The sequence below is a fragment of the Roseofilum sp. SBFL genome, assembly GCF_017746885.1.
Classification (GTDB): domain Bacteria; phylum Cyanobacteriota; class Cyanobacteriia; order Cyanobacteriales; family Desertifilaceae; genus Roseofilum.
The window spans coordinates 1-47,409 of record NZ_JAGHZH010000026.1; the positions used below are offsets into that span (position 1 = coordinate 1).

At 45.8% G+C, this 47,409-nt stretch carries 44 protein-coding genes and 1 tRNA gene; 24 read left to right on the plus strand and 21 right to left on the minus strand.

All coding sequences use genetic code 11. From position 1 onward, the window contains the following. Positions 1-260: hypothetical protein (locus J7545_RS02505; RefSeq protein WP_318719091.1), on the plus strand; the 260-nt coding region annotated here is incomplete at its 5' end. A 112-nt stretch (positions 261-372) separates the two neighbouring features. On the opposite strand, the gene J7545_RS02510 is transcribed toward J7545_RS02505, so the two are convergent. From J7545_RS02510 to J7545_RS02520, 3 genes are all read right to left on the minus strand, one after another. Then, positions 373-445, minus strand: a tRNA-His gene (locus tag J7545_RS02510). A gap of 43 nt (positions 446-488) precedes the next feature. Further along, positions 489-1,754, minus strand: coding sequence for a lipid-A-disaccharide synthase-related protein (locus tag J7545_RS02515; RefSeq protein WP_318701970.1), 1,266 nt, complete (start codon positions 1,752-1,754; stop codon positions 489-491). Positions 1,755-1,923: 169 nt separating this feature from the next. After that, a complete protein-coding gene (locus tag J7545_RS02520) occupies positions 1,924-2,088 on the minus strand; it encodes a chemotaxis protein CheW (protein ID WP_318701969.1) in 165 nt (54 codons plus the stop codon). 172 nt (positions 2,089-2,260) lie between these two features. Between J7545_RS02520 and J7545_RS02525 the strand changes: the two genes are divergently transcribed. Together J7545_RS02525 and J7545_RS02530 are read left to right on the plus strand one after the other, a co-directional pair. Continuing rightward, complete coding sequence (locus J7545_RS02525) at positions 2,261-2,935, plus strand: vWA domain-containing protein (RefSeq protein ID WP_318701968.1); 675 nt, start codon at positions 2,261-2,263, stop codon at positions 2,933-2,935. A 192-nt stretch (positions 2,936-3,127) separates the two neighbouring features. Next, positions 3,128-4,018 (plus strand): hypothetical protein, encoded by an 891-nt coding sequence (locus J7545_RS02530; protein ID WP_318701967.1) that lies wholly within the window; start codon positions 3,128-3,130, stop codon positions 4,016-4,018. Positions 4,019-4,099: 81 nt separating this feature from the next. Here J7545_RS02530 and prmA read toward each other — a convergent pair whose 3' ends face one another. The 3 genes from prmA to codA all read right to left on the minus strand — a co-directional run bounded on the left by prmA (position 4,100) and on the right by codA (position 7,284). Beyond that, a complete protein-coding gene (gene prmA / locus J7545_RS02535) occupies positions 4,100-5,005 on the minus strand; it encodes a 50S ribosomal protein L11 methyltransferase (protein WP_318701966.1) in 906 nt (301 codons plus the stop codon). 128 nt (positions 5,006-5,133) lie between these two features. Continuing rightward, positions 5,134-5,985 carry an RNA methyltransferase gene (locus J7545_RS02540; protein WP_318701965.1) on the minus strand — a complete coding sequence of 284 codons (852 nt, stop codon included), beginning with the start codon at positions 5,983-5,985 and terminating at the stop codon, positions 5,134-5,136. A gap of 60 nt (positions 5,986-6,045) precedes the next feature. Beyond that, positions 6,046-7,284 carry a cytosine deaminase gene (gene codA, locus J7545_RS02545; RefSeq protein WP_318701964.1) on the minus strand — a complete coding sequence of 413 codons (1,239 nt, stop codon included), beginning with the start codon at positions 7,282-7,284 and terminating at the stop codon, positions 6,046-6,048. 104 nt (positions 7,285-7,388) lie between these two features. On the opposite strand from codA, the gene J7545_RS02550 reads away from it, so the two are divergent. From J7545_RS02550 to J7545_RS02575, 6 genes are all read left to right on the plus strand, one after another. Then, positions 7,389-9,413, plus strand: coding sequence for a serine/threonine-protein kinase (locus tag J7545_RS02550; protein WP_318719092.1), 2,025 nt, complete (start codon positions 7,389-7,391; stop codon positions 9,411-9,413). A gap of 709 nt (positions 9,414-10,122) precedes the next feature. After that, a complete protein-coding gene (locus tag J7545_RS02555; RefSeq protein WP_318701962.1) occupies positions 10,123-12,771 on the plus strand; it encodes a CHAT domain-containing tetratricopeptide repeat protein in 2,649 nt (882 codons plus the stop codon). A gap of 129 nt (positions 12,772-12,900) precedes the next feature. Further along, entirely contained in the window at positions 12,901-14,385 is a 1,485-nt protein-coding gene (locus J7545_RS02560) for a hypothetical protein (protein WP_318701961.1), read from the plus strand. Positions 14,386-14,494: 109 nt separating this feature from the next. Next, on the plus strand, positions 14,495-15,658 hold the full coding sequence (locus tag J7545_RS02565; protein WP_318701960.1) for a tetratricopeptide repeat protein: 1,164 nt from the start codon (positions 14,495-14,497) through the stop codon (positions 15,656-15,658). Between the two features lie 26 nt (positions 15,659-15,684). After that, entirely contained in the window at positions 15,685-16,647 is a 963-nt protein-coding gene (locus J7545_RS02570; protein WP_318701959.1) for a hypothetical protein, read from the plus strand. A gap of 183 nt (positions 16,648-16,830) precedes the next feature. Beyond that, complete coding sequence (locus tag J7545_RS02575; RefSeq protein ID WP_318701958.1) at positions 16,831-18,111, plus strand: uracil-xanthine permease family protein; 1,281 nt, start codon at positions 16,831-16,833, stop codon at positions 18,109-18,111. A 39-nt stretch (positions 18,112-18,150) separates the two neighbouring features. Here J7545_RS02575 and J7545_RS02580 read toward each other — a convergent pair whose 3' ends face one another. Next, a complete protein-coding gene (locus tag J7545_RS02580; RefSeq protein WP_318701957.1) occupies positions 18,151-19,314 on the minus strand; it encodes a pyridoxal phosphate-dependent aminotransferase in 1,164 nt (387 codons plus the stop codon). 166 nt (positions 19,315-19,480) lie between these two features. Between J7545_RS02580 and J7545_RS02585 the strand changes: the two genes are divergently transcribed. After that, the gene (locus J7545_RS02585) at positions 19,481-21,325 is read left to right on the plus strand and encodes a tetratricopeptide repeat protein (RefSeq protein WP_318701956.1); all 1,845 of its coding nucleotides are present in this window, start codon (positions 19,481-19,483) and stop codon (positions 21,323-21,325) included. A 192-nt stretch (positions 21,326-21,517) separates the two neighbouring features. Here J7545_RS02585 and J7545_RS02590 read toward each other — a convergent pair whose 3' ends face one another. The 3 genes from J7545_RS02590 to J7545_RS02600 form a co-directional block, all read right to left on the minus strand. Continuing rightward, positions 21,518-23,659: an ABC transporter substrate-binding protein gene (locus tag J7545_RS02590; protein ID WP_318701955.1), complete on the minus strand. Its 2,142-nt coding sequence runs from the start codon at positions 23,657-23,659 to the stop codon at positions 21,518-21,520. Between the two features lie 35 nt (positions 23,660-23,694). After that, complete coding sequence (locus J7545_RS02595) at positions 23,695-24,522, minus strand: alkaline phosphatase family protein (RefSeq protein ID WP_413038648.1); 828 nt, start codon at positions 24,520-24,522, stop codon at positions 23,695-23,697. 141 nt (positions 24,523-24,663) lie between these two features. Then, entirely contained in the window at positions 24,664-25,122 is a 459-nt protein-coding gene (locus J7545_RS02600; protein WP_318701953.1) for an NUDIX domain-containing protein, read from the minus strand. A 98-nt stretch (positions 25,123-25,220) separates the two neighbouring features. Here J7545_RS02600 and J7545_RS02605 point away from each other — a divergent pair, with 98 nt between their 5' ends. Next, the gene (locus tag J7545_RS02605) at positions 25,221-25,739 is read left to right on the plus strand and encodes a phosphonate degradation HD-domain oxygenase (RefSeq protein ID WP_318701952.1); all 519 of its coding nucleotides are present in this window, start codon (positions 25,221-25,223) and stop codon (positions 25,737-25,739) included. A 141-nt stretch (positions 25,740-25,880) separates the two neighbouring features. Here the strand turns inward: J7545_RS02605 and J7545_RS02610 are convergent, their stop codons facing one another. Beyond that, complete coding sequence (locus J7545_RS02610; protein ID WP_318701951.1) at positions 25,881-26,384, minus strand: hypothetical protein; 504 nt, start codon at positions 26,382-26,384, stop codon at positions 25,881-25,883. A 227-nt stretch (positions 26,385-26,611) separates the two neighbouring features. After that, entirely contained in the window at positions 26,612-27,343 is a 732-nt protein-coding gene (locus J7545_RS02615) for an SDR family oxidoreductase (RefSeq protein ID WP_318719093.1), read from the minus strand. 192 nt (positions 27,344-27,535) lie between these two features. Between J7545_RS02615 and J7545_RS02620 the strand changes: the two genes are divergently transcribed. After that, entirely contained in the window at positions 27,536-28,408 is an 873-nt protein-coding gene (locus tag J7545_RS02620) for an AraC family transcriptional regulator (RefSeq protein WP_318719094.1), read from the plus strand. A gap of 121 nt (positions 28,409-28,529) precedes the next feature. Here the strand turns inward: J7545_RS02620 and sodC are convergent, their stop codons facing one another. The 7 genes from sodC to J7545_RS02655 all read right to left on the minus strand — a co-directional run bounded on the left by sodC (position 28,530) and on the right by J7545_RS02655 (position 35,384). After that, entirely contained in the window at positions 28,530-29,078 is a 549-nt protein-coding gene (sodC, locus tag J7545_RS02625; RefSeq protein WP_318719095.1) for a superoxide dismutase [Cu-Zn] SodC, read from the minus strand. A gap of 216 nt (positions 29,079-29,294) precedes the next feature. Further along, positions 29,295-30,440 (minus strand): TIGR03364 family FAD-dependent oxidoreductase, encoded by a 1,146-nt coding sequence (locus J7545_RS02630; RefSeq protein WP_318719096.1) that lies wholly within the window; start codon positions 30,438-30,440, stop codon positions 29,295-29,297. 11 nt (positions 30,441-30,451) lie between these two features. Continuing rightward, the gene (locus tag J7545_RS02635; protein WP_318719097.1) at positions 30,452-31,117 is read right to left on the minus strand and encodes an ureidoglycolate lyase; all 666 of its coding nucleotides are present in this window, start codon (positions 31,115-31,117) and stop codon (positions 30,452-30,454) included. Then, complete coding sequence (locus J7545_RS02640) at positions 31,114-31,863, minus strand: HAD hydrolase-like protein (RefSeq protein WP_318719098.1); 750 nt, start codon at positions 31,861-31,863, stop codon at positions 31,114-31,116. Before J7545_RS02640 ends, J7545_RS02635 begins: the two co-directional genes overlap by 4 nt. An 85-nt stretch (positions 31,864-31,948) precedes the next feature. Further along, on the minus strand, positions 31,949-32,173 hold the full coding sequence (locus tag J7545_RS02645) for a FeoC-like transcriptional regulator (protein ID WP_318719099.1): 225 nt from the start codon (positions 32,171-32,173) through the stop codon (positions 31,949-31,951). 169 nt (positions 32,174-32,342) lie between these two features. Further along, on the minus strand, positions 32,343-34,679 hold the full coding sequence (gene feoB, locus J7545_RS02650; protein ID WP_318719100.1) for a Fe(2+) transporter permease subunit FeoB: 2,337 nt from the start codon (positions 34,677-34,679) through the stop codon (positions 32,343-32,345). Positions 34,680-34,769: 90 nt separating this feature from the next. After that, a complete protein-coding gene (locus tag J7545_RS02655) occupies positions 34,770-35,384 on the minus strand; it encodes a FeoA family protein (protein ID WP_318701942.1) in 615 nt (204 codons plus the stop codon). A gap of 316 nt (positions 35,385-35,700) precedes the next feature. Here J7545_RS02655 and J7545_RS02660 point away from each other — a divergent pair, with 316 nt between their 5' ends. The 3 genes from J7545_RS02660 (at position 35,701) to J7545_RS02670 (ending at position 39,011) form a co-directional block, all read left to right on the plus strand. Continuing rightward, on the plus strand, positions 35,701-36,309 hold the full coding sequence (locus J7545_RS02660; RefSeq protein WP_318701941.1) for an HMA2 domain-containing protein: 609 nt from the start codon (positions 35,701-35,703) through the stop codon (positions 36,307-36,309). A gap of 53 nt (positions 36,310-36,362) precedes the next feature. Continuing rightward, positions 36,363-38,498, plus strand: coding sequence for a heavy metal translocating P-type ATPase (locus J7545_RS02665; RefSeq protein WP_318701940.1), 2,136 nt, complete (start codon positions 36,363-36,365; stop codon positions 38,496-38,498). Between the two features lie 270 nt (positions 38,499-38,768). Next, positions 38,769-39,011 carry a hypothetical protein gene (locus J7545_RS02670; RefSeq protein WP_318701939.1) on the plus strand — a complete coding sequence of 81 codons (243 nt, stop codon included), beginning with the start codon at positions 38,769-38,771 and terminating at the stop codon, positions 39,009-39,011. A gap of 130 nt (positions 39,012-39,141) precedes the next feature. Here the strand turns inward: J7545_RS02670 and J7545_RS02675 are convergent, their stop codons facing one another. Continuing rightward, positions 39,142-39,432, minus strand: a complete 291-nt coding sequence (locus J7545_RS02675; RefSeq protein ID WP_318701938.1) for a DUF5132 domain-containing protein — start codon at positions 39,430-39,432, stop codon at positions 39,142-39,144. 195 nt (positions 39,433-39,627) lie between these two features. On the opposite strand from J7545_RS02675, the gene J7545_RS02680 reads away from it, so the two are divergent. The 7 genes from J7545_RS02680 to J7545_RS02710 all read left to right on the plus strand — a co-directional run bounded on the left by J7545_RS02680 (position 39,628) and on the right by J7545_RS02710 (position 44,634). Continuing rightward, positions 39,628-40,422 carry an MlaE family lipid ABC transporter permease subunit gene (locus J7545_RS02680; RefSeq protein WP_318701937.1) on the plus strand — a complete coding sequence of 265 codons (795 nt, stop codon included), beginning with the start codon at positions 39,628-39,630 and terminating at the stop codon, positions 40,420-40,422. A 481-nt stretch (positions 40,423-40,903) separates the two neighbouring features. Further along, entirely contained in the window at positions 40,904-41,335 is a 432-nt protein-coding gene (locus J7545_RS02685) for a globin family protein (protein WP_318701936.1), read from the plus strand. 3 nt (positions 41,336-41,338) lie between these two features. Next, positions 41,339-41,986: a cytochrome c3 family protein gene (locus J7545_RS02690; RefSeq protein ID WP_318701935.1), complete on the plus strand. Its 648-nt coding sequence runs from the start codon at positions 41,339-41,341 to the stop codon at positions 41,984-41,986. Then, positions 41,983-42,777 carry a cytochrome c3 family protein gene (locus tag J7545_RS02695; protein ID WP_318701934.1) on the plus strand — a complete coding sequence of 265 codons (795 nt, stop codon included), beginning with the start codon at positions 41,983-41,985 and terminating at the stop codon, positions 42,775-42,777. Before J7545_RS02690 ends, J7545_RS02695 begins: the two co-directional genes overlap by 4 nt. A 30-nt stretch (positions 42,778-42,807) precedes the next feature. Continuing rightward, entirely contained in the window at positions 42,808-43,464 is a 657-nt protein-coding gene (locus tag J7545_RS02700) for a DUF3365 domain-containing protein (RefSeq protein WP_318701933.1), read from the plus strand. A gap of 82 nt (positions 43,465-43,546) precedes the next feature. Next, complete coding sequence (locus J7545_RS02705) at positions 43,547-44,149, plus strand: hypothetical protein (RefSeq protein ID WP_318701932.1); 603 nt, start codon at positions 43,547-43,549, stop codon at positions 44,147-44,149. Further along, complete coding sequence (locus J7545_RS02710) at positions 44,149-44,634, plus strand: thioredoxin domain-containing protein (RefSeq protein WP_318701931.1); 486 nt, start codon at positions 44,149-44,151, stop codon at positions 44,632-44,634. The genes J7545_RS02705 and J7545_RS02710 overlap by 1 nt, the downstream gene beginning before the upstream one ends. Positions 44,635-44,653: 19 nt before the next feature. On the opposite strand, the gene J7545_RS02715 is transcribed toward J7545_RS02710, so the two are convergent. Continuing rightward, positions 44,654-45,580 (minus strand): pentapeptide repeat-containing protein, encoded by a 927-nt coding sequence (locus J7545_RS02715; RefSeq protein ID WP_318701930.1) that lies wholly within the window; start codon positions 45,578-45,580, stop codon positions 44,654-44,656. A gap of 153 nt (positions 45,581-45,733) precedes the next feature. Here J7545_RS02715 and J7545_RS02720 point away from each other — a divergent pair, with 153 nt between their 5' ends. Together J7545_RS02720 and J7545_RS23875 are read left to right on the plus strand one after the other, a co-directional pair. Further along, positions 45,734-47,155 (plus strand): cytochrome c biogenesis protein ResB, encoded by a 1,422-nt coding sequence (locus J7545_RS02720; RefSeq protein ID WP_318701929.1) that lies wholly within the window; start codon positions 45,734-45,736, stop codon positions 47,153-47,155. Then, a complete protein-coding gene (locus tag J7545_RS23875) occupies positions 47,152-47,295 on the plus strand; it encodes a DUF86 domain-containing protein (RefSeq protein ID WP_413038649.1) in 144 nt (47 codons plus the stop codon). The genes J7545_RS02720 and J7545_RS23875 overlap by 4 nt, the downstream gene beginning before the upstream one ends. The last annotated feature ends 114 nt before the right edge of the window (positions 47,296-47,409 follow it).

Consider the following 47,409-nt stretch of genomic DNA (forward strand, 5'->3'; position numbering starts at 1 on the left):
ATTTGTTCTCCCAGTTGGGGGGTGCTGATGAAAGGACACAGTTGCAGATGAAGGACTTGGTGCGCGATATTGTCCTGGCTGACCGCCGAGGGGGGATAGCACTTCCTGACAATGAGAGGAGAGAGTGGCCGATTTCCGATCGCCTACTTTATTTAGGATATGGAAGGCTGGATATATATCTATTTTATCACTACACAGGATTATCTATGTTTCATTGCGGATATTATGAGACTTTTCTATGTGAGTTACCTAAGGGCTGACCTATCTTTCTGGAGGGTGTTATGGTGATTTTAGGTGCAAATTAGGTGTAGCAGCGGGCTTTGGTTCCGCCATTCTCGGATGAAACTCTCGGTGTTAAACGCTTTAGAAGAGGGCGAACGACGGGAGTTGAACCCGCGAGTGGCGGAACCACAATCCGCTGCCTTAACCACTTGGCTACGCTCGCCATAAATCCAGACTACATCTCAGCGTAACACAGGTTTAGGTAATTAACCACCCTGAGCAGAAATTTTTTCTAAGAAAAAAGTCGCAATTCTTTGGGAAGCACCAGGTTCGCCCATCCGCCGTCTACCATTGGCATAGATCAATTGTAGGCGGTCAGGATCGTGTAAAAGGTCTTGGAGGGTTTGGGTTACAGCTTGGGGGCTGTTGACTTGTATCACCGATGGGCCGAGGAGTTTGGCTTGCACTTGGGCAAACTGGGGGGTAAATTGGGGGCCTTTTCCGGGGAAAGTCAGGGCTGGTTTACCGAGACCGACAAATTGTTCCGTGGCAGTTCCGGCCATGGCCAGGGCAAAATGGGCTTGTTGTAGACAACAATTATAGGCGTTTTCAGTTAAGAATAATGTGCCATTACTGAGGGTATAGCAGAGTGTTTCTGGAGAAGGCAGAGCTATACCTTCGGGGGGTTCTTTGCGCCGCCATCCAAAAGATTCCAGGATTTGGCCAAAGGTTTCTAAACCTAATCCGGGAGCGATCGCCGCAAACACCCTTATCGGTCGATGCAACCCTGGAAACGGCTTCGGTTCGCCCATAACTTGCTCCACTGCAGTTAATAGCACCTGCCAATTCTCATAGGCTTCTGGAGCGCGGGAACCGGGGAGTAAAACTAATGCCAAGGGTTTCCCTTTTTCCTCTTCTTCGGGTTCCTGCTCCACTGGTAATAAATCATCTATCATTGGATTCCCACAATCAAACACCGGTAACTGCTGCCATTGTTGCAGGGTTTGAGCCGTTAACCGATCCCTGGGAAACACGCCCATACAGCGCCGCCGTGCCATTAACCAGCGCTCCCAAGGCAAATACACCGAACCGGACCAACCCTGGGCGAAACTGGCGGTTAAGGGCCCATTTTCATCCCGAATCCAGTATTCTGACTTGGCTGTCGCTACAAATCCATAAGGTAAACCACTGAGCCAAGCTAACAGTAGGGGTATAATATCTCCAACAGCTAAGACTGCGCCGCCATCTTTTGCCCAGGAGCGAATAGCTTGATACTGTTGCCAAATGAGTTGCAGCATTCCCGCTTTGACATCTTTGGCTAACTGGTGACTCTCCATATATACAAATCCACCAGAGGGCATCGCTTTGACTGGGCCAATCAGAGGAATATCCATGTGCCGATAGGCTTGACCTTCTCCCACCAAGGACAAAGCTGATAATTCTGGGGGATTGGGGGTGGCTCTCAATTGGCGTAAGATGCGAGTGGCGATCGCATCTTCCCCATGGCCATTACTCAAGCACAGGACTCGCATGGTTCAATGAAAAATTAAAAATTGGTTTGATCTTACAATAGCGCCGTCAGCAATGGGGAATAGGGAACGGGAAATAGGACAATTACCCCTCTTCTAAACCTTGAATCCGGTCTTCTTTGCGATCGCGATCCGAAACAATAATCAGCCGATTGTACCTTCTGAAGATTTCCTAATCGATCGCTGCTGCAATGTTGCCTCGGTAATTAAATAATCTCGCTACATAATCTGGCACATGATTAATCTTCCTCAAGGGCACTCTAGGAATCACCTCTACTACACTGGAACTCTCAATAGCATCTGAATCTTTTCCCAGATAGAAGAGTAACATTAACATGGTAATTGCCTAGAATCCTGAGAACACCTTTCAACAGAGGAATGAACAATGAATAATGAACAATTGTCAGAGATAAGGGGCAGGTTCGCTATTCTCCCATTACCCATTACCCGCGCAAAGCGCTATATACTTTTGATTAGCATAGAACCGGAGTAGAGATTAGTCGATCGCCATGCCTGAATCCTTAAGACTTGATGAAGCCGTCGAATTTGCGGAGAACCCAGAACCCCGTTGTCCCTGTGTCCTCTTGCTTGATACCTCTGGTTCCATGCAAGGAGAGAGCCTTGATGCTTTACACGAAGGCTTAGAAACCTTTCGCACTGACCTGAATAAAGATACCTTAGCTGCTCGTCGGGTGGAAGTGGCCATTATCAGTTTTAATAATGAAATCAAGGTAGAACTGGACTTTGTAACTGCCGATCAATTTGAAACCCCCAAACTCAAATCCCAAGGAATGACTTATATGGGGGGTGCAATTAATACAGGTTTGGATTTAATTGAAGCGCGAAAAGCTGAATATCGCGCGAATGGAATTGCCTATTATCGTCCTTGGGTATTTTTAATTACTGATGGCGCACCCCAAGGGGAACCAGAAGAAGTGGTGCAAAAAGCCGCTCAACGCATCCAACAAGCGGAAAATAATAAACAGGTGGCCTTTTTTGCCGTGGGTGTGGAAAATGCTGATTTAGCCCAGTTAAGCGAGATTGTGGTGCGGACTCCCGTAAAATTAAAAGGACTCAATTTCGTGGAAATGTTTCTGTGGCTATCTGCTTCTATGTCTGCTGTTTCCCATTCTAAGATTGACGATCAAGTGGCGCTTCCTCCTCCAGGTTGGGGAACGGTTTAAGGAGTCAAGCAGTGGAGAAAGATAAGATCGCTGGAAATGGAATAAGGTAGAGTAGGAAAAGATCCCCCTAGACCCACCTGAAAAAGAAGGATTTAGGGGGATGAAAATGTATCGGATAAAAGGAGAAAGTGTTGCGAGTAATAATTAATCAGTAAACGGTTTCAAAATTCAGGAGTAATTGAGGCAAGAACCATGAGTAAACCGATCTTTGAATTAGTTGATGAACTGCCCACAGATAATATTACCATTAAGTCGTTACGTGCCCTGGATTTTGTAGTTCCAGGAGAGTGGAATAACTTGGTGGGGTTTGAGAATAGCATCCGCACCATTACCGGAGAGGAAGATCCGGAGATGATCGAAGCGATTGGTAATCGCGCGATCGAACTCTTCAATGATAAAGCTGAAGGCTATCAACGGGCCCTTTGGCTCTATCAAACCGTCAGTGGAGCAGGTCGGGCCTTGGGAGCAGCTTCGTTAGCGAATATGGTTGGTGATAAAATTCCTTTAGTGGGTGGTTTGTTAACTAGCCTGACTCCCAAACCGGGTAAAGCTCAAACGATTGATTTATCCTTAAAGGTTGTGGCGGAATTGCTCGGATTTTGCTCAATTAATGGAATTCCTGGGGATAGTATTGGGGATTTTGTTGGTGCTTTGGGGGATTATAGTGGTGAGTCGTTAATGCGGATGGCGGCCCTGGTTTGTTTTGATGGTTTAATTCCGTTAGGGCCAGACTTTTTAGGTGTAGCTGCGGATTGGATTGGCGGTCTTTCTACGAGTGATTTAGAACAAAATCAGGGATTTCGGGCGATAGAAGATGCAATTCCTGGCGGTGATAAAGAGAGTAAGTTGGGCTTTATTGGTGAATCGTTTGGTTCTGTTTCCAATTGGATGGGTGATTTTGTCAGCGATCGCGGCATTACGCCAACGAATGTAGCCAATAGTCTCCAAAGCTTTGTCGAATTCAGCGATGATAAATTAGACTATTTGGCTGCATTCCTGGATGTGAGTACCAATTATTATGAACATACTGGAATTCAGACCCTAGCCCATCGTTTAATTGAACGTGCAGTTGCCGAAATTTAAGGAAATACAGGGATAGGGAGACACGGCAATAGAATCCTATTCCCTATTCCCTATTCCCCATTCCCTATTCCCCATTCCCTTTCAATCCTCCAACTCACGACGGATATTGAAACAACACCATTCTTTCCGTCGCCAAAGAGTTGCCACCATCCAACCATGTTGTTCTAAAGCATCAGCAACAGGTTTGGCTTGCTCTAAGAGGACACCGCTGATTACTCCCCAGGTGCCGGGTTTAGAGATCGCCTCAAATTTGGGAATCAGATCGATCACGACTTCAGCCAAGATATTACAAAGGATGCCATCAACGGGGGTAGGGAGGGTTTCGATCAGTTCATGGATACTCCCTTGAGCAGCGATCAGGCGATCGCTTCCTAAATGATTGAGTTTGCTATTACCGATTGTCGCTTGAATAGCTAGGGGATGGGTATCAACGGCATAGACTCGATCCGCGCCCAACAATAGAGAGCCAATGGATAAAATGCCTGAACCACACCCAATATCAGCTAAAACTAAGTCTTGGTTTTGTTGGGGGTTACCTAGGCGCATTTCTAACGATTCTAAGCAAAGTTGGGTGGTAGCATGGCCTCCTGTACCAAAGGCAATCCCTGGATCTAAGTATAAGATGTGTCTATCTGGGGCTTCGGGAGGAGATAACCAAGCAGGACAAATGATGAAGCGATCGCCAATAGATTCCGGTTCCCAATGCTTTTTCCAGGTAATTGACCAATCTTCGTCCTCAATTAAGTGCCAGTGAACGCCAGGAACGGGTAGAGAAACAGTAAGGGCATCTTGGCGAAAACCAATAGATAAAGCTGCTAAATCAAGCAATTGGGCTTTTTCTTGGGGTAAGTAGGCTTGCACTAATCGAGCGTTAGCTTTATTTTCGCTGCTGGTTCCTTGACAGCCAAATCGATCTAAACGCCAGAAAATCAGATCTTCTAAGGCTGGATCGCAGAGTATTTGAATTTCCCACCAGTGATTTGCCACAACCCCTAAGCCTCCCTTAACGCCTTTTCCTGCAATGATTTATTCTTGACTTTATCAAAATATGGCGCTTTCCGCTGGGAATGGGGGGTTGGCAATAGGCGTTCCCCGCGTCCCCACGTCCCCGCGTCCTATCCCTTCTCTGTCCATTGTCTTTGGCTTTCGTAGAGAATCAGAGCAGCAGCGATCGCCACATTCAACGATTCTACTCCCTCAGCAATAGGAATACTCACCTGGAGATCGGCTAAGTCGAGCAATTCTGACGATAATCCTGCCCCTTCATTGCCCAATACTACCCAAGTCGGTTGTGTCCAGTTAATATCCCAGTAAGATTGGGGAGCATTAGCAGTTGTAGCGATAATTTGCATGTCCTGTTGACGGCATTGGGCGATAAAGTCGGGTAAACTCGGTTGTATTGCCATGGGAACCTGAAACCACGCGCCCGCGGAAGCTCGTAAGACTTTAGGATGGTCTAAATCGACACTATCTTGGCTGAGGGCGATCGCCTCTAAACCGACGGCGGCACTGGTGCGAAGGATAGTGCCTAAATTACCCGGATCTTGCAGAGTTTCTAGGATCAGTCCTAGTCTATGAAGTCGCGGGGGTAGGGGTTTGGGGGCATCTCGGCGGAGAGTAGCAATTACGCCATCAGGATTGACCGTAGTGGCGATCGCCTTTAACACCTCTGCACTCACTTGCTCCACCCGTTGACAGCACTCTTGCAGTTGCGCTCCTAGCTGGGCATTTTTTTGCCACCATTCGGGAGTATAGGCGGCACTCTCTAAAGCCGCATTCACCTGACAAGCGGCTTCTACCAAATGGGTTCCTTCTAATAAGCATAATTGGGCGATTTTACGCCCCTTGGCTTGATGCAACTTTCGCAATTGCTTCACCCAAGGATTTTGAAGACTGGTTAACATAGCACTTTGCGCTAAGGAATAGGGAATGGGGAATGGGGAATGGGGAATAGGATTGTGGTACATGGCTTTGGGGATTCAATAGCATACTTCATAACAGCACAAAGTGCTATATCTCTAAACGATTTAAGTCTGCCAATGGACTTGGGGGACATCCGTTCGTACCCGAATTTTCCCTTGAGCAATGACAACCTCCACCGTTGCCCGTCGGCGAATGGCATCATAGGGACTATCAGCATCCAGAATAATGATATTCGCCGGTTTACCCACTTCTAAGCCATATAAATTAGATCCATTTAAAGTTTTTGCGCCCCCTGTAGTCACCATATCGTAGCAAGCCTTAATTTCTGGTATCCCCGTCATCTGACAGACATGAACCGCCATATGAGCAACTTCTAACATATTGCCCGTTCCCAGAGTATACCAAGGGTCTTGGATACAATCATGACCGAGGGACACATTTAAGCCATTTTGCCATAACTCTTTGACACGGGTAACGCCGCGCCGTTTGGGATAGGTATCGGTGCGTCCTTGCAGGGTAATATTAATTAAAGGATTGGCAATAAAATTAATCTTCGCCCGTTTCAGCAACCCCATCAGCTTAAAGGCATAAGCATTATTATAGGAGCCGAAAGCCGTTGTATGACTCGCCGTTACTTGGGAACCGAGTCCACTACGAATCGCACAGGCAGCAACCACTTCTAAAAATCGGGCTTGATCGTCATCAATTTCATCGCAGTGAATATCGATTAATTTATGGTACTGTTGCGCCAGTTCAAAGATGCGATGAACGGATTTTACCCCATCTTCACGGGTAAATTCATAATGAGGAATTCCCCCAACCGCATCTGCACCCAATTGCAGCGCAGTTTCTAAAAGCTGTTCGTTTTGGGGTTGTCCGTAAATGCCATCTTGGGGAAAGGCAACGACTTGCAGCGTTAGCCAGTCTTTTATCTGCTCTCGCAAGTCCAATAAGGCTTTTAAGGCAATCAAGTTAGGTTCGCTCACATCAGCATGGGTGCGTACCCAAAGGACTCCTTGTGCGGCTTGCTGCTTGAGCGCTTTTAAGGCTCTTTCTTGAACTTCTTCGTAACTTAAGGATTGCTTGCGATCGCCCCAAATGGCAATCCCTTCAAACAGGGTTCCGCTCTCATTCCAGCGCGGATCTCCCGCAGTCAGAGCAGAATCGAGATGAATATGGGACTCCACAAACGGAGGACTGATCAACTTATCCTTTACCCATAATTCCTGTTGACTGGGAGCATTGATTTCTGGGGCAATAGCCGCAATATGACTGCCGGAAATTGCCAGATCCAGGCGATCGCCGTCTGGAAAACGCCCCCCTTTAATCACTAAATCATACATACTTTCAACTCACCCATTACCAATTACCAATTACCAGCGCGTTTCATGTCCGCGAAGCGGAAAGCGCTATAAGATAGATCGATATGCCCCGCCCAACCTATGTTATGAGATATTGCCTCAACCCGGACTGCAAGCAACCTAAAAATTCTGACAGCAATACAGTTTGTCAAAGCTGTCGAAGTGCCCTGTTGCTCAAAGACCGGTATAAAGCGCTCAAATGTATTGGTCAAGGGGGTTTTGGGCGCACGTTTCTGGGGATCGATCTCGATAAACCTTCCCAACCCTATTGTGTTATCAAGCAGTTTTTTCCCCAAGCCCAGGGAACCAACAATGTGCAAAAGGCAACCCAATTGTTTGAACAAGAGGCAGTACGACTAGACGATCTGGGACAACATGCCCAAATTCCGGCTCTCTATGCCCACTTTACCCAAGATTCTCGGCAATATCTGGTACAAGAATTCATTGATGGGCAAAATTTAAGCCAGGTTCTAGAACAAACGGGACGATTTAATGAGAACCAAATCCGCGATTTACTCTATAATCTTCTGCCGGTTTTAGATTTTATCCATCATCACCATATCATTCATCGAGATATTAAACCAGAAAATATCCTTTTGCGTGAAAATGGACAACTGGTTTTAGTGGATTTTGGTGCGGCGAAATATGCCACATCAACAGCTTTGTTAAAAACGGGAACAACGATTGGCACGCCGGAATATTTAGCGCCAGAACAAGGGCGGGGACGGGCCGTTTTTTCTAGCGATTTGTATAGTTTAGGGGTAACTTGTCTGCATATGCTGACTGGAAAGTCACCGTTTGAGCTATTTGATATTCATGAGGATACTTGGATTTGGCGGCAGAATTTGGACGATAATCCAATTAGTGAACCCCTAGCAACAATTATCGATCGCCTCATCGCCGATGCCATTAATCATCGCTATCATTCTGCCCAAGAGGTTCTCAAGGATTTGCAAGGTTTGCCGACTCTGGATTGTCGGGTTAATCAGCCCACAGCAACGATAAAACCAGTCGTGTCAGCCTTAGCGTCTCAGTTCCCTTCCATTCCTTCATCGGATCGATGGCAGTGCGTGCATACTCTCAGTGGTCATACGCAATGGGTGGGCGCAGTAGCGATACATCCAAATGCCAGGGTAATTGCCAGTGGCTCGGAAGACCAAACGGTCCGCTTCTGGGATGGGGTGACGGGAGAGCATGAGGGAACCCTCCGCCGTCATGCTTTATACGTGAATGCGGTGGCGTTTAGTCCCAATGGTCAGTTTTTAGCCAGTGGGGGAGACGATCGCGCGATCTATGTATGGGATTTGCAACAAGGGGAATGGGGAGCGCAGTTGGGAGAGAGTCATGTAGGGGATCAGAGAAGTTATGGAGACGCGATTAATGCGATCGCCTGGAATCCTCAAGGAACGCTGTTGGCAAGTGCCAGTAAAGACCGCACCGTAAAGGTTTGGCAACTTGACCCCACCGATCCTTGCTACGGAGAAGCGATCTATACTCTCACCGGTCATTTAGCCTCCGTGCGAGCGGTGAGTTTTAGCCCCGATGGGCAAATTATTGCCAGTGGCAGTGATGATAATAGTATTAAACTGTGGCATGTTGGGCGGGAAGTTGAGTTTGCAACTCTCGGAGATTTGGCTTCCCGCTTAAAGATTGTCAACGCCTTAGCCTTTAGTCCCGATGGAAATATTCTCGCCAGTGGGGGTTGGGATAATTTGGTGAAACTGTGGGATTTTGAGACGGGGAAAACGGTGCAGATATTTGAGGGACATCAGGATTATGTGCGATCGCTTGCTTTTAGTCCCGATGGTCAATTTTTGGTCAGTAGCAGTGACGATCGCACTCTGAAAATTTGGCAAGTACAAACAGCTACTTTATTAACCACCTTAGACGGTCATCAAAATTCCGTCAATAGCGTTGCTTGGAGTGCCAATGGTCAATTTATTGTCAGTGCAAGTGCGGATAAAACCTTGAAGGTTTGGCAAGGAGAAGCCCATCAACCCAAAATTCAAGATCGAACCGTGCAACAGATCCCTCGCTCTGCTCCCGTTGCTCCTCGCCAACCCAAACGCCCCGTATATCGCCCTTCTGTCCATCAACCTTGGCTTGACTGAAAGGAAATGGGGACTTTAACATTGACTGTAAAATTATCCTGTGGAGCCAGAAACCGGGTTTCTTGCAACTCTGCTTGGTTATTCCATATCTGTGTAGAAACCCGGTTTCTTTGCCCTCACCAATGCGATCGCAAAGCGATGCGTAGCATTATCGCGCTACCATAAGAAAGATTGATCTCGTACAGAAGAAATGACACCATCAGAATTATGTGATCGCATCCTAGCATTGCCGTAGGCGTTAGCGGAGCTTTCCGAAGGAATCGCTGGCATCTAGTCCAGGCTATCCTTAATTCCATTCAAGCAGAAACCACTGGCGCGGCGATCGCGATGAAGGGTCTGTTTTAGCAGAATCAGGGTTTTCCGATTATTTGTCTCATTTACAAGACTATGAAGAGCGTTTAGCTCGTGGGGAAATTCAATGACGATCGCTACTTAGCGGAGTTAGACGTAGCTTTGTCTACAATATTGGGGTTGTAGATAGGCGCGATCGCCACCCACCCGCTTTCTCACAGATCCCCCCATTATTAATTGTTCATTGTTAATTGTTCATTGTTCATTATTAATCGTAGGGGCGGGTTATACCCAAATCTAGAACACCAAACCACCAATCCTCTAAACCCGCCCCCACCCACCGGAAACCCAAGCCACCAACCCAGAAGCATTGTTTCGGCTATCGCCGAGATGAAAATTGTTCATTGTTAATTGACCTATGGATGCAGACGATCTATTCAACCAAGGGATAGAGCAATTCAAAAAAAGCCAGTTTCGGGAAGCTCTTGCCTCCTGGGAACAGGCGCTCGCCCTCTATCGGAAAATCAGCGATGTTCAGAAAGTGGCTTCTACCTTGGGAAATTTAGGTAGCGTCTATGATATATTAGGGCAATCTCAAAGAGCAATAGACTATTATGAGCTAGAGTTAACCATATCTCAGGAAATTGGCGATCGCCAGGGAGAGGCTAATGCTCTGGGTAACATTGGCACTACTTACCAATCATTGGGACAATATCAGCAAGCACTTGACTATTATCAAAAGTCGTTAAAGATTGAACGGGATATTCAAAATCTCCAAGGAGAGGCAATTTCCCTTGGCAATCTAGGTACTTTGTATGAGGAATTAGGACAATATGAAAAAGGTAGAAGCTACTACCAGCAGGCTCTAAAGATAAAGAGAGAAATCGGCGATCTCCAAGGAGAAGCTTATTCATTAGGAAATATTGGTAATGCCTACCATGCACTAGGGCAACACGAAATCGCTATAGGCTACCACCAGCAATCTAGAAAAATAAAAAGAGCACTTGGAGATCGCCAAGGAGAAGCTTCTTCTCTGGGAAATATTGGTCTCGCTTACTATTCCTTAGAACAATATCAAACCGCCATAGAATACCATCAAAACTGTCTAGACATAGCTAAGGAGATTGGCGATCGCAAGGGACAAATTTCTTCTCTAGGGAACTTGGCTAATGGCTATTATTTATTAGGGCAATATCGAGAAGCTTTTTATTGTTACTGGCAGCAGTCCAATCTAGCTATGGCAATTGGTCATCTTGCACTGGTATGGACTTCTATGAGTAACTTAGGTACGCTTTTCGGAAAAACTCAAGATCCGGAAATTTTATCCCTAGGTGAGAGAGGTATGCGAATAGCGATGAAAGCTTGTGAGATTTTGCGCACGGACTTAGAAGATCGCAACCAAGTATCTCTCTTTGAAACCCAAATAAGAACTTACTGTAACTTACAGAAAGTCCTTATTGCCCAAGATAAACCCATCGAAGCCCTAGAAATCTCCGAACGCGGGCGCACCCGTGCCTTTATCAACCTCCTCAGACAGCGCTTCCCGGAAGAGAGCAACCCTTACATCAGCGCCCCTCAAATTCGCCAAGTTGCCCAAACTCAAAACGCTACCCTAGTCGAATACTCCATCGTTACCGAAGAACTCTATATCTGGGTCATCCAACCCACCGGAAACATTGAGTTTCGCCGCTCTCCCATTACTGGATCGGAACTCGACGACCTGGAAAACTTAATTTTACGGGCACGAGCTTCCATTGGTATCAAAGAAAAAGACAAAAATGGCCAAACCCCAAAGCTAAACCCAGAAGAGACACCCCACGAGGGCTACTTGAAATATCTCTACAATATCCTCATCGCCCCCATTACCGACCTCTTGCCTGCCGATCCCGAAGCGCGGGCGATCTTCATTCCCCACTATGCCCTCTATTTGGTTCCCTTCGCCGCCTTACAGAACCCCCAAGGGCGCTATCTGATCGAAGACCATACCCTCCTCACGGCTCCCTCCATCCAAGTCCTAGAGACCACTCACGCCCAACAGCAGCGACAGAACCAAACCCACAAAAAAGCCTTGGTGGTGGCAGAACCCACTCTGCACCCCAAGTTTCAGGATGAACCCTATAAACTCAATCCCTACGACTACATGAAAGAAGCAGGGGAGAGCATCGCCGCTATCTTAAACACCACTGCTATTACTGGCTATAGAGCGACCAAAGTTGCCGTGATTAACCGACTGCTCCAAGTAGACACGCGCACCGTTCACATTTTCGCCCATGCCTTACAAGAATTAGACCCCCTAGACCGCAAGCCAGACTTAGAAACCGATATCCCTGGCGTAATTATCTTAGCCCCCGATGGTGACGATGATGGAGCCTTGTATGCGGAAGAAATTCTCGATTTAGACTTAAATTCAGAAATTGTTGTCCTCAGCGCCTGTAGCACCGGCAAAGGTAAAATTACCGGCGACGGCATTATCGGCCTATCGCGCTGTTTCATTCTCGCCGGAGTTCCCAGTCTCGTCGTCTCCCTCTGGAACATCGGCGCACCCGCCGCCAAAGTCCTGATGACGGAATTTTACCAAAACCTCGCCAACCGCAAAAACCGCGCCGCCGCCCTCCGTCATGCTATGCTCAACACCAAAACCCGGTTTCCCAAACCCGAATCTTGGTCGGGGTTCACTCTCATCGGCGAAACCCACCCCCTCACCCTAACCACCCAACAGATAGAAGAGGCCTTACGCACCATGTCCATCCCCGAAAATGCCACCCCCGAAGCCATTGTCAAAGCCTTCACCGACCTATTCGATTACTACGAACCCGAATTTTTAACCCAAATTCAAGGCTTAGACCTGCAACCCACGGACAGCATCGCAACCCTAGCGGCCAAAATCAAAACCTGGTGCAAAACCCATCCCAACGTGGAAGAAAACATCGAAAACGACCTCAGCCAAATGGGCCCCAACGATGCCAACGACGAAGAAGAAACCCCGGAAGAAGTCGTCAAAAGAGCCTATGAAAAATACCTAGAAAACCTCAACCGCTTGGGCCAAACCAACGAGAAACAACAGTAGCGAACCCAGGTAGCAACCCAGAAACCCGGTTTCTTAACCGGGAATGAGGGCGGGTTTAGGGAAGATATTTGTGGGTATTCTAGATTTTGGTCAAACCCGCCCCTACAGGAAATCATCATCAATTTAAAAATGTTTGACATCCAAAACCCTATTTTCACCCTCTACGCTTTCCACTTTTGGTCAGACTTTGACCAAGGCTATCAAATGCCCGCCAAAAATGCCGAGGCACTCTGGGAAACCTTCGCCACAACGGTTGCCACTACCTTCAACAGTGAAGACTTAAAAAACTTCCGCGCCAACCTGCATCCCGTTCAAGAAAATGAACCCTGGCAAGACCTGATCAAAGGACAACGCAAACTCAAGTTAAGCCAAATTCCCTTGACTCAAACCCTGCAAGCAAAAGGAGCATTTCACGCGGAAAAATTGCAAGATGTCTATCTAGCCGAACTGACTCTCTTTTTAGATAAACGTAACTGCAAAATACCGCTTTTTTGTCACCAAATCAATGGTTTTAATCCCAATAATATTCTTTCTTATTCTACCCTAAATCCCTCGTTAGGTCAAAGCTTTTTACTCTATGCCGAACCCAGTAAACCCATTGCCCTGAAAGACTATCGCGCCCTAGCTGATGATTGTGTAACCGGCTTATTTCCCGATCGCCCCACAGAAATGATCCCCCGTCCGCTACAGACCCGTCAAGGCCAACTGTTCGGTAGCCCCTTATTCCTGTACGAAGCGGAAAATACTTATATTTTAGTCTGGCTCAAGTTCAAAGAAAATAGCTTATCTTCTTTTAGCAATAGTTTTAACCAATCCCTCAAACAACTGCTCTGCTTTCGCCATAAAATCTTCTTCACCACCCAACAGTCGAAACAATACTACCAAGAAGCGCAAAAGCTGGCCAACGAGCTAGAGCAACAAATTCCTCGGTTTAGCCAAATCGAGAAAGAAACGGATGACGAAAAACGGTTACAAGAGTTAAAACGATTACTCAAAGACATCCGCAAACGGGGATTTGATTATAGCAAAACCCTGCGCCTTTTGCGGGAGTGCTACAACACCACGGACACCAATATCAAGAATTTTCAAAAGGCATTTACTGAGATTAACCAAGCTAAATGGACTGATGATCATTTCCCCTTCTGGGATGCTTTTCTCGACTTAGCGAAAAACACTTATCTGCAACAAATCGAAACCGATTTAAATTACTTGCTCGCGGGTCAAAATCTGTTTCAAGAAATGATTGCCACGATTCGCGGTATGTTAGAAATCGAGCAAATTGAAGCCGATCGATCGCTACAAAACCAGATTCAGAAGAGCAGCAAACAAGAAGCCATCAGTAACTACAACTTAAATATTACCATTTGGGCTGTTGGTACAGGCATGGCTACTGCCGGTGTGATCGCCACAAGCTACGCTCTCATTACACCAGAAAACCCCGTACTCATGCCGTGGGATGCTCATGCTACTACGGTGCATCCCTTTGTAGAATTGGTGTTTTGGAGTCTCGCAGTGGGGTTAGTGTTGGGGATTTTTCTCGTAACCTCCTTCTTGCAATGGATACCGCAAAACGAAAATGATCGCCAAAAAGCAAAAACCCCAGATGATCGATAAAATAGCGATCGCCGTTGATTCGTTTTAGAATCAGACATTGCTGTAGGGGCGAACGTTTTTAATTGATAATAGGGAATCATAATGGAGAAATCAATACTCGGTGATCGCGATGTGGAAAGGATTTTGGCGCTCTTTGATCGGTTGGATTAGGGGATTATGGAGACGGTTGTTGGGAAATCAAGGGAGTTCCGGAACAATCCCCCCCCAAGAGCAAGATCGTCCAACTCCGCTCGATCGCACGGGATATGAGTTTGTGTTTATGCAACTATTAGAAGGAGTCGATCGGGGATGGCAAACTGTTCAGATGCAGGAGTATTTAAATAAGTTATCCGATCGCACCACCGAAGAAGGATGGATCAATTGGTTAGGGGAATTTGGCGATCGTCTCTTAGAAAATCCGCTTCCCAACCACCAACTGGCTTCCCGAATGTTGAGATTGGGGGAAATTGAGCTGGGAGTAATCGGTCAAAAGGCAACTCAAGTGGGACGACTCGCTTTGCAAAAAACCTTTACCCCGGAAACAGCACAACCGATGACAACTGAGGCTCAAGAGCTATTTTATCAAGGCAATAGTTTATATGAACAGCAACACTATATCAAGGCTTTGCAAGTTTGGGATCGGGCGTTAGAGGTGAAAGCCGATTTTTATCAAGTTTGGACGAATCGGGGGGTAGCACTCAATCAGCTTAAACGATATGAGGAGGCATTAGCCAGTTACGATCAGGCTTTAGTCATTAAATCGGATTATGACATAGCCTGGAGTAATCGCGGAGTGTCCCTAAGAAATTTAGGCCGCTATCAGGAAGCATTAGAGAGTTATGAACAAGCCTTGAAGTTACAACCGAATGCCTTTGATCCTTGGCTGAATCGGGGAACCGTATTAAGTGGATTTGACCGATTTGAGGAAGCTCTGCAAAGTTTTGAGAAAGCGACAGAAATTCGGCCACAATCGTTTCAAGGCTGGTTGGGACAAGCACGGATTTTAAACACGCTTAAGCGCTATGAGCAGGCGATCGGCGCTTGGGATGAAGTGATTGCCAGAAATGAGACATTAGCTGATGCTTGGCAAAAGAAGGCAATTGCATTATATGCTCTAGAACGGTATGAGGAGACCCTGACTTGTTGCGATCGGGCGTTGCAACTCGAACCGGAACATCTGGAAACCATTTCCTATTGGAGTAAGGCTCAAGCACGATTAAGTGGTTTAGCCGCTCAAGAACGGGAGAGCCAGAACCCGGAAAACCCCTTAGAATCTGAACCAGAATCACCCTAATTGAACCATTGGTTTGAAAAGTCTGTATGCAACCCCCATCCTCTCCCTCTTCCTCCTTATCCGTCAATCAACTCCAGGAGCAAATCCATACCCTGAACCGCGATCGCCTGAAACTGTTAAAGAAAATAGAAAAGCAACAACAGAAAATCGATGATTTTGAACAAGAGCAAGAGCAGATTCTTCCTAAAGTGGCTCAGAACCTAGAGCCAATCTCAACAGAAATCGATCGGGTTGACCAACAAATTCATGAGTTATTTGAAGATATCTTCAGAACCCGTGGCTTAAGTCGTAAAAAAACGCAAAAAGTTCTGTTTATTTACGAAAGTATCCAAAAAATGGGTTGGATTAGCAATCGGCTCCGAACCGAAGAGTCCATAGACGAACCCATGCAAGACGATCGAGAGAACATCCCTTGGCAAAATGTCAAACATCAGGATTTAAGTCAAGTTCGCCAAAAATTTTTGCAACTTGCGTCGGTTTTCCATCCGGATAAAGTCAGCCATCATCAAGACCGGGATTATTACACGGAAGTCATGAAAGAAGTTAACCAAGCTTATCAAGCTGGAGACTTAGCTCAGTTAATCCAAATTGAAGCGCAGTACCATCACAGGGAAATTAGGGCAATCGACCAAGATGATAACCTGGATTTAAACCAACAGGTCAATCGATTGAAACAAGAAAACCAAATCCTGAAAAGACAGTACCAGGCTCTCAAAGAGGATTGGAAAGTTCAGCGCCACACCCCAGAAGCAAAAGTTGTCAAAACCTATCACTCTCTGCGGGAAAAAGGAATAAATCCGATTGCCCATATGAAACAAAAAAGCAACTCTCGTCTAGAAAAGCTAGAAGATATTCGATATTTTGTCAAACGATTTCGGGATAGAAAAATAAGTACTCAAGAATTCTTGAATGAACGGAATCCATCTAAAGAGATCGCTAAATTTGTCAAAGGGTTGTTTAGCTCTTCTTCTTTCTTTAGTAAAAACTAGAGTCATTCCCCGCATTGGCGGAGCTTGCACAAAGTGAGAAGTCCCTCCCAAAGGATTCTCTTTTCTATCGAATACAACTTGAAGGCTTAGATCCTAAGCAATCTAAGCTATTGCCTATTCCCTACCGCAAACTACCACATCACTATAATACAATATTAATCTTGAATTTTAGACTAAACGCTGATGATTGAACCTCCTAATCCTAACCCAGAAACCCAAGAAAGCGAGATAGACCCAACTGCCTATCGCTTTAGTTGGCGTTATTTTCCCCTGGGCGCTCAGATCCTCTCTATTGCCTTTGGAGCCTTAGTTTTAGTGCCCATTTTAACCGGATTGAATCCGAATGTTGCCCTATTGACGGCTGGTTTGGGAACCTTGGTTTTTCAATGGGTAACTGGAGGAAAAGTGCCGGTTTTTTTAGCTTCTTCTTTTGCCTTCATTGCCCCGATTCAACTGGGAGTAGAAAAGTATGGGTTACCTGAAACGTTATCGGGATTAATGACTGCTGGTGTCGTTTATTTGCTCTTGAGTTTATTAATTGTATGGCGCGGTTCTGGATTTTTGTTACGGCTGTTACCACCCATTGTTACGGGGCCGGTAATTATGGTGATTGGATTATCTCTTGCCCCCATTGCTATTCAGATGGCATCGAATGCGGGTGAAGGATACAGTGAAGGAGCCGCTCTAGCTGTTTCTGGAAGTGCTTTACTGGCCACATTATTAACTGTCTTATTCAGTCGAGGATGGTTAAGATTAGTGCCTATTTTAACCGGTTTATTCGTCGGTTATATCGTGGCATTTCCATTAGGAATGGTCGATCTAACAACCATCGCTCAAGCCCCTTGGTTTGCGCTGCCGGAATATACCTTACCTAAATTCCATTTACCGTCCATTCTCTTTATTGTACCCGTGGCGATCGCCCCTGCCATCGAACACTTTGGTGATATCCTAGCTATCAGCGCTGTCTCTCAAAAAGACTACTTTCGAGATCCTGGCATTCATCGCACCCTACTCGGAGATGGTCTCGCTACCAGTCTAGCAGCTTGTTTGGGAGGTCCGCCTAATACCACCTACTCAGAAGTTACGGGAGCTGTTGCCTTAATTAAAATCTTTAATGCCGGTATCATGACTTGGGCTGCAATTTTGGCCATTGTACTCGCCTTTGTGGGTAAACTGGGGGCCTTTTTGCGCTCCATCCCCGTACCGGCTATGGGGGGAATTCTGGTGATTTTATTTGGGACAATTGTGGTAGTGGGGATGAATAGTCTGGTTCGCTCTAGAGAAGATTTAATGAAACCTCGAAATTTGGCGATCGCTTCGATTATCCTAGTTTTTGGAGTGGGTGGACTAAGCATAAAAGCCGGAGAATTTGCCCTAGAAGGAATTGGTTTATCCGGTATCTTTGGAGTCCTGATGAATTGGCTCTTACCCGAATCTGGTGAAAATCAGGGGGATCATTCATAGAAATCTGTCGGGGCAAAAGTCAAGAGTTTTTGCCCCGACTTAAAGGGCGGCTACGGCTTCCCCAATTCGCTCTAGGGCAAGCTGGAGTTGCTCTAAAGAGGTGGCATAGGAGAGACGTAAATAACCTTCCCCATGGTTTCCAAAGGCGTTTCCGGGTAAGAGGGCAACCCCCGCTTGATTTAAGAGATAATCGGCTAAGGCTTGAGAGTTTAAGGGCAATTCTTTGATATTGGGAAACACATAAAATGCGCCCGGTGGAATGAGACAGTGGATACCAGGAATTTCATTGAGTCGAGCAACGAGAATATCGCGGCGATATTGGAAGGCTTTGACCATTTCTTGTACGGGTTCTTGGGAACCTTGCAACGCTGCGATACCGGCTTTTTGGATAAAGGTACAAGTACAAGAATTGGAGTTGAGCATTAATAATGCTAAGGCGCTGATTAAATGTTGGGGAATCACGCCATACCCTAAACGCCATCCCGTCATGGAATAGGTTTTAGAAAAGCCATCGACTAAGAGGGTTCGATCTTCCATTCCGGGTAGACTGAGCAAACTATAGTGAGGATGGTCATATAACAGGCGAGAATAGATTTCGTCAGCTAGGATATAAAAATTATGTTTAATGGCTAAATAGGCGATCGCTTCTAAATCGGCTAGAGGTAAAAATCCTCCTGTGGGGTTATGGGGGGAGTTCAAGATCAATAACTTAGTTTTGTCCGAAATCAGCCGCTCTAAGTCTTCCACGCGAAAGCTAAATTCCCGCTCTTCCACTAAGGGTAAGGGAATAGGACGACCTTGGGCAAACTGAATCACGGAGCGATAGGTGGGAAAACCGGGATCGGGATAGATGACTTCATCCCCAGGATTCACTACTGCCAGAATACCGAAAAAGAGTAGGGGTTTGGCTCCTGGAGTGACGATAATGCGATCGCCCCCTACCTGAATCTTCCGGGTTTCGCTAACATGAGCGGCGATCGCCTCTCGCAGTTCTGGCAACCCTAACGTTAAACTATAGCCGGTATAGCCCTGGGCGATCGCCTCCGTTGCAGCTTGGCAAATATGAGAGGGGGTAGGAAAGTCAGGTTGACCAATTTCTAAGTGAATAATATCGCGTCCTTGCGCTTCTAAGGCTTTTGCTTTAGCTAAAACTTCAAACGCAGATTCTGATAACAATCCCTCGATGCGCTCTGCTTGATTCATGAACCGATCTCCTAAATTATGGTTTTTCCTATTCCCTATTCCCTACTTGCCCTCAGATCATATCCTGATCTCGATCAAAAACTCCGTATCAAGGAATAGCGCAGTTCTTGAGAACCTTTAAGTTTTGGACTCCGTTGGATAATGAATGGGAGTGGATGCTATGCGGATGTCAACCGTTGCCCTTGTTACATTAGCGACTTTAATCGCGCCAGAATTTCGGTCTTCGTCCGATCTAAAGCAATCTCCAATTCAACCGATAGGAGATACTGGAAAAACGGAAAAACCGGATTTAGATCCTAAGTTTATTGATTCGATTGTGCAACAGGTGATGCCGGTTGCTCTGGCTTCTATTAGTCCTCCAGAAATTGTTCTTCCGGTAGTAGAATCTACGGATCAACCTTTCGATCGCACGTCCCTATCTCAAGAAGATATTCAGCACCTGAAAACCATGATTTCCCAGGTGGTTGATACCTCTATTGCTCAGGAAAATTTAGCCTTAGTTGGACGGGACGATCGCCTGCCGAAAATTGAGGGAACGATTACCGTCTTAAATTTATTGATGGTATTGATCGTCAGTATGCCCGTTATGGCAATGATTTTATTTTGGTTCATTCGAGGTTGGGTGGTTCAAGATTTAGTCAAACTGATCCATTCCCAATTAGAAGGATTTAGCGATTTAGATCGCGATTTAAAGGATTATCATTTAAAAGCCGATGATTGGATGGGCGAGTTATACCGTCATCTGAATTTATATAAACAACATATTCGTGATGAGTTAACCACGGTTCATGAACAGTCCCAGCAATCTCAGATTTCCCTAGAGGAACTCGATAAAATCAAGCGCCAAATGATGCGTCAATTTCAGGAGATGTTGACGGAAACGAAAGCGGAAAAAGAGAGTTTATTCCAGGAAATGTCCCAAACACGCCCATCCCAAATGGTGGAGGCTCTGCCGGTGAATTTGTCGTCTGAAGTGCCTGATTTTTCGCCTCCTCAGTTAAATCGGAGTCTAGTTCCAGATTCAACTCATCTGCAGTCTGTGGTAAGTCCGGAAGAGTTGACGAGGGAAGATTATGTCAGGCAAGCCCAGCAATTAACCCAAGTTCATCGTTATGAGGATGCGATCGCGGCTTATCATAAAGCTTTGGAATGGCTGCCAGATTCCTATGAAACCTGGTTGGCGATCGGTCGATTATATGTTAAGCAAAATAATTATTATCGCGCTCTAGAAGCCTATCAAAAAGCCATTGATATTGATGAGAGTCGGGATGAAGGATGGTATAATTTAGGCAATACTCTCAGTAAATTAGAGAACTATCTCCGCGCTCTCACTGCTTACGATCGCGCCCTGTCGATTTATCCGGGACGCTATGAAGCCTGGTATAATCAAGGGAGTGCTTTTGCTAAGTTAGGACGTTATGTGGAGGCGATCGACTCCTACGATCGCGCCTTGATTCTTAATCCCCAAAGTTGGGAAGCTTGGTATCATCGCGGCAATTTATTGGGATGGATAGGAGAGTATGAAAAAGCGATCCTTTCCTATGATAAATCGGTCAATCTCCATTCTCAGAATAGCGAGCCTTGGTACAAACAGGGTTTAGCCTTAGCCAAATTGAATCGCCATCAGGAAGCCCTAGCCTGTTATGATATCGCTTTGTCTTTAGGTAAACAAGGAGAAGGTTTATGGCGCAACCGTGGAGCTACCCTGGAAGGTTTAAATCGATATGAGGAGGCGATCGCGTCCTACGAACAAGCCTTAGCCCTTAAACCAGAAATGTTAGATTTATGGTTCAGAATTGCCCATCTTTTAGATTGCCTCAATCGCCCAGAAAAAGCCCTAAAAACCTACAATCATATTTTGTCGATCCAACCCAATCATCCAGAAGCCTTAAAACTCAAAGGCAACATTTTAGTTGAGTTTCACCACTATCAAGAAGCCATTGATTCGTTTACTGAAGCTCTGGAAGCGCAAAAAACGGGAACTTGTGCGGTGCAAGTGGTTAGTCGATGATTGCGATCGCTCAACTCTCCAAACCGATAATTGGGCGATCGGGAAGCCGAATCATGCTTCCCTTGGTTAGTGGATGTAAAAACACCTCTCTTAAGACAAGACATCAGGTATAGGGAACGGGTAGGGTTTAGAAAGCGAGCTTCTGCCAGAAACCCGCTTTCTAGCGTTTATCTATTACCAGCGCGTAGCGCTCTACTTCAAGAACCACTGACTGGGACGATAGGGATAAGCCCAGTAATAGTCATAGGATTTAGCGGTAAATTCCTTGAAATTACCTAAATCATTGCGATGGTAAACGGGTTCGGCTGGATTCCCCACGGTGCCGATAAATAGGAGATCGGATTGCAGTAAATCGACGATTTCCTTACCAAGTTGATTGGATTCTTCAGTACCTAAAGTGTACTTTTGATACTCAATGGACTTTCGATCCAACTCGGTTACCCATTCCGGAGGTTCTAAGCCTTCAGCGCCGTTAGTCTCAATATATTTAGCCCAGAGATGACCGTTGCTGAGGCTAAAATAATCGCCAAAGGGGGGGAAGAAGGGTTCCCGCGAACCCGCTACAAACGCTGAGGTATAGGCTTTCGTCCAGGTCATGATATCCAAGTCATTTGACGCTTGACTGGCGCGATACTCATCGGAGGTGACTTCTTTGAGCTGCATATTGATACCCACATCATCCAGATATTGGACAAACAGTTCGTGGAGTTTAACAGCTCCGCCTTGGGTGGCAAATTGTAAATTAATTACCAAAGGCTGCCCGTCTAGGCGATCGCGTTTTCCATCCCCATTAGCATCCACTAACCCCATCTCATCAAGCAGTTCATTGGCTTTATCCGGGTCATACTCAATTAAATAGGTTTTTTGCTCCTCCGTGATAAAATCCACCGTATTCGGGTCAATGGCAGTATATTGGGCGGGAGTGGCTAACCCAAAATACACTAACTCGTTCATCTCCTCACGATTCATAGCATGACTGACGGCTTGACGGAAGCGCAGATCGTCAAAAATCTCTCGCAAGCCTTCATCCTTGTGGTTAACATTAAAGGAGTAAACCACCATAGATTCCCCTACAGTGGGAACGGGACTGACAGTATAATTCCCTTTACTTTCATTTTGTTGCAATACGGGCAAATCTTCAGCAAATACAGCTTGAGATTTATACACCACTTCCCCATTGGAGAGTTTCAAGTTCTGGACTTCCTTCTCTGGAACATACACCTCATCAATCCTGCTGATATAGGGGAGTTGTTGTCCCGTGGTATCAACTTGATAGAAATAGGGATTAGCCACCAAACGCCGACCTTCTGCGGTATCGGCAATGACAATATGGGATTCTAAGGTCGGCATTACTGCTCGCTCTAAGCTATTGGCTTTAGCTGTATCTTTGAGCAGAGGAGAGGGGACATCTTTCCAGTCACTGCTGCCATAGTAGAAGTTGAACGCTTCATCCCAGCTTTCAAAGCCATCATCTTTGGCGTTCTTCTCGGCATTTGAGTCAACATCGGGGTGGTATTTACCTAAGAAATGTTTGGGTAGAAACGGTTGAGCGTAGTCGGTGGCAAATAAGGAGGTTAAACCGGGTTTGGCTTGGGAGAGGGTAAAAGTGACTGTGGTGGGATTAACCGCTTCTACTTCCATGGGTTGGCCGTTGACGAGGAAGCGATCGGGGATACCATTCGAGTATAGGGTTTTATTGGCCAGGACGTTGTTATACCAAAAGACAATATCTTCTGCCGTGAAGGGTTCGCCATCGGACCACTTGTGTCCTTCTCGTAGATAAACCGTGAGAATGGTGTAATCATCGTTCCATTCAAAGTCGCGAGCGATATTGGGAACTAAGGTTTTTAGGTCGTCGGAATAGCGGAAGAGGTTTACATGGCGAGTAGAGAGCAGGTCGGAAGTTCCAGATTCTGTGGCTTTGGAGAGTCCAGCGAGGATGCCCCCATATTGACCAATTTCTTCGTAGGGAACTACAACTAATGGCTCGTTGGGGATTCTTTCATCTATGGGGGGGAGGTCAGTGTTGCCTTGAATTTCCCCATTGAGATCCTCAATTTCTGGGTTAGCGACGAAAGCCATCTCACACCCCGTTTCGGCTTCATAGTTCTGTAGGTCGTATTGCTGGGGATATTTGCCTTCACCAATGCCTTGGGTATCAGCGAGGGTAATGGCAGGACAACTGCCTTCAGCTCTGGTTGCGGTAGTCCCTGCAGTCGTTGTTGTTTCGACGTTAGAAGCACAGGCAGCGAGTCCGGCGATCGCCACTACTAAAGCAGAATGAGTGACTTTTGTGGCTCTAGAACTCAATGGTGGATTGAATCGATAATGCATGAGGTTCTCCTGAAAGTAGGAATAATCAAATCGGTTTAAGAAGCGGTGAGGGATAAAGCTTGTTCAGATTTGAGCATCGCTGGTGCGGGTGAGATTCCCAATAGAGTGCAGATTAAAGGGGCGATCGCCAATTGGGATATCGGCTCGGTTGCCTCCCCATTCGAGTCAGTGCCGATCGTAAATAAGGGAACCTCCCGCACATCCGGTAGGGTTCCTCCATGGTGACCGTCAGGATTCATGCCATGATCGGCAGTAATGAGAAGGGTATAACCTGCTTCCCGCCAGAGAGGAATATAGTGGGACAGTAGACTATCGGCTAGTAAGGCATAACCGCGATATTCTTTACTATCGGAGCCGTAGCCATGTCCTGCATGGTCAATTCCCATGGAATGGATGAGGAAAAAGTCAGGATTATAGGCTTGCCTGAGCATTTCGGCATCGGCAAACAGATGGGAGTCTGGGTAAGAGTCTTCCCAATAAAAGCGCCCATGTTGGATGGGGTTATGGGTGTTATGCTGGTCGCGATCGCGCTGGGGAACAAACGGAGCATGATTGTAGAGTTCGCTAAACCAGGAATAGGCGGCTGCTGCGGTCGTTAAGCCAGCTTCTTTTGCCAAATGAAACACACTTTGCTGATGGGACAGACGCACAACATCATTGGCTCCAATACCATTGACGGAAACCGGTGTACCGGTCAATAGCACTTCATAGAGAGGCCGGGATAAACTCGGCAGTTCAGCTCGGACTTGATACAGACTGGCTTGGAGGGTTTCCACTAAATGGCCCAAGTAACCCATTGAGGCAACAGCCACATCAAAACGCAAGCCATCTAATAGTACTACAATGACTCGTTTACTCATAATTCACCCATCCTGAATGCTTAGATAGTCATATCAGAGAAAGACTAAGCCTAGGTTATGGGTTGGGAGACAATGGGTTATGAATCAATTAACTTGAGTTCAGGTTGAGGGATGGGGAATAGGCGATCTCCCGATTCCCTGTCTCTACTCGCCAGCGCCCAGAACTTGTAGAGCTTGCCAGCAGCGAGTGGAGCAGGATTTTTGAGACACAGAAGCGATATCAATCCATTGAATGCCTTTGGGGCCAATTTCTGCTTCATCGCTGTGCAGATGGGTGGGTTTACTTGGAAGCGAGCATTGGTAGATAATGTTAATTGTATGGAGGATGCGATCGCGTCCTTCGGGAAAGAAACTTTCGGCTATTGTCAATAGATCGTCGATTTCAAAGTTCTCTATTCCCGTCTCTTCTTTAACTTCTCGTCGTAGAGCTTCCCGAATCGGTTCGTGGGGTTCAATTCCTCCCCCTGGTAAGTCCCAACAGTCAGGTTCTGGGAACGTCATCTGATGAATCAGTAACACTTCGGTTTCGATGACAAATAAGGCGACAACCGCTACTCGTAAGCGAGTTTGAGGTTTAGTGGTTTCTATCTGCTGATTTTCCATGATATTAATGTCTCATGCACCTCTGATGTCAAGGGTATCATCATTGAGTCAATTAAAGATCGGCTCTATCAATCGTGTATTTCTAATTTCTGATCGCCATGAATCCTATACTTAAAACACTCATAAACTGTTTATCTACCCAAGGTCATGCTCAGTATGATGGCGAAGCAGTTAGCCAACTCGAACATGCTTTGCAATGTGCTACTTTGGCGGAAACTGCGCGTCAATCTAGAGAGATAATTCTCGCTTGTTTATTTCACGATCTCGGTCATCTATACCCGGAGCGGAGTACACCAGAAGGCGATCGCCATGAATATTGTGCTTTGCCGGTTTTGCGATCGCTCTTTCCTCCCGCTATCACGGAACCCATCCGTCTCCATGTTGAAGCAAAACGCTATCTTTGTGCAGTCGATCCTAAATATTTGAGTCAACTTTCTCCGGCTTCCCAACAGAGCTTAATTATCCAAGGAGGCGTGTTCTCTCCAAAAGACGCTCAAGCATTTGTCGCACAACCTTATGCTCTCGATAGTATTAAACTTCGTTGCTGGGATGAACAAGCCAAAGTTGAGGGTTTAGTGACTCCAGATCTTGACTATTTTGTTCGGAAGTATTTATAAGACTTAATACCCAGCAGAGCGACCAGACGAATAAACTCACTTTAATAGTTTCTGGTGTTAAGAGTTCAAGATACTAGGTTGCCTCAGATTCAAGACTGCGACCGCTCACTAATACATCCAACCGCTTCAGCGTCATAATTACTAGAGAATGGTAGTGTGAGATTTACTGTCAATATGAATCTCAAATAACTTTTCTGGGGGATTGCGAGTACTATAATCAACTATTTTTACCGCAACAGTATCAAAATATTGAATTGCCTCTGTATCTCTATTCTGGACTTCATTGAAGTTAGTAAAACATACATGCCACAGGTTTGGCTTACTGTTTTCATCCCAAATAGCAAATATTTCTTTAAAGGCTTTAACAACTTTTTCCCGATCATCTCCTTCAATGATAACCCAAAACTCTCGCCAACCCGCGCGCAAACACTCACAAGGCAAGCTAAAGTTTTGTAGAAATTGATCCCAACCACTCGAGAGAAGTTCTGATTCCTCATCTTTGGAGAGTTTGCATTCAGCAATAGACTCGATCGTAATAAATAAGATTGCCACGAATGCTTTCCGGTCTGGTTCTAGTAGTGCCTCCAGTTTTTTAGGAAAGGTGGCGCGATCGACTACGATACAATTACCATCAATGTTATTCATCAGAAGAACCCAGTTTCTAATCGCAAGGCCAGTTCTTTGTCTTTGTTCACATCACACTCATGATAGCCGAGGACAAGCCAAAGGGACTATCGTTCACCAGTAAGGAGGGTTGGCTTCAGCCACGCGCCAGGGCCTTTGCCGCGTTCACCCCCTAGATGAACAGTTGCACCTTGTTCCACAGTCTGCTTAATCGTTGCCAGTAAACTTTCGATCTTTATGAATCGGGTTTAGGCCGGTTGCCGGGTAGCCGCGATCGTAACATCACGGATATTCACATTCTGCGGTTGGGAATACATAAACACTGCTGTGCGAGCAATGTCGTCGGCAACCAATGCACCGCCCATTGCCTTTTTCCACTCCTCATAACCATCAATGATTTCCTGCGAAGTGGTGTGACTCAACAGTTCGGTTTCTACTGCGCCAGGGTGAATTGCCATCACGCGTACATCACTGTTAGAAACTTCTTCACGAACATTTTCGGTAATTGCGGAGACGGCAAACTTGGTTCCGACATAAGCGGCATGGTTGGGAAAAGACTTTTTGCCTGCAATAGAACTCATGTTCATGATAGTGCCAGTACCCCGCTCCTTCATCGAGCTAAGAACCGCCTGCATTCCGTTTAACAAGCCGAGAACGTTCACCTCAAACATTCTGTGCCATTCCGCTGGGTCTTGTGTATCAATCTGCCCTAGAAGCATCACACCCGCATTGTTGACTAAGCAATCTACTGGGCCATATTCAGCTTCAGCCTCTTCAATGGCAACACGGAAAGCTTTAGCATCGGTGACATCCAGTTTGCGGCACATTGTGTTGGTTAGGCCAAGCGCTTCGAGTTTTTCAATCCGGCGAGCGAGAAGTAATAGCGGGTGACCCAGTTCGGCGAAACGTCGAGCAATAGCCTCACCGATACCGGAGCTTGCACCGGTAATAACCACTAAGGATTTCTGATTAGTTTCCATATTTTCTCCTTCTTGGTGTCATGTAAATGCAGTGTACTTTTGAACTACTAGCAAGCTCAAGACCTATTTCTGCTTAGACGTTGCCTATTTCTGCTTTCTGCCCATTGTTTGAGCGCAATTCTTAACAGCGATTGCTATAGTCAAGTGATAAGGCTATTTGAGGAGGAGCGAATTATTTATCTACAACAAATCATGGATGTTTATCAGTTTTCCAAAGTGGAAGGCTTTATCGAGACTCATATTAGAGGTGTCAGTTTCTTCTGGGCAACAAAAGCTATAGCGTGTTCGCCGCTCGTCTACAATGCTGGGCTAGTGATTATTGAGCAGGGTAATAAAGTTGGATACCTCGGCGATCGTGTGTTTCACTACGATAGTGACCATTACCTTGTCCTTAGTGTGCCACTCACCTTCGAGTGCAAAACAAATGCCAGCTTAGACAACCCGTTACTGGGCCTTTTTATTGAACTCGATCTTGCCGAACTTCACAAGATGGTGATGCAACTCTCAAAACATAATGCACTCGAGAACTTTGAGCCGACATCACCATTATGTGGGGTTGAGCCGGTTGCCCTTGATTCCCAGATGCGTAAGGCAACAACTCGGCTCATGCAAGCTCTCTGCTCAGAACAGGATAGTGAAATTCTTGGTTTGTCATTAGTTAGGGAGGTCGTCTACCGCGCACTGTTGGGTAAACATGGACCGGCTCTTTATGCGCTCACCCAACACAACTCCCACTATGCGCGGATTGCTCGAAGCATAGAGATCATTTGGCGTGAGTACCAAAAACCCCTCACGATCAAGCAGCTCGCCAAAGAAGTGGATATGAGTGTCTCAGCATTTCACCGGTCGTTCAAACAGATAACTGAAAAATCTCCACTACAGTACCTCAAAGAGTATCGATTACATAAAGCTAAGAGTCTTATTCTTCATAACAATATATCTGTAGGTACGGCAGCCCTCAATGTGGGGTACGAGAGCACATCCCAGTTTAGTCGAGAGTTTAAGCGCTATTTCAATTTTTTGCCCTCTCAAGCAAGAGACTTGGGCTATGCCCAACTTGTATAGATTCAATGGGGTTGGTCTTGAGTTTAGTAAGGTGGCGCGATCGACTATGATACAGTTACCCTCAATGTTATTCATGAGAAGCTCCCATATACAAAATTTGATCGCGTCTCGATTTTACTGGCTACTCAGAAATTACACCACAAGCCAGGCGAGAACCGCCGCCACCGAGAGGAGCTGGCTCGTCAGAAAAGTTATCTCCGTGCATATGCACCATTAGAGAACGACCATTTAAGAAGCTGACTTCTAACCGGGGAGCTAAAACAGGAGTTGTTGCTGTACCATTATTGGCCACAAATAACGGAGGTAAATCTCCCAGGTGACCATCATCCGCATAGGGGCCTTTATGGACTCCGGTATTGAATGGGTCGAAGTGCCCGCCGGCAGCTAATCCAGGTACGGTCTTGCCATCTTTGATTCCAGGGCCGCAGTCTGGATTGGTATGAATATGAAATCCATGGGAACCTGGAGTCAAATTGGTCAGATTCGGGGTAAGAAGCAAACCATATTCCGTATCTTCCAAAAGCACTGTACCAACAGCCGCGCCAATACCATTGGCATCAGTGAGATTCATTTCAACGGTAATGACATGACCGTCAGCATAAGCTGGTGCGAGAACAGTTGCTGTCATTAGGGCTGTCAGAGAGGCAATATAAACTGATTTTTTTTTCATGGGTATCTTGGAAGTCAAAAAATAAATAACGTATGACTGGGGACAATATATTAATTGACACACGAGACAGTGTGCCAGTAATAGTTAAGGCAAAGTGTATCCCAGAAAACGAAAACCATAAGGCCATATAGCGATTCTCTTTTCTATTAAGTACAGCTTGAAGCCTTAGACCCTAAGCAATACAAGCTTTTGACTATTGCAAAGCAAGCCTATTGCCTACCGCGAAGTGCTATATATTTCCGAGATCGTCTCTTCTGCTAGACCAAACGATAGGGTCATTCCCGCACCACTGAGGGCGTTAACAATGGTCACGCCCGATTCTGGATGTAAAATCAATTCAGTTGATCCGGGTAACTTGGCATACACACCGTGCCATGTCTGGGCAATATCTAGGGAAGGGGGTTGGACAAAGCCTTTTAAGTAGTTGAGAATGTAGTTGTTCAGATCGGCGCGATCGAAGGGGTGCGGACACCAACCATATTCGTGAGTGTCGCCAATAATTAATTCTCCCAATCCATTTTGCGACATCATGACGTGAATTCCCCAGTCTGGAAAATGGGGCGTTTCTTTAGCAATGCGTTCTTTGAGAGCAGGAAGGGAGGCACAGTCTGCAAAGGCGCTATAGTGGGTTAGGGTTAATCCTCCGCAAAGCGCTGCACCGAGTCGCCAGTTGTTGGGTTGGGGAGCAGTGCGCATCATTTGCAGTTTAACTTTGGTGATGCCGCTATTGGCGTAGTGTTGGGGATAGAGGGTTTCAAAGTCTGCACCCGAACAGACGAAAATGCGATCGCCTCGCCACTGCTCTCCCCCGGCAATTGCCACCCGATCCGCGATCGAGGTTACGACTGTGCCAAATTTGAACGTTACCCCATAGGCTTTACTGAGATAATCGGGTAATTTGGCGATCGCTTCTCTGGGGTCTACAATCACTTCTGTGGAACTCCACAGCGCCCCTAATAACCCATCCTTAACTACGGCTGGACTCTTCTCTAAGACTTGATTAGGGGTCAGTAATGCCACAGAATGGGTAGAGGCTCTAATCCTGACAAATTCCTCTAAAACTGCCATCTCATCTTCACGATAGGCCAGATGTAGAGATCCGGCTTCTTCTGCATGAAATCGAGCCTGAGCCGACAGTTCCAGCCAAATTTGTCGAGAGTTGAGGGCGCGATCGCCTAATGGTCCTAAAGGTTGTCCCACAGGCCAGACCATGCCAAAATTGCGAATTGATGCACCAATTGCCTGGGGATTCCGTTCAAAAACAACAACCTTGAGGCCTCGTTTGGCACAGGCTAAAGCATGAGCTAAACCAACAATACCTGCACCAATAATTAATACATCAGCCTGATTTTGTGAAGTCATGAGTTACTACGTTAATAAATCAGAGGAATAGATAAGAACACACCAAATTCTTGGGCTAAATTACAACTGACACGACCATGAACTTTACCTTGTTCGTCGTGAAATTTTGCTCGGTCTGCCAGGGGAAATACAGCCTCATGCCACACATTAGGATGAATATATAATCCCTGGTGACCTTCGACATAGAACGCGATAAAGTCTTCTGGTTTAACATCGTCTCCGGGTAAAGCGAGGGGAACGACAAAGGGCGTATTGTCTAAGGGAAAAAACAGTTGTCCACCATCGGGGTGATAATTGGCGTGCCAGAGTAAGACCTGAGAGCGTCCTGATTCTGGTGTAGTTTGAGCTTGGGCATTTCCTGGGTTTGTAGACCAACCCAAGAGATAGCGATCGCCCACCGCTTGATTATGACCATAAAGGATCTCTCCTTCCCACCAAAATTCAAAGATCCCTTGGGTTGTTCCGCCTTGGTTACCTGTTTCGGGATCGAGTTTTCGCCATCCTTGGGCTGGCCAGGTCACAATTTCAATGGAATAGTCCTCATAATCATCCACCAATTGACCATATCCAGCTAGAGATTCTGGTGTTGCTTTGACTAAGGGAACTTCCACCCACGGTAGTTCTGGGGGAACATCAGGAGCCAGGTAGTTAATGGAATGATCTAAAGTTTTCATCATCGTAATTCTTGGGAGCATCCTGTAATTTTTTCTTTCAACTCCCACAGAGAATCCAACAATCCATCATTGGGATATTGGGCTAACTGTTCTCGGCGATGAGTTCCATTAGTTACCCCCAAAGTCATCAAACAATGGGCATTCAACCCCGCTTCTAAATCCGAGGGAGTATCCCCAACGACAATTACATTCTGGGGATTCTTAATCCCAACTTTGTACATCGCCTTTTGAATCATATAGGGGGCTGGGCGACCTTCATTATTATAAATCTCTGAGGGTGTAACCGAGACTTGGATATAAGAGTCTTCTGAGCCAACATAATCTGAATTCAACCCTTTATCCCATCCCAAACGACGCAAGATAATATCCGTTACCTCACGATAAAACCCTGTGTTTAACCCAATCTTAATTTCCTCAAACTTTAGCCAGTCAAACAGTTCTAAGCATCCTTCTGTCGGTTCAACCAGTTGGGTTTGATAATGATGTTCTAAGGTTTCCTTAAACCGTTGATAAGAAACCTCGACATTTTGCTGATAATCTGGGCGATCTTCACCGAGTTGTTCTCGCCACAACGTTTGAAATACCAGCTTTTTCGACCATCCCATCATGGCATTCACGCGATCGCCGGAAGCCTGTAAACCAGTTTGTTCGGCAGCCACAAAGAAACAGTTTTGCACTTCATTGTTATCCTGGACCGTTGTACCTGCCATGTCAAAGATAACCAGTTCCACATTAGGAGTAGAAGACATTCAAGTGACTCCTCCAATGAGTCAGTTTGTCTCTACTAGGATACCTTAAAACAGACCCTATTCCCTATTCCCTATTCCCTATTCCCTATTTCTTCCCTACCCATTCATAAACTTCAAAGGCTGCTGTATCGCAATGGGTACAACCGCCACATTTTTGCCCTTCTAGACTTACCGGGCGTACTCTGCCTTTATAGACTAATTTATTGAGCATTGCCCGCAAAGCATCAGGATCGCTGCGAAAGTGGGTTTCGAGTTCGGCTAGAGAGACTTTCTGTTTTTGGGCGAGGTAGTTTTGTAATTCTAGAATCATGACTTCAATTAATAATTAATAATCAATAGACTTCTTGTAGAAGTTAGGCAATAGGCAATAGACATAAGACTGTATTGCTATTCATTTCTGCAAGAGGTCTAATACTTTTGGGAATAGGGAACGGGGAATCTCTGCTTCCCCGTTCCCTATTCCCATCCCCTTGTCTGCACTAAATGGGGCTTTCAGACTGGCGGTGGGCTTTCAACTGGGGATTCAACATTTTCAGAGCGAAGAAGACACCGAGGCTAATCACCAACATACTTAAAAGCCATACACTAGCGAAGGTAGGTTGAACACTCAATTGAGTAATTTGATAGAAACTGGTGGCGACAATGTAGGCTAAACCGGTTGTCCATGAAGCAACAAAGATTGTCCATTGCCAGTTGGTTTCCCGGTAAACGGCTGCGGTGGCAGCGACACAGGGGAAATAGAGCAACACAAATAAGAGATACGCAAAGGCTCCAGCTTTGCCATCAAACCGGCGTACCATGGCTCCAAATGTGCCTAAAGCAACTTCCTGTTCTTCCGAGGCCGTTTCTACATCTGAGGTATTGCCAATATTCAATCCTAGGGGGTCTAGTAAGGTACCAGGAACGTCAGCTAAGTTAGCGGGAATGGTGGCGAAAGCTTCTTGGATACCGCCCCAGAAACTAAAGCCTCCTTCTTCCTCTTCTAATTCGGGATTATCAGTAATGGCTAATTGTCCGTAAATGGAATCGAGTGTGCCTACCATGGCTTCTTTAGCAAAGACACCGGTAAAGATTCCCACAGTAGCGGGCCAATTTTCCTGGGTAACGCCCATGGGAGCAAAAATGGGAGTTACAGATTGACTGGCAGCGCTTAGGATGGATTGGTCGCTATCTTGATTACCAAATGAACCATCCGTTCCTAAGGAGTTGAGTAATCCGAGGATGGTAACCATGATAATAATGACTTTTCCGGCTTTCAAGAGAAACGCCCGTAGCCGATCCCAAGTGCGGAGCATAACTCCTTTGAATCGAGGAATATGGTAGGGAGGAAGCTCCATGACAAAGGGAGAAATTTCGCCTTTGAGGATGGTGTTTTTCATCACCAGTCCGGTAAAGATGGCAAAGGCAATACCGAGGATATAAAGGCCAAAGACGATATTTTGACCGCCCAGGGGAAAGAAGGCAGCCGCAAAGAGGGCGTAAACCGGAAGCCTTGCACCACAGGACATGAAGGGATTCATGAGAATGGTCATGAGGCGATCGCGGGAATTTTCCAATGTGCGGGCGGCCATAATTGCTGGGACATTGCAGCCAAAGCCGACTAACATGGGCACAAAGGATTTTCCGGGTAAGCCCACAAACCGCATCATTCGATCCATAACAAAGGCGGCTCGTGCCATGTAGCCAGAATCTTCGAGTATCGATAAGAATAGGAACATGAAGCCAATAACGGGAATAAATGTGGCGACGGTTTGCACACCACCACCGGCACCGTCAGCTAACAGGGCGATCGCCCAGCCGGGGAAGCGGAGGCTTTCGAGCAGTTGTCCCAATCCGTCTACAAAGATTGTCCCAGCAACGATATCAAAAAAGTCAATAAAGGCACTGCCAACATTGATCGTAAATAGGAACATCAGATACATGATGCCTAAGAAAATAGGAATCCCCAGCCAACGGTTGAGGACAATCGCATCGAGCTTATCGCTCATGGACTGACTCACTTCTCCCGTGCGTTGACTGGTTTCTTGGGTCACGGTTTGAATAAAGCCGTAGCGACTATCGGCAATCAGGATATCGAGATCTTCTCCTAAGACTTGATGAATACTACGCCGATGTTTGGCGATCATTTCGGTGAGCGCTGGAGTAACGGTTTCACCGACTCCCCGTTCATCGTATTGCAGCAAGTTTAGAGCCGTCCAGCGAGGTTCGACGATCCGATTGGTCGTGTTTTGAGTCAGGTAAGGGACGATTTCAGCTAAGGCATCTTCGATGACTGCTGGATAAGCAACGTAACTGGCAGGATGGGTTAAGTTCTCTAGGATGTGACCGACGAGATCGACTAAAGAGCCAATTCCTTCGCGATCGCTGGCAATCAGGGGCAGAACAGGAACGCCTAAGCGATCGGCTAAACGATCTGCATTAATATCGATACCCCGCTTCTGGGCAATATCGATCATATTCAGAGCGACAACCATCGGTAGGCGCATTTCCATCAACTGAGTCGTTAGATAAAGATTGCGCTCTAGATTGGAGGCATCAATGATATTAATTACTAATTGTGCTTCTCCAGAAAGGAGATAATCTCGCGCCACCAACTCATCCATCCCGGTGGCACTTTCTTCGGCATCCAGGGAATAGACCCCTGGCAAGTCTACCAGGGTAATGGTCGATTGATTAATCTTAAACTGCCCTTCTTTGCGATCGACTGTAACCCCCGGCCAGTTTCCTGTCCGTTGGTTGGCTCCGGTGAGGGCGTTAAATAGGGTGGTTTTTCCGCAGTTGGGATTACCAATTAAGGCAACAATGGGTTTGAGCATGGCTAGGGTTTTAATGTGGGGGGATAAGGGGGATAGGGGGATGGGGGGATCTATGACCCATTACCTATGACCAGCGCGAAGCGAAAAGCGCTATAAACGTTCTACTTGTAAGGCTTCGGCTTCTTGTTTGCGTACAGTTAAATGAAAGCCTCGTATTTGAATTTCAACGGGATCGCCTAGGGGCGCTACGCGAATAACGGTAAATTCTGTACTTGGAGTGAGGCCCATGGAGAGGAGTTTACTTTTGTAGGCGCGATGGGTCTTTTCATAGCCGAGAATGCGCCCTTTTGTGCCTACAGCTAGGTCTCCTAAATGGAGTGTGGAGGTTGAGTTTTCCATATCTGAGTGTGGATGTAAGGATAGATTTGTGTCTGTGACTAAGACTCGTGAGGCTAGACCTGCACCTAAGCCTAAGCGGTTATCGGCGATCGCCACGACCACCGAGCCACTCCCTTGGTGACTCAAAATTTGCAACTGAGATCCTGGGGTAATTCCCATGGCTAACAGGCGAGAGATGCCCCCTTTGCCTTGAAAACCCTTGACCCATACCTGCTGTCCAGGTTGTGCTTCACTGAGCAAAAAGGCATTAACGTCTAGGCGTTCTGATGCTGCTTCCTCTTGACTATCTAGGCTCGAACTGTCTCCTATGTAGTCGTAGGAGCTGTCGTCATCATGCTGTCCTGACCCTGAAGGGTGATGGTTCATTTTTTTTCCTCTACGTCTTTTCATCCAACCAACAACTTGAGGGCGATTCATTGGAATTGCTAATTATTTTCATTTAAATGCCATCGACAGTCTACTCTAATCCCTAATAAATAGCGGAAGGATTAAAAAAGATTTAACCTTTAGTTCAAAAAAGTCCTTAATCTATTTTTAATCTTCACTTCTGTAATATTTCGCAAAATTCAGATAAATATTAATTTTTAATTTAGAGATCAATATTATTTCTTCACTGTGAAGTATTATGAAAAACGGATCATTTAAATTCTTGCGACAATAAACCCAAAAATAGTTAAAAATCATGACCGACGCGGCATCTCCTTCGGACGTTTCTTCTGCAACAGTGGGCCAGAATCCTCAACCCTCTTCTGAGTTCAGTTCTCAATTAGGACAATGGCTAGAAAATACCAGTGAAATCGCTGCAATTTTACCGGTCGTCACTGGATTATTGGTTACTAGTCGCTTGCAGTTGCGAGGAGCACAAGCCTTATTGGTCAATCTGACGATCGCCGCCCTAGTCCGTCAAGCGATCCAACAACTCAAGAAACAAGCCAAGCCCAACTCAGAAAACGATCAACAAGTCTTACCTGCCAGTGAAGAACAATCGAATCAAGAGGAAGAAGATTACAAAATTGTCCATTCTGTCCCTGGGAGAATTCGTTTACGCATCCCTCGTTTAATGAATGACATGCTCTATGCCAAACGCCTAGAAAAACTTCTGAGTGCCGAGTCGAAAGTCAAGCATGTGCGGACTAACCCAGCAGCAGCTTCCCTCATTATTCAATACGATGGAGAGGGCATGTCAGAACTAGAATTGGGCATGTATTTACTCAATATCCTCGATCAAGCCAATTCTACAAACCTGGATGGTCAAAGCGATCGAGATTCAGAATCTGAACGCAACAAGTAATAGGCAACAGGCAATAGATGCCCCCCATCCCCCACTCCTCCATCCCATACTCCATGCTAAAGACCGTTCATTCAATTCCTGGGCGAATTCGCTTGCGAGTTCCCGAACTGAAAGAAAATTCTACTTATGCTTCTCAACTGCAAGCAACCCTGTCTACTTGGCCGGGGGTGAGGCATGTTCGCATTAATCAGTTATCGGCTTCTCTAGTGGTTGGTTATGCTCCTGAAGTTTTGCAGGAAGGGCAGATCAGACAGACTGTAGAGGATTGGATCGAAAAGATTAGCCAGAATCTTACTCCAGAACCACATCCTGCTCTACCGAGTCAAGACAGTTCAGAAGGGTGGTCAAGTTTACGTCTCCCGTTGGTGGCGACTTCCCTGGCTCTGCTGAGTCGGACTCTCCCTCGATGGGTTGGCTTGCGTCCAGTGACAACGATCGCCTTTCTATTGATTGCTTTTCCAGTTGCCAAACGAGCATGGCAGAGTATTGTCAATGAACAGCGCTTAAATATTGATTGTTTGGATTTTCTGGCTCTCAGTTTAAATGCGTGGCAAGGAAAACAGGTGACTCCGATGATGGTGATCTTGCTCCATGAATTGGGGGATATCATCCGCGAACAAACGGCTAGAGCAACGGAAGTGCGGACGGCGGACTTACAAGAGGCGATCGGGCGGTTTGCTTGGGTGAAACTGGAAGAAGACCAACCTCCACAGCAAATTCCTAGCGATCGCGTGGAAGTCGGCCAGACAGTTATCGTTTATCCTGGGGAGCAAATTCCTGTCGATGGCACGGTATTGCGAGGTGAAGGCGTGATCGACCAACAGCAGCTCACTGGGGAAGCCATGCCGGTGGTTAGACAGGAAGGAGAATTGGTATTAGCTTCGACATTGCTGCGATCGGGTCAACTGTATTTGCGTGCCGATCGCGTAGGTAACCAAACCCGCGCTGCTTTGAGTCTCGCCCTATTGCAAAAAGCTCCTGTCCATGATACTCGCATGGCTAACTATGCCGAAAAAATCGCCGATCGCCTGATTTTACCCTCTCTATTTCTCGCTGCTCTCGTTTGGCTCACCACAGGCGATCCCTCTAGGGCAGCCGCTATCCTGACTCTAGACTTTGTAACCGGCATTCGTGTCTCCATTCCCACCGCCTTTTTAGGCGCTTTGAACCATACGACTCGCCATGGCATTTTGGTTCGCAGCGGTCGGACGTTAGAACAATTGGCGGAAGTGGATACAGTAGTATTTGATAAAACGGGAACTCTCACCCAAGGGATTGTCACAGTATCGGGAATTACTCCTTTCAATGGGTCATCTGAGGAGCGAGTGCTACAACTAGCCGCCGCCGCTGAACAACGGCTGAATCATCCTGTGGCTGAAGCCATTGTTGACTATGCCCATCAGAAGGGGGTAACCATTCCTTCACGGGGAGAATGGTTCTATGAACTGGGTTTAGGGGTTCGCGCTCAAATTGAAGGTCAGGAGGTTTTAGTTGGCAGTCAGCGCTTTTTACACCAGGCTGGCATTGAGTGGGAAAGTGTAGATGGCAGACAGGTAGAGACACAGATAGATACCCCCTCTGAGATTTATGTGGCTTGTGAGCAGCAGTTTCAAGGTGTTATCCACTATCGCGATCCCCTGCGTCCAGAGAGCGATCGCCTAATTCAAACTCTACAAAAGAGTTATGGCATTGATGTCCATTTGCTAACGGGCGATCGCCCCCAACGAGCGGCTCAAGTGGCCCAGGAACTGGGTATTCCGACCTCCCAAGTGTATGCCGAAGCGTTCCCCGATGATAAGGCTCGGATTTTGCGCGATTTACACCGTTCTGGGCGGACTGTCGCCTTTGTAGGAGATGGTTTAAATGATTCAGTTGCCCTCGCTTATGCCGATGTAGCGGTGTCTTTTGAACAGGGTTCAGAGATTGCTCGGGAAACGGCGGATGTGGTGTTGATGAATAATAATTTACTTGATTTACTCGAGGCGATTTCCATTGCTCGTCAAACCCGCAATCTGATCGATCAAAATATTGCCTTGGTGGTTGCCCCTAATTTAGCGGCGTTGGGGTTAGCGTCGAGTGTGGGACTGCATCCTTTGCTAGCAACTGCTATTCACAATGGATCGGCGATCGCTGCTGGAGTCAATAGTCTGCGTCCCCTTGTCGAGCATCAGTTGACAGTTAAAAGTTAGGCAATAGGCAATGGTAGCAGCTTGGGAGAATATACATTTTGTCAAGGACTAAATATAGAGTGAAGAAAATTTTGTAACACTATTTATGGATAATTCAAGGAAAAGGTAAAAACGGTTTTTCCCTATTCCCTATTCCCTATTCCCTATTCCCTATTCCCTTGTCCCCACAGCTCCCTACTTTAAGATTGTTAACAATAGTTCTCATTAGTTGCAAAAATTCTGCTAGGCTATGGGCAGAAATCAACCTTTCTACATGGTCTTCTAACCCCTATGTCTCTGATTCATCTGGAAAAGTCCATCGTGACTTTTCATCTCAAGGAAATTCTCGAAGACGGACACGGTAATCATCCCCTATTCTGGGTTGGATTAGGCGTTTTAGTTTTAGCCCCTACCCTGTTACCCGATCGTCAACCGGTGAATCGACGGTTGAATAAAGAGGGCAGAACAGGAAAAACAGAAATGTCTTTATCTGAGTGGGTGGCTCAGGCACAAAAAAATAGAGTCGATGCTTGACAGTTAACTGTTGCTGTCTACAACTCTCAAGTTAAAAGACAAGGGGCCCCTAGCCCCTTGTTTTGGTGAGTTTCTCCGAGTTTACAGCACCCTCAAAACGATCCAAGAGGGCTGTAACTGAACCGTTAGGTTAGGAATTCGGGAGGGATTTGTTCTCAGTCTGGGCATGAACTTCGGCTTTGGCTTCAGCCGCAATATCCGCGAGGCTTTCGGCCGTTTCCGCTAAGGTAGATTTGGTTTTTTCATACCAAGTAACTCCCGTTTTAATGGTGGTTTTTAAAATCGGTTTGACCAACGGCAAAATGACAGGTGCAAGGGCAACGGTAGCGACTCCGACGACGATCGCCTTGGTGTTGGGGTTACGGGTGAGTTCGCCGACTCGCGCTCTTAGTCCCATGCCTTCTTGATGCATCATTACCATAATTGAAGATCCTGTTGCTAAGTTCAAATAAAATGTAGCTCACATTCTCATCTATTGTACCCTAATTGAGAAAGAAAAACCAGACCGATCGTTACAGAACTTCGTACTGTACTGGGTAAGGAGTAAGACGTTACTTAACGTTTCCGATGATCTGGGATATCCTGTAATTGATGTTGTGCCAACCTTGAAGTAGCCTTGAGTCAACCCAAACTCTTGCACAGTCGCAATCCTTTGTATCGACCCCTAACGGCTATCCTGTTGGGGGGACAGGCGATCGCCCATATCCTAGCCGGAAAAATTCATCGCCGAAATACGATGGAGCAGATGATTAACGTCGGACCCGCATCGGTGGCGATCTCTGTGATGACGGCGGTTAGCGTCGGTTTCGTGTTCACCATTCAAGTTGCCCGTGAATTCATCAACTTTGGAGCCACTACTGCGGTTGGGGGGGTTTTGGCGATCGCCCTAGCCAGAGAACTCTCCCCCGTCCTCACTGCCGTCGTTGTTGCTGGGCGCGTCAGTTCCGCCTTTGCTGCCGAAATTGGAACCATGCAAGTGACCGAACAAATCGATGCCCTCTACATGCTCAAAACCGATCCCATCGATTACCTCGTCATTCCCCGATTAATCGCCTGTTGCTTAATGGTTCCCCTTCTAAGCCTCCTGTCCCTTGTCATGGGGATTGCCTCCGGTTTATTCATTGCCCAAGCTCAATACCGCATCCCCTACTCCGTCTTCCTCTCCTCCGTACAAAACTTCATGACTCCCTGGGATGTCTTTAGCTCTGTGATTAAAGCCTTTATTTTTGGAGCCTTAATTTCTGTCATTGGCTGTAGTTGGGGACTCACCACCACTGGAGGTGCAAAAGGGGTGGGTAAATCCACCACTACGGCTGTAGTTATTTCTCTGCTCTCGATCTTCATGACTGATTTTGTCCTCTCTTGGATTATGTTCCAAGGTATGGGTACATCCTCGATTCAAGGGGTATAACCCTTCTCTGGAGCAACGATTTAGTCCATAAATCCTGTTATCTAATTGGCTTAAAGGCATATTGAGAACTTGATAAAAGATAGGGGGCAAATTCTAGGGAGATGCTGTTTACAAATCCTCAAACATGCATCTTTTGCATATACTCTATGTTTTTATTTCAATAGGCATTTTTTTTCGTAGTTTATCTTACAGAATATCCTAGATAATCTGGATATATACAAGTTATATCTTGGACAAAAAAGAATTGAAATTGTCTATAGCAGGGAATAAGTTAGTGAGAACAAGCAATTGGCTTAGAGTCAATTGTTATGGGCTAATGGGACAATTTTCTATAAGTCCTAAGTATTTCTTAATTGGCTATAGCAATTCTCTTTTCTATGGAGTACAGCTTGAAGTCTTAGATCCTAAGCAATAGCTTGTATTTCTTAGGATCTAGTGCGAAGCGCTATATCACCCATACTGCATAAGGAGAACACCAAAAATGTCATTAAAAGTCGAACTTCTGGAAGAGAGCTTTGAAAAAGTGAAGTCAGAAGCGAATGAATTTGTCGAGAGTTTCTATACCCATTTGTTTGCGGATAATCCGGAAGCTAAACCGTTGTTTGAGCATACGGATATGAAGAAACAAAAGCAAATGCTTTTGCAATCTTTGGTCTTTACAGTAGAAAATTTGAAAAAGCCAGAAGAGTTAAGTAATGCACTCAAAGGCTTAGGGGCACGCCACGTTAAATATGGGGCCCTTCCTGCCCATTATCCCCTAGTTGGTGGGGCACTCTTGAAAACTTTTGAACAATACTTAGGGGATGATTGGACTCCTGAAGTCAAACAAGCTTGGATTGATGCCTATCAAGCGATTACCGAGCTGATGCTTTCCGGTGCAGATTACGATAAAGCGGAAACCCAACTTTCTTAAGTCATGACCAGCAATTTGCAGCGGTTTCCTCTTCTGAAAAATATTCTTCAAGTCAAGACAGCTATTATTGCAGTGGTCGTTTTGTTACTGATTTGGGGAATTGCTGCGTTTGCCTTAGATCAACGTCAAATCTTTCTTCCGGGAGTGACATCAGATGGGCACACGTTAATTGAGGCTTCTTGTAGTTCCTGTCATCAAGGATTTAAACCGGTCAGTAATGAAACTTGTATGCGTTGTCATGAAGCGGAGTTAGTTAGTGATATTCACGGCCCGAAAAAGTTTCGCGATCCCCGTTGGGCAGAATACCTCAGTAATTTAGATGTGTTAACTTGCACTGCTTGTCATGCGGAGCATGTCCATATGTTTGGTCGCGGGGTTCACCTGAAACCGGATTTATGTATGGCTTGTCATGAAGGAGTCATTACTGGAGAGATTCCCAGTCATAAAGGGTTTGAGCCAGATGGGTGTTGGACAGCAGGATGTCATAATTTTCACGATCATCGCTCGATTTCGACGGGTTTTTTGCGGGAAAACTTGAATCAACCCATCCTATTACCGAAGCCAGAAATGCCGAATTTAGAAGTCACTCTGACCGAAAGTAAACCCCCTAAACCCGATTTAGGTGAGGAGTTTCTGGAGGGAGGAGGATGAGAAGAAACAGCATTTTTCTGATGGTATGGCTATGGTCTGTGGTGATGTTGTGGGGTTGTAACGGGGCGATCGCCTCCCCAATCTCCGCCGAGCGAGTAACAGAAATTACTCAGCAATGGGAAAACAGTGTTCATGCTCTGGCTGATGTCAACTGTTCCACTTGTCATCAAGAGAGCAAAACGAAAACCTTGGTGGTGCGTCCAAACCAAGAAAGTTGCCAAAGTTGCCATCAGCAACAGGTGGATACATTTCTGCTCGGTAAACATGGTATTCGTACGGCTGAAGGACTGTCTCCCTTAACGCCAAAGATGGCGCACTTACCGATGAAATCCTCTGCTCAGGGACAGTTTATGGGGTGCAATACCTGCCATGATGTCCATCAACCTGACACGTTTAAGGCTTCTGTAGACTCCTGTTTGCAATGCCATGATGATACCCATTCTCTCAATTATGGGGACTCGAAACATGGTTCTCTGTTTGCCGCATCAGTTAGACTGCCTCGCCCGAGTCCGGATCTGGTGACCTGTGCAACCTGCCATTTACCCCGCACAGTCCATGAAAATACCAATTCGGTGTTTGTGAATCACAATAACACTTACAACCTGCTCCCGCGCGATCGCATGGTGAAGGATGTTTGTATGAATTGCCACGGCTTGGAATATTCCTACAACAGCATCTTTGATGATGAGTTGATTGAGGGCAATTTTCACCATCCCCCTCAGCAAGATTTAGACACGCTGAAATTGGTGAGAGCGCTAGAAGAAAAGCGAACCGCTTCAGACTCTGAATAACAGATTTGTTCACCTAATGGAAAACCGACTATGCTTATCCTCAGAACTTGGATACGTTCACTTAAACTGAAAACCATCAGCTTATTCGTTTTAGCGACAGCTATTTGTCTGACTGCTGTTTCTTGTGCTGGAGGAAACAGCAATAGTTCGACTCAAACCAGTGGTATTGATCCTGCTCTTGTGGTTGATTATATCCATACAGTAGCCGAATCCGATCGTACTGCCTACACTAAACATGTGGTTAACCGGCTGAAAACACTCGAAGGACAAGATAAACCCAATGGAGTCGTTCCGGCAGAAGCAACGGAAGCTTGGCAAGATGCCAATGGTATTCCTTTACCCGCGCAAATGTTCCGTTTAGGTGCAGAACTGGCCTCGGAACAAGGTGCATTCACGTATGGTTTAATTTCGCCTTGGTTTATTAATGACGCGCAAGCCCCCAGAGGGGAGTTTGAAGAGGTGGGGATGCAAAGCGTTATTGACAGCGGTGAACCCTATAAAGATTATCGGGAAATTGCTGGTCAAAAATATTACTCTGCCATTTATCCCGATGTGGCGATCGCCGAAGCCTGCGTTACCTGTCACAACGACCATCCCATCCATAAAGAACGCTATCCCGATAAAGTCTTTGAATTAGGAGATGTTATGGGTGGTGTTGTGGTTAACTTACCCCTTGAAGGCACTTAATCCATTTCTTTTTTTAGGTTTGATTTAGGGAGGAATGCAACGTTTGTATTCTCTCCCTTAATTTCAATTTAGCTTATCCACAATGAAACCCAAGTTTTCCACCCTCATCCTCTTAGCCGTAATTTGTGCTATTCTGCTCACTCCTTTTGTTTTCAGTCCTAACTATATCCCCGTTCTACGCTTAAATGACTTCGATCTTTATTTAGCCTTTCAGAGCGAACTCTATAAGCAAATTACAGGATATTTATCCCTGTCTTTTGTACTACTAGAAATGGCGCTAACTCTCCGTAAACGAGGAAGAAGCTGGAAAGTAAAAATCAAGGTTCCGGGAAGTATTCAGCTCTGGAGAAGCCTACATATTTTTCTAGGTATTGCCTTAGTGGGCAGTACATTTATCCATACCATAGGAGTGCGAGGTTTCAATTTTAATGCCATTTTCCTATGGGTCTTTTTCTTGGTCACCTTATCCGCTTTAGTCGGGGTAGTTGCTGAAACTGGAATTGTAGAATCTTCCCAGCGTTATTTCCGATTTAGTTTATCTCCTTCTCCTGCCAGTACCGGCATTTCTAAAGGAGTTTTGATTCGCAATTTACGGGGGATATGGCTAACCAGCCATATCATTTTAGTCAGCATGTTTTTAGTTATGCTAGTCTTTCATATCATCATTGCCTACTATTATCAATAATGCCGATTGAGACGATCAAAAAAGTCATTTTAGGATTAGCATTGATGGCCGTATTTGCTTACTTCTTTCTGCTACCCAAATCTCCTGCGTTACTGCCCTCTAGTTTAACCGGTTTGCAGCAACTTAAAGCCAGTTCCCAAGTTGCTGTTCCCTATCGTATTGCGCTCAATAATCATTTACCGACAGTGATTGAATTTTATGCCGATTGGTGTACTACCTGTCAAGCTATGCCTCCTACCGTTCGGCAGATTGAAAAAGAGTATGAACATAAAATAAACTGGGTCATGATTAATATCGATCGCCCAGAATATACCTATCTTATTGAAGAATATAACGTGGAAGGTGTCCCCCAGTTTATTTTCTTCAATACTCAACAAGTTGTTCAGGAAATTCTAATGGGAAAAATCCCTTCATCTCTACTGGTTGAACAAGTTCATTCATTACTAAATTTTGATGATACATCACCCAATCAGGAGCTGAGATAAACTTGACTAATCCATGGGATTAATGGGGAACATTTAAGGCTCCCGTGTGTCTTAACCAATCTTTTTGATCGTCAGTCAATCCTTGGGCATCCGTAAATGTTGCTCCCATAAATTCGCAGTTAATGAATTGAACATCTTTCCAAATAGTCCGTTCTAAATTGGCATCCTGGAAACTGGTTTCAACCAACTTGACTTCATCGAATAAAGCGGATTCTAGATCGGTAGACAAGAATGAACAGTGTTCTAAGACACTATTGGTAAAGGATGCATTGATACATTTAGCCCCTAAGATCTCTGTATCTTTCATCTCAATAGATCGAAAATAAACTTCACATAAATTTGCAGATACAAGACTAGAGTTGTGTACCTTGCTCCTTAAAAAAATAGACCGATGCAAATTAGCTTTTTCTAAATTAGCATCTATCAAAAAACTGCCACTTAAATCTGCGTTTTCTAAAATAGCCGAGCGCAAAACTGATTCAGTAAGATTACACTGCGTCAACTGAGAATAAGTCAGATTAACTTGGGTTAAATTGGCAGAATTTACATTAGCTTTCTGAGCTTTGATTTTTCTCAGGTCTGACTTATAAAAATCAGCATCAACACCATTCAAGCGATCTAAAGTTGCACCATAAAGTTTCGTATAACGAGCATCAATAGATCGGCAATTGGCACTGTTTAAACAAGCTCCATTGAGTTCAGCACGGAATAATTTAGCACACACTAAATTAGTTTCGGTCAAATTGGCTAACATCAAGTTGGCTTCAGAAAAGTTTGTCCCTTGACAAAAGGCTCTAGATAAATTTGCCCCCCGTAGATAGGCTTGACTAAAATCACCATCATCAAGGATACAACCCTCGAGATTAATCCGGCTTAATTCAGCCCTAACAAAAGATTCTCCGTCCTGGAGTTGGTTGATAACTTCTTCGGCTGTGAATAAACTCATAAAATTAAGGTAATAGATGACAAAACTTAACTTCTAGCTTATCGCTTAATTGCCCGTTTCTGCTACTTCTGTCATCCTGAATACAACTGGATCTTCTCAAACCAGTAAGGTAGACAATAAGAAAACCCTTTGATCATTCTTGAAACTGTTAAGATGAATACGCCTTTGATCCGGTTCTTTGGCTCGATCCAGTTTGCTGTTCCCCTTCTGGCTAGTATTGTTGCTATTTTAATCGGAGCGACAATTTATGAGTCTCAAGTTGGCTCGACTGTGGTACAACATCTGATTTATAAAAGTCCTTGGTTTGGGATGTTGATGTTCCTGCTGGCAGTCAATTTATTAATTTCGGCACTCACGCGCTATCCTTGGCGAGGCTCTCGTAAAGCGGGATTTGCTTTAACTCATATTGGACTGGTTTTGATTATTGTAGGCTCGGCGGGAGTTATTCATTTGAGTTTGGAGGGAATGCTACCGTTAAGAGAAGATCTAGCGGGCAATAATCAGATTCGGGTTGAGGGAGATTTATTAGAAGTGATGACTGCTGAAGGTGAAGCTGAACAAAGGGATATTTTTATCCGTCCCGATGGCTCTATTTCTCCTTCTTCAGTTCTGGGACTTTCTTTGTTAGGTTATGCGGAAAATACGGTGGAAACCGTTCGCTTTAAGGACGGAGGAGGCACGAATAATGTGGCTTTGAAGGTGCGGTTAACCAGTGCGCGAATGGGACAAGAGGTGGAACAATGGTTAGGGTTTGCACCCCTACCTTATCGTAGGGTAAGTTTGGGGCCGGCTGAGTTGAGGCTGATGGTTGTGGAGAGTGAGGAAACAGTGCGGGAGAAGGTTACGGCACTGGCTGATACTTCAGAGGGGAATTATTTTCAGGCGATCGCCACTTCATCCGGTAAACTTTATTATGCTACCCATTCCTCTCAAGGCTTCCAATCCGGTATTCTAAAACTGAATGAACCGATTGCACTGGGTTGGGCAGACTTTGAAATTACCCTAGAAGAGCAGCTTACCCATGCTGAGATTGACCGTCAAATTGTACCGGTTGGCGATCGCAGCGTGCAAGGCACTCCCGCTATCCTAGTCAAAACAGAAACAGGAATCCAAACCTGGCTCCCCTGGGGAGAACCTACCGCTATTCCTGCACCCGATGGTGATATTCTGGCAGCATTTACCCCTAAACTTTTTTCCCTTCCCTTTCAAGTAGCATTGCAAGACTTTATTGTAGAGCGTAATGAAGGTTCTGAGAGCGTCGCCATGTGGACAAGCAAAATCCAAATTCAAGACCCTCATCAGCATATTAGCAGCGATCGTACGGTCTGGATGAACCACCCCACCTGGTATCAGGGATGGAAAATCGCCCAAGCCTCCTGGAACCCTGGAGATTTACGCCAATCTACCCTACAAGTCAAACGCGAACCCCTGTGGATAACCCTACTCACTTGGACAGGTTCAGCCCTCGTCGTTGTCGGTATTGGTACAATGTTCTATGGTAAGGCTATTCACAAAAGCCTCACCCATTATCCATCACCCATCTCATTCAATTTGTTGAACCCTTGGATGAATTGAGTTTTGCCCAAGATAGTAAGACTCAGTTGGCTATACTCTATGCTCTTTCGATTATCGGAGAAGCAACAAAGAAACTCTCTCCAGAATTCCGGACTCAACATTCCACTACAGCGCTTCGCGCGGTAATAGGTAATAGGTAATAGGTAAACCATTTTTCACGCTATAATGCCCATTCTTCCGGCTTTTCATGGGAAGGCACTCTCAAGGAAAATTTCGATTACTGTACCTCATAACATCGAAAAGTGCTGTATCCC

Excerpts from the sequence above, each read along its gene's own strand:
- J7545_RS02515 (WP_318701970.1), bottom strand. The coding sequence starts at position 1,754 with ATGCGAGTCCTGTGCTTGAGTAATGGCCATGGGGAAGATGCGATCGCC.
- J7545_RS02520 (WP_318701969.1), bottom strand. The coding sequence starts at position 2,088 with ATGTTAATGTTACTCTTCTATCTGGGAAAAGATTCAGATGCTATTGAG.
- J7545_RS02525 (WP_318701968.1), top strand. The coding sequence starts at position 2,261 with ATGCCTGAATCCTTAAGACTTGATGAAGCCGTCGAATTTGCGGAGAAC.
- J7545_RS02530 (WP_318701967.1), top strand. The coding sequence starts at position 3,128 with ATGAGTAAACCGATCTTTGAATTAGTTGATGAACTGCCCACAGATAAT.
- J7545_RS02540 (WP_318701965.1), bottom strand. The coding sequence starts at position 5,985 with ATGTACCACAATCCTATTCCCCATTCCCCATTCCCCATTCCCTATTCC.
- codA (WP_318701964.1), bottom strand. The coding sequence starts at position 7,284 with ATGTATGATTTAGTGATTAAAGGGGGGCGTTTTCCAGACGGCGATCGC.
- J7545_RS02550 (WP_318719092.1), top strand. The coding sequence starts at position 7,389 with ATGAGATATTGCCTCAACCCGGACTGCAAGCAACCTAAAAATTCTGAC.
- J7545_RS02555 (WP_318701962.1), top strand. The coding sequence starts at position 10,123 with ATGGATGCAGACGATCTATTCAACCAAGGGATAGAGCAATTCAAAAAA.
- J7545_RS02560 (WP_318701961.1), top strand. The coding sequence starts at position 12,901 with ATGTTTGACATCCAAAACCCTATTTTCACCCTCTACGCTTTCCACTTT.
- J7545_RS02565 (WP_318701960.1), top strand. The coding sequence starts at position 14,495 with ATGTGGAAAGGATTTTGGCGCTCTTTGATCGGTTGGATTAGGGGATTA.
- J7545_RS02570 (WP_318701959.1), top strand. The coding sequence starts at position 15,685 with ATGCAACCCCCATCCTCTCCCTCTTCCTCCTTATCCGTCAATCAACTC.
- J7545_RS02575 (WP_318701958.1), top strand. The coding sequence starts at position 16,831 with ATGATTGAACCTCCTAATCCTAACCCAGAAACCCAAGAAAGCGAGATA.
- J7545_RS02580 (WP_318701957.1), bottom strand. The coding sequence starts at position 19,314 with ATGAATCAAGCAGAGCGCATCGAGGGATTGTTATCAGAATCTGCGTTT.
- J7545_RS02585 (WP_318701956.1), top strand. The coding sequence starts at position 19,481 with ATGTCAACCGTTGCCCTTGTTACATTAGCGACTTTAATCGCGCCAGAA.
- J7545_RS02590 (WP_318701955.1), bottom strand. The coding sequence starts at position 23,659 with ATGCATTATCGATTCAATCCACCATTGAGTTCTAGAGCCACAAAAGTC.
- J7545_RS02600 (WP_318701953.1), bottom strand. The coding sequence starts at position 25,122 with ATGGAAAATCAGCAGATAGAAACCACTAAACCTCAAACTCGCTTACGA.
- J7545_RS02605 (WP_318701952.1), top strand. The coding sequence starts at position 25,221 with ATGAATCCTATACTTAAAACACTCATAAACTGTTTATCTACCCAAGGT.
- J7545_RS02610 (WP_318701951.1), bottom strand. The coding sequence starts at position 26,384 with ATGAATAACATTGATGGTAATTGTATCGTAGTCGATCGCGCCACCTTT.
- J7545_RS02615 (WP_318719093.1), bottom strand. The coding sequence starts at position 27,343 with ATGGAAACTAATCAGAAATCCTTAGTGGTTATTACCGGTGCAAGCTCC.
- J7545_RS02620 (WP_318719094.1), top strand. The coding sequence starts at position 27,536 with ATGGATGTTTATCAGTTTTCCAAAGTGGAAGGCTTTATCGAGACTCAT.
- sodC (WP_318719095.1), bottom strand. The coding sequence starts at position 29,078 with ATGAAAAAAAAATCAGTTTATATTGCCTCTCTGACAGCCCTAATGACA.
- J7545_RS02630 (WP_318719096.1), bottom strand. The coding sequence starts at position 30,440 with ATGACTTCACAAAATCAGGCTGATGTATTAATTATTGGTGCAGGTATT.
- J7545_RS02635 (WP_318719097.1), bottom strand. The coding sequence starts at position 31,117 with ATGATGAAAACTTTAGATCATTCCATTAACTACCTGGCTCCTGATGTT.
- J7545_RS02640 (WP_318719098.1), bottom strand. The coding sequence starts at position 31,863 with ATGTCTTCTACTCCTAATGTGGAACTGGTTATCTTTGACATGGCAGGT.
- J7545_RS02645 (WP_318719099.1), bottom strand. The coding sequence starts at position 32,173 with ATGATTCTAGAATTACAAAACTACCTCGCCCAAAAACAGAAAGTCTCT.
- feoB (WP_318719100.1), bottom strand. The coding sequence starts at position 34,679 with ATGCTCAAACCCATTGTTGCCTTAATTGGTAATCCCAACTGCGGAAAA.
- J7545_RS02655 (WP_318701942.1), bottom strand. The coding sequence starts at position 35,384 with ATGAACCATCACCCTTCAGGGTCAGGACAGCATGATGACGACAGCTCC.
- J7545_RS02660 (WP_318701941.1), top strand. The coding sequence starts at position 35,701 with ATGACCGACGCGGCATCTCCTTCGGACGTTTCTTCTGCAACAGTGGGC.
- J7545_RS02665 (WP_318701940.1), top strand. The coding sequence starts at position 36,363 with ATGCTAAAGACCGTTCATTCAATTCCTGGGCGAATTCGCTTGCGAGTT.
- J7545_RS02670 (WP_318701939.1), top strand. The coding sequence starts at position 38,769 with ATGTCTCTGATTCATCTGGAAAAGTCCATCGTGACTTTTCATCTCAAG.
- J7545_RS02675 (WP_318701938.1), bottom strand. The coding sequence starts at position 39,432 with ATGGTAATGATGCATCAAGAAGGCATGGGACTAAGAGCGCGAGTCGGC.
- J7545_RS02685 (WP_318701936.1), top strand. The coding sequence starts at position 40,904 with ATGTCATTAAAAGTCGAACTTCTGGAAGAGAGCTTTGAAAAAGTGAAG.
- J7545_RS02690 (WP_318701935.1), top strand. The coding sequence starts at position 41,339 with ATGACCAGCAATTTGCAGCGGTTTCCTCTTCTGAAAAATATTCTTCAA.
- J7545_RS02695 (WP_318701934.1), top strand. The coding sequence starts at position 41,983 with ATGAGAAGAAACAGCATTTTTCTGATGGTATGGCTATGGTCTGTGGTG.
- J7545_RS02700 (WP_318701933.1), top strand. The coding sequence starts at position 42,808 with ATGCTTATCCTCAGAACTTGGATACGTTCACTTAAACTGAAAACCATC.
- J7545_RS02705 (WP_318701932.1), top strand. The coding sequence starts at position 43,547 with ATGAAACCCAAGTTTTCCACCCTCATCCTCTTAGCCGTAATTTGTGCT.
- J7545_RS02710 (WP_318701931.1), top strand. The coding sequence starts at position 44,149 with ATGCCGATTGAGACGATCAAAAAAGTCATTTTAGGATTAGCATTGATG.
- J7545_RS02715 (WP_318701930.1), bottom strand. The coding sequence starts at position 45,580 with ATGAGTTTATTCACAGCCGAAGAAGTTATCAACCAACTCCAGGACGGA.
- J7545_RS02720 (WP_318701929.1), top strand. The coding sequence starts at position 45,734 with ATGAATACGCCTTTGATCCGGTTCTTTGGCTCGATCCAGTTTGCTGTT.